Raw genomic sequence first — 56,548 nt, 5'->3', positions numbered from 1 at the left:
CCGGCTTCTACAACGCCGTTGCCCGTGACGTCAGTCTAAAGATCGTCGCGGATAAGGGCACCATGAACGAAGAACACACGTACATGCCGATGATGGTGCGCACGGACTTGGTTGAGGACGGCAAGGTTTCAAGCCTGGAAGATCTGAAGGGCTTGGCGATTGCTGAACCGGCGCAGGCAACCGCGACCGCTTCTTCGCTCTCCTCCATGCTCGAGTCCGCAGGTCTGGGCTATGACGACGTTGAGCACTCCTACCTCGGCTTCGGCGAGCATCTGGCTGCCTTCGCCAACGGCGGCATCGACGCCAGTCTGACCACAGAGCCCAATGCCACCCTCATGGAAGAGGAAGGAGTCGCCGTGCGCTTCGCATCCCCGTCCGAGTCCTACGGCTCCCAGCAGCTGGCGGTCATCCTCTACAGTGCCGCTTTCGCTGAAAACACCGAGGTAGGCAACTGCTTTATGAAGGGCTACCTCAAGGGTGTGCGCGACTATGTCGGCGCCTTCGAAGATGGCCGCTTGGATAGCGGAAAGGCCGATGCTGTTGTCGATATCGTTACCGAAGCCACCGGCATCAAGCCGGACCTCTACCGTCAAATTGTTCCCAACTACATCGATCCCGACGGCAAGCTTGACCAGGCGAGTCTTCAGAAGGACTACGACTTCTTCATTGGCCAAGGAGTCATCGAAGGCGAGCCAATCGAGCTGAGTTCCATCATCGACACTTCCTTCGCCGAGACCGCCGCGGCCGAACTCGGCGAATTCGCCGGTTAGCCCGGCCGCTACGAGAAAGACATTATCGTGACACAAACATCAGCTCCGCTGGCCGCCCAGGTGGTTAACCCTGCCCGACGGAGTCCCAAGAAAAACAAATTCGGGGTTTCAGACCGGGTCCTGGCAATCGGCACGCCGGTCGTCCTGCTCCTCATTTGGGAAGCTTTTGTTCATCTCGGCGCCATCGATGCCCGGTTCTTCCCTGCACCGTCCAGCATCTTCATGCGGATGGGGGAACTGATTGCCTCCGGTGAACTGTGGATGCACATGTGGGCCAGCATTCAGCGCCTCTTCTACGGATTCTGGCTGGGGCTTGTCCCCGCCATCGTGCTCGGCGTACTGATGGGGCTCAGCCGCCCCATCAGGTCCGCGTTGTCGCCGCTGGTGTCCGGTACGTACCCGATCCCCAAAAGCGCGTTGTTGCCCTTGATCCTGCTGATCTTCGGTCTGGGCGAAATGTCCAAGGTCGTAATGGTTGCCATCGGCGTGTTCTATCCGGTCGTCATGAACACCATGTCCGGTGTCGTCCAGGTTGCCCCCATCTACTACGACGTTTCCAAGAATTACGGAGCCAGCAAGTGGAAGGTCTTCAAAACCGTCGCCATTCCGGGTGCCATGCCAAGCATCATGACTGGTATCGAGCTCGGCGCCGGCCTGGGCCTGATCCTCATTGCCATTGCCGAAATGATGGGCGCACAAGAAGGCCTCGGCTTTATGATCTGGAACGCTTGGCAACTGTTCTCGGTCGAAACCATGTATGTCGGGATCTTCGTCATCGCAGTCATGGGGTACATCATCGCGCTCTTCCTGGCCGAAGTCGCAAAGTGGGTCATGCCGTGGAAACGATGAAACTCATTCCACATTCGAGCACGGGGACATACGCTGTCTCCGCTGACAGACAGGGCAGACCATGACAACTGTTAAAGCCGACCGCGCGCATCTGAACAGCCGCGGGGCTCAAAACGAAAGCAGCACGATGACCAGTGAAGTCAAAATCTCCGTTGACCATCTGACCAAACAGTTTGATTCCAAAGGCAAGACATTCACGGCCCTTGACGATATAAACATCACCATCGACAAAGGGCAGTTTTTCGTGATCGTCGGCCCCAGCGGATGCGGTAAAACAACGCTGCTCCGCATTCTGGCCGGCCTGGAAAAACCGACTTCCGGGTCCTTCTCCATCAAAGAAGCTGCAAGTAACCGTCCGGAGAATTCCATGGTGTTCCAGGGAGATTCCATTTTCCCGTGGATGACCGTGTGGGAGAACGCTGCCTACGGCCTGAATATGCGGAATGTGCCCAAGTCTGAAATCAAGGACACCGTGGGCCATTACCTGAGTAAGACCGGTCTGACTGCATTTGCGGATGCCTATCCGCACCAGCTCTCAGGCGGCATGCGCCAGCGTGTCTCCATTGCCCGTGCCTTTTCCAACGACCCGGATATCCTGCTCATGGATGAACCGTTCTCGGCCCTTGACGAGCAGAACAAGACACTTCTGCATGAGGAGCTCCTGCGCATCTGGGATGAAACCCGCAAAACAGTTCTCTTCATCACCCACAGCGTTGATGAAGCAGTGACCCTGGGCGACAGGATCATGATCATGACCTCGCAGCCTGGCCGGGTCAAGGCGTTTGTGGACGTTCCATTCGAACGCCCCCGGGACGTACTCGAACTCCGGCACCGCCCGGAATACGGCGAGGTGGTCTACGACATCTGGCAACAGCTCAAGCAGGAGGTCAATGACAGCGCGGAAAAGGCCAAGGAAAGGGCTGTTTCCAAGGCAGCCAGATCACACTGACCACCGTGGCTAAGGACCAGTAACCGATCAATGCATGAGGAAGGGCGCGCCGGCATACACGAGCCGGCGCGCCCTTCTGCTCGCACGAGTACCAGCACAAGATGTATCCGAGCATTTGGCCGCGATTCCTGCTGTGCAGAGGAGCAAATACTAGTTCAGCTAATATTCGCGGGGTCATTCGGCAGCAGCCCCTCCCCTCCAAAGCAGACAGCTCCAATCCTCAACCCGAATCCTCTCCGATGTTTCTCCCCTGGCCTCTTCGTGCCGATCAGTCCAGTGGATCCTCCCAGATCATTTGGGGGGCACCACTCGGCCCAAGGTAATGACGTCCACCCATCCAGCATGGCCACGAAAAATTGAACACCCATTGTATAGGTGCCAAGACCGCGGGTGACAGTTGGAAGCACACACTGTCACCCGATATGTCGAAAGTAATGCAAGTTGCGCAGGAAACCCCGGGCAGGCCTTGCCCTGCAATTGCACCTCCCCTCGTGCCGTGGAACGCCGGCCATCGAGCCTGTGCCAAGAGGTGTCGGCATTGTCGGTTCCTATTGCGCCCGTCTCGGCCGTTTCGAAGCCACTTTCCTGTGCCCGATTCGGTGGAGCGGGTGGCACTTCTCCAGCATGGGCAGGACCGTTCGTTGAGCGGCCGGGGATGACCCATGAATTCTGCTACGACGTCGGCTGCCATTTCAGGAGCCGGAATGGCAATCGATACGACCGAGTGAGTCCCTAAACTGACAGCGCCCAGCTATTTGGCGGTCCCCACGCGTTCAGCCGCGGCACGGACCGCTATCGGCGACACACACCGATGGCGCAGAACAGTCAGTGCGGCAGTCTCCCCTCCCCCACCACCGCCTCATAAGGGATGAAAAGATGCTGATGGGTAAGTGCGCGGAGCCGGGTCCCTGTGCTGGAATCACCATGCTGCGGCACAGGCAAGCCGGCCGAGACGCAGAGGTAAGGTCCTGGAGGGTCAGACAATGCGGCGTGCGGCTGTTCCGTGCGAGGCCGGTATTCTCAGCCAGTTGAGTCGCGCAGAGCGCGACCGATCCTTCGTACCGCAGAACGGACAAGGCGCATTCGAGGAAACCAGACCTGGCCCGGCCCCCGTTTGAGCAAGCGGAGGAGATATTCCTTCCCCAGGCCGCTCGTTCCGCTCCCGGGTCCTCCGGGCGGCCTTGAGTCCGGGCCGATTGGTCCGGGTAGGTAGGGAGTAGCCGGTCTTTGGTGTTTTAAGCCTTTCCTTCCGCCTTCACAGCGATTTCAACATCATCTGGGCGCTCGTTGACGAAGTACATGATGATCATGCCAAGGAAGGGGCCGGCTGCAAGTGTGATCAGGGCGGCCATGAAGGAATTGTCGGTAGCGGCGAAAACGGCGCCAACTGCCAATGGAACTAGAACGCTGCCGATTTGCCACATGGCGTTGGTCATTCCGGCGGCGCTGCCGACAACGCTGCTGCTGACGAGCCGGGGCACGAGGGCAACGATGAGCGGAAGGTAACAGTAGGCTCCTAGCCCCAGTAATGGGGCAGCGATGAAAAAGGCCAGGGCGTTGTCCAGCAGGCCGAAGATGACGAGCATGACGGAGAAGCAGCCAAGGACCACCATGGCAGGAATCCTGCGTGCGCCGTTGAACTTGTCGGCGATCCAGCCGATGAGGGGCTTGCCGAGGACGCCGAGGGCTGCGTAGATTGCCACAATGCCTCCGGCGACCACCGGGTCGATGCCGTGCCCTTTGATCATGAGGGCGTTGGACCACGTGATGAATCCATAGGTTCCCCAGAAACCGCCAAATCCTGCCAGGGCCAGGAGCAGAAGGTTCTTATTGCGTGCCAGTTCGCGAAGGGCAGACCGGCCTTCAGCACTGCGGGTCTTCCTGGACACGACGGGGCCGGGCCTCAGCATGGTGTAGCAAACAAAACCCGCCACAATGGAAATGCCTCCGAAAAGCAAATAGGAGGCGTGCCAGGAGTAATGCTCGATGAGGTAGGGGACGGCGGTGTTAGCCACGACGACGCCGAGTGATGTTGCTGAAGTGTAGATCCCCATGGCCTTGCCGAGTTCTTCGGGACGGAACCAGCTGGAGATTAGCTTGATGCCTGCGGCATATTCAGCTCCGGCGAAGAGTCCGATGGCCGCCTGGACGGTCATCCCGATTGCCGCCGAGGTCGTTGACCCGAAGAACATCATGGAAGCGCCGGCACCGACGAGGGACACCGTAATGAGAAGACGTCCGCCCACTTTGTCGGTGAGGAATCCGCTGCCGGCGTTCGAGACGACGTACCCGATGTAGTAGAAGGTGGCGAAAAGCCCCAAACTTGCCAACGGTACACCGAGGTCTTCGCCAATGAAGATCGACGCAGGGCCCCACGTCGAACGGTCAACGGAGGTCATGGTGAAAGCGAGCCAGCAAAGCACGAGGACAAGCCACCGATAAGGCCGCTTGGAAGGATCAGCCTCGGTGGCAGTTTTTGCAGGGGCAAGTGTAGTCATGTGTATTCCATCTGAGGGGCATGGTTGCCGGGGGACATCGCGCAACCGCTGAGAGTTAGGTGATGAATATAACAACCAGCACCACCGCAGACAAGTTTTTCGTCCGCTTAGTGTAACACTGCGCGCTAGACGGACACTCTATTTAGATGTCGAGGCCGTCTCTGAGATCCATGACGAAATCGTCGGCGGCGGTCCGCAACGCTGGCAGGAACGTGTTGGTCATGTCCTGATCCGGGGTGGATGCGTCGTGTAGAGAGGCGCTCAAAGCGGCCACCACCTCTCCTCGGCGGTTGCGAAGAGGGACCGCCACGGCGCGGATTCCCACTTCGAGCAGCTGGTCTACGTAGCTCCAGTCCTGCTCTCGGACCAGTGCCAGCGTGTCGGCCAGTTCGGCCAGGCCGCCACTGGTGTTGTCCCCGCCCGAGGAGCGCGGCAAGTCTTGCAAGGTCCCGGGCGGCTGCAGGGACAGTAGAACCTGGCCCATCGCCGTCCGGTGCGCGGGGACGCGGCTGCCCGCGCGAATGTTTACGGTCAGAGGGCTGGGCGCACTCACCCTGGCTACATACCGCAGGTCCTTGCCGTCGAGGACACCGATCGAAACGGATGCCCCGAGTTTTCGTGCCAGCGCTTCGAGGCGTGGTTTGGCCACGTCCGCAAGGGAAAGCTTGGGAAGCAGGGAGTATCCCAGTTCCAGGAGCTGGGGAGTTGGGACGAAGCTGCGCCCTTGCGGTTCAAGGTAGCCGAGCGAGGCCAAGGTCCGTACAAAGCGGCGTGCAGCCGAGCGCGGGAGTCGGCACCGTTCGGATATCTGTGCCAGATTCATAGTCGGGTGGCCCTCGTCGAAAGCGGTGAGGATGCACAATCCGCGCTCTACTGACTGGATGGCATCGGTCGGGCGAGCAATCGGACGCGCGACGTGTGCGGGAGGCATGGTTGGTCGGCCGGGAGCTAACCCGGCACTCGGCCAGAGCGTGTCCGCAGTATGTTGCGCGGCAGACTGGAGCAGCGGAACGAAGTCGGTCTCGAGCACCGCGGTGTGCACGCGCGTCGCGTGAGCGGAAATGTTCAGTGCGGCAATGATCCGCTGCTCCGGATTCCGCAGAGGGACGGCTACGGACCGGATTCCAGTCGTCATCTCCTGATCGGCCACGGCCCAGCCTTGCTCGCGGGCTTCGACGATCCTCGCCCGCACGTAGTCCGGGTCGAAGCCGGAGGCGGCTTCGATGGTTGACAGGTAGTCCTCCAGTTCGTCCGGATCAAGGCCGCCCAGCAGAACCCGCCCTGTGGCCGTGCTGTAGGCGGGGACGTTGGTTCCAAGGGTGATGTTTGCCGTGATGATCCTGTCGGCGGCTACGCGGGCCGTGTAGTAGACGCGCCTCTTGTGCAGGACGGTCAAGGAAGCCGTTTCACCCACCAGCCGGACAAGTTCTTCCAGATGGGGATGCGCGGCGTCCGGCAGCGGATTGCTGCGAAGGTATGCATCACCGATCTCGAGCACGCCGGGCGCCAGCGAGTAACCCTCCGCCGACTGGTGTGCGTAGCCCAGGTACTCCAAGGTCAGGGCAAATCTGCGGGCCGCTGTACGTGTGATGCCCACGCGAGCCGCCAAGTCGGCGACCGAGAGCGCCCCTTCCTGCATGCTGAACGCCCCGAGGACGCTCAGTCCCCGCTCCAGGGAGTCGACATGGTCGGGGTCCTTGACTGCGGCCTCTGCGGCGGAAGGCATTGATGAATTCACAATCTTGAATCTAGACCATTGCCCCGGACGACTGTCCGCCCGTCCGTCAGCGTCCTCCTTGACGGGCAAAAGAGACCCATGCAACACTAGTCAAACCGCATAACGCGCAATTGCGCGCACAACGGACATTTGATTTTGACTCGTACCGGAAGGCCCGCACAGTGCTTACTTCAGAACAGAACGTTTTGTTGACCCAGACAGGACCGGAAACGCCCATGGGGCGGTTGTTCCGGCGGTATTGGTTCCCCGCGCTCCTTGCCGAGGAGCTGCCCGAAGCCGACTGCCCCCCGGTCCGCGTCCAGCTCTTGGGCGAGAAGCTCATCGCGTTCCGTGATACCTCTGGCCGGCTGGGCCTCCTGGACGAGTTCTGTGCACACCGGACGGCCTCCCTCTACTTCGGACGAAACGAGGAAAACGGACTGCGCTGCGCCTATCACGGGTGGAAGTACGACGTGGAGGGCAACCTGACGGACATGCCTTCAGAGCCGGAGGACTCCAAGTTCAAGTGCCGGATCAAGCAGAAGTCGTACCCCCTGGTGGAACGGGGCGGCGTGCTGTGGGCATACATGGGACCTGCCGAACACATGCCAGAACTCCCGGAGCTCGAGTGGGCCCTACTCGGCGAGGGGCAGCGATTCATTTCCAAACGCCTCCAGGAGACCAATTACCTCCAGGCCATGGAGGGAGGCATTGATTCCAGCCACGTTTCATTCGCCCACCGTTTCAATCTGGACGATGACCCCATGCACTCCGGCACGGCCGGTAACGACTACATCAAGGCTGACACCCGCCCGAAATTCGAGGTCGCCGAAAGCGACGGCGGGCTGCTGATCGGCGCCCGCCGCAACGCGAACGAGGAAGAGTTCTACTGGCGCATCACGCAGTGGATTATGCCTTTCTACACGATCATTCCCCCCTTCGGCACGCACAACCCCATGGGCGGCCACGCCTGGGTCCCGATCGACGAAACCACCTGCTGGGCCTGGTCGTGGAACTACCACCCGACCCGGGACCTGCGGGAGGACGAACTCGAGCAGATGCGCAACGGCGACGGCATCCACGCCAAGTACATCCCGGGAACGTACCGGACCCTTGCCAATAAGAGCAACGACTACCTCATGGACCGGGAGGCTCAGAAGCAGAACAAGACCTTCTCCGGCATTGAGGGCATCGCCGCGCAGGACTTCTCCCTTCAGGAGAGCATGGGCGATATCGCGGACCGCACCAAGGAGCGTCTGGGCACTTCGGACGCTGCCATCATCCTGGCCCGGCGCCGCCTGCTCGCAGCATTGGACAGCATGGAAGACGAGGCCCTCCCCGGCATCGATACTGCGGACCAGCGTGTCCGCTCAACGTCAATGCTGCTGCCCAAAGACATCCCGTTCCATGAAGGTGCGAACAAGGCCATCCAAGTGGTCCCCGGAACCGACTTCGTTTCCATCTAGATCCGAGACCGACAGGAGTTCCGCATGAAGGACCAGGCTTCCCCCGTCGCCTTTCTCGAAACGGCTCTGGCACTGGGCGCACCCCTCCCCGCTGCTGTCAGGGCCGCCGTCTCGTTGCCTGATTCAACGACGGCGGTCGAGACGCTCGATCCGGCCCTGGCGACCACCGCCGCCGGCTGGCTCAAGGTAGAATCTTCGGCCCTGTGCGGGACAGATCTGGATCTCTACCAGCAGGGCCTCGGCCATCCCACGGTCATGGGCCACCACGTCGTCGGCGAAATCGTCTCTCTCAGTCCTGCCATGCAGTGGTCGTGGGACGTTGAAGTCGGCGACAGAGTAGCGCTCGAGGAATACCTGCCCTGCGGACGTGCCAGCTGTGAAGCTTGTTCACGGCCCGACGTATACCGGTTTTGCCCGGAGGCGGATTTATGGGGCGGACAGCGCCGCGTCGGAATGCTCGGCCTCCACGAGGGCTCCGGCCTTCACGGCGGCAACGCGGAATACCTGGAGCTATCGACCCGGACGGTGCTGCACAAACTGCCCCGGGACCTTGACTCGAACCTCGCTGCCTGGACCCAGCCCTTTGCAAACGCAGTCGACTGGGTCATCAACATTGGTGGTGCCAAGAGCGGATCGCGCGTGGCCGTCATCGGACCCGGCTACCACGGTGTCGCCGCGGTAGCCGCAGCCACGGCGGTCGGCGCCGAGGAGATCGTGGTGCTGGGCCGCAACTCCCGCACCAGTCGGGACCGCCTGGAGATTGCCGAGGCCATGGGCGCCTCCATCGTCACTAACGACGACGCCAAGTCAACTTCGGCGGCGCTGGGCAGGCATGGCAAGGGCAACGGATTCGACGTCATCGTTGATACCGTCGGTCTTGGAGGACCTGCTCTCGAAACCACGGAGCATCTGAGGAAGCTGGGACGTCTAGTCCTGGCCGGCTTGGGAGATACTCCCGTCGCCGAAGTGAACCTGAAAACCCTCGTGCGGGGCGCGTCCGGAGTCGTCGGCGTGCGGGGGCGTTCACCGGAAGCCGTTACCAGGAGCATCGAACTTCTTGCCGCCGGAAATACGGGTCTGGAGCACGTACCCAGCATCGACGTCGGCCTGGACGGCGTTGACGACCTGTTCCGCACCCTGCTGGACCGCTCAGGGCCCAGCAGTCCGCATGTCGTCGTCCGGCCGGCGCTCTAACCTGCGACAACCCCAATCTAAGGAAAGACCATGACTTATCTGACGTCGCGCGCCTATTACAAGGCCCGCATCCTTCTTGTCCCTTTGGGACCTTCCGGCGCCGCACTCGTCTCGTCCATGTCAGACGCCGGCCTGCGGGAAGTTCTGGTCGCGGCACCGGCCAGCCATCCCGACGCAGTCCTCCTCCGCGAAATCGATTCGCCGGCGGCCCATCCCTCCACGGAAACCGTCAGCGACCTCGCCGCGACCACGGACATGATGGTGTTCCTCGGATCCCGGCTCGAGGAGACTCCCGACGATTTCGTGGAAGTCATGGCTACCGCAGGACGGAACCAGGGAACACTCCTCGCAGGTGTCCTGGTCGGCGTCGGCGGCTGGGATTCCGAACCCGGCTCCACTTCCATGATGGTGCTCCGCCGCGAGCTCGACATGCTCGTCACGGTGAGGAAAGCCGACCTCGCACGCGACTTCATCGAGGTCCTCAAGGGCGGAACCAAGGACGCCGTTCCCGGCAAACTCTTCCAACTTCCCACTCCCGGAGTCTAATCATGTCCACCGAGTCGTTTGACCTTGTCGTCCGCGGCCTGCGCCAGGAATCCAGCAGCGTCATGTCCCTCGAACTGGCCCTTCCCGACGGCCGCGCACTTCCCGAGTGGCAGCCCGGCGCCCACCTGGACATCGTCCTGCCTTCAGGCACGGTGCGGCAGTACAGCCTGTGCTCCGACCCGGGTGATCTGCAGCGGTACCGTCTAGCCGTTCTGCGCGAAACCAACGGGCGGGGCGGGTCCGAGGAAATTCACTCACAGACCAGGCTAGGGACAACACTGATGGCGCGCGGACCACGCAACCATTTCAAAATCGAGGATGGCGCAGCGCACTACCTCCTGGTCGCGGGCGGCATCGGCATCACACCCATCCTGGCCATGGCACGTCAACTCGTGGCCGCAGGCAAGAGCACCCGGCTTGTCTACTGCGGGTCCAGCCGCCAGACAATGGCGTTCATCGATGAACTCCAGGAGATCATGGGAGATTCCCTCGCGGTCTATCCGAAGGACGAGCGCGGCAGGGCCGACTTACTCACCGAAATCAAGGATGCACCCACCGGAACGGCCGTCTATGCGTGCGGACCGGAGCGGCTCCTCGCCGACCTTCAACAAATCACGGTAGATACCTTGGGTGCGGACGCCTTCCACGCCGAACACTTCGCCTCCGCAACGCCGCCCGCCAGCACCACGGGTACAGCGGATACGGCTACAGATGCGCCCTTTGAAATTGAGTTGCGGCAGTCCGGCTGCACGCTGACAGTTCCATCCGACAAGTCTGTACTGGACGTCGTGCTCGAAGTGAACCCCTCCTTTATGTCCTCCTGCGAAGAAGGATTCTGCGGTACGTGCGAAACAAAAGTCCTCGAGGGCGAAGTCGAGCACCGCGACACCATCCTGTCCGAAAAGGAACGGGCGAAGAACGACACCATGTTCATATGCGTCAGCCGCTCCAAGTGCCCGAAGCTGGTCCTAGACGCCTAGCCACAGCCAGACGATCAGCCCAGGGAAGAACCAAGTCAGGCTAAAGGTACCCGCGGCAGCACAATCCCCGCGCCCACGCAGCTTTCCATTGGTCAATTCCCCTGGAGAGCCGGATCGGGTCCGTTAGCTGATCAGCGTCACGGTAATAATTCCTCGGCGTAGTCTCAGCAAGCGTCGTCCACGTGACATTCACTGCTAACCCGGATTTCGCACTAGTCGGCATCCAGGCTCAGATACCGATAGACGGTGGCGCGGCTGGTTCCGATGATCTTGCCAATATCGGCAGGCTTAAGGCCTTGCGCTTTCAGCTCGCGGGCGCGCTTGACGTTGCGGTCCCCAGCACTGATTTCGCGCCGTCCTGCCCTGCGTCCGTTGGCGGCGGCTGCGGCCATGCCTGCTTTGGTGCGCTCGGCCAGCTGGTCACGTTCCAGCTGGGCGAATGCGGACATCACAGTGAGCATGGCCTTGCCCATGGGCCCTGTCGTGGTGATGCCTTCCGTGACGCTGCGGAAGTGCACGCCACGTCCTTCCAAATCATCGATGAGGGCCAGCAGGTTTCGGGTGTTCCGACCCAGCCGGTCCAGCTTCCAGACCACGACCTCGTCACCGTCGCGCAGGTGATCGAGTAGCTTGTCCAGTTCGGGCCGGCTGGCTCTCGTTCCGCTAACGCCATGATCCGTGAAGATTTTCTTGCAGCCCGCAGCTCTCAGCGCCGTGTGCTGCAGATCTGCGTTCTGGTCCAGGGTGCTGACCCTGGCGTATCCGATGCTTGCCATGCCGCCCCCCGTCGCATTAAAGGTTATTTTTCCTTTTCCTGAGAGTATCAGAAGTGAGACATATTAATGAGACGAGGCAGGTTCCGAGATTTCGGGACTTCGAGTGGTGTTTGAGGGTCACCGCCCGTCATCATAACAAACGATCCTTTGGCGAGACCCGGACCTGCGGTTCGGGGGCCATCGATTTGTGAGTTGCACCGGTATTCGGGTTAGTTTTCATCGATAGTTGCGAGTGTCGGTTCAGGGAACCGAACAGCAGTATTGATGCATTCACTGAAAATTGGGCGGCGCAGGAGCGCATCTGGGTTCATGGGTTAGCGCTTGACGGATGGCGAGAACTAGAGCGCCGGAAGCGCCAGGTCAGCGGCTATCTCGGTGTGAACAGCCTCTTGGTTACAAGATGCAGCCCAGGCGATGGATTGGTGAAGCTTGAGCCAGTGTGGTTGGGATTGCGTGAGTGTTTGTTGCGGACGATTCGTGCTTTATCGAAGACCTCGCAGGCATTATTGAGGGAAATCGCCATGGCTAGCTGATTGGAAGTGAGCTGTCCGCTGAGGGTCTTGGAAATTCCGTCGTCATCGTGGGCTTCAAAAAGGGTAAGGAACTGCTTAGCCCACGGGCGTCCATGGGCTGCAGCTGAGCACATCTGCCAGGTCAAACGGGAAGCTGGCAGGGCGAAGACTTCGGCCGCAGTCGCTATTACTTCGCTGACGTGGAGCGGCTTCTTGACCACTGCGGTGGTCAAATTGTTTCGATCGAGGACCTTCTTAAGAAGAGCTGAGCGTTCCTCGTCAAAATCGGCGTCTTTATCGACCAACCTTGTGGCGCGCCTTTGATCCCACAAATTCTGGTACTCCAGATGCAGAGCCCTTCGCGTAACGAGTCGCGGATCAGCATCTCGAAGGATCCACAGAGCAGTTGAGGCTGCTTCAATAGAGCCTCGAATTAGGGTGTACGGCGCGAATGTATGTTGGGCTTCGGCATCAGCCAACAGAGCCTTCAGCGCATGCAGATGGTCCACTGCAGTATGGAGCAGGTAGCCGATAAGGTGCGAGACCTGGTGTGGCTCAGTCAGGGCGTCCGCAATATCTAGGACTGATCCAGAGCCGACGTTCCAAGCTTTCTGGCCAGATCGGTGCCACTCTTCGATTCGTTTGAAATCGAATCTCATGCCCGCCCCCGCCAATTCGGAGTCGCGCTGGGTCAACTGCTGAAAATATGTCTCTCGATCACTCATCCATGTTCTCCGCTGGTCAGCTCAAGCCAGGGCTGAGTCGCTTGACCTCGGAGTACAGTCCGCGTAGTGCCGCGTCTGACATGTCGATGATGGGCTCGTACATGAACGAGTTCACATGAATATTCTCAGGCGTCATAAGTACGACACTGTCGAGGATGTCCCGTGACTCAGCCGTGCCAAGATCGCGGCTCTTGAATGCTTGGAATAATTTCTGGGTCTGTAACCCCGTGATGGCGTCTGTGAAATCCGGGTCAGCTAGCTCCGCCACCATGTAACTTTCTGCGAGTAGTCGAGTAGCTATAGCTAGCACGATCTTGTTCTCAAAGTTCACTCCTTCAGGTGCCTGAACGGCGAGGTCGGCTTGCTCGATCAACAGATCGATGACGGAACCGTTCGGCGTCCCCCAGGCCTTACTGTCGAAACCACGGAACGTGTCAATGAAGATCCGGTCCAAGTTAGCCTGCGTGATGAGACGTGAATCGCTCTTCCAATGAAGGAGGGAGGTCAGCTTGATGTAGTCATCGTCGTCGGTGCCTTTGGTGTACTCGAGGATGTTTCGTACGAAGGGAATGGACGCCACCCTCTGCATTCCGTCAGCGAAGAAATTGTTCTTGAAGCCGTGGATAAAGGGGTTGTTGATGTGCTGGGCTTTGCTCAGTATGACCTTTGACTCCCCCTTCTGAGCCATGAAGCATCGGTCGTAACCGACGATGCCGCGACTCCTTAATGTTCGGAAAAAATCGAAGTTGTGCGTAAGCAGGACCAACTTAAAGTTCGTGTGATCCGCCATTTCCTTGAGGTACTGAATGATGGCGTACTTGTTCTTATAGTCAAACGAGTCGGCAAGATCGTCGATAACGAAAAGGGTCTCGCGGCCGGCCGCCTTGCGCGCCTCCATCTCGAAGAGCACGTTGAGGATATAGAGCGCCTTCTTCTCACCGTTGCTGAGCACCTGAAGAAGATCGTCCCGCTCGACTCCTCGAGAGTCGCCTCCATCCTCGAACTGGAAGACCAATTTGAGCATTGTCTCTTGGCCTAGCATCACCTTGTGCTTGTTCTCAGCGCTCAGCCTGAATGGGACAAAGAATCGATCGTTAAAGATCTTTATGACCTTCTCCCACTGCGTACTCTCGGCAGCAGCCTGTTGTTCAATGGCCTTCCGGCGGACCTCGGTGTCTTTGTAGCATTTCACCGCGTGCTGAAATGCTTCCTCATGCGTCTTGAGATATGACTTCCACACAGCCTGCTGGAAGGAATCGACGTTCGCGAACTCGGGCAGGAGTTCCTCATGGCTGCTGATGTACTCGAAGAACCTCTTAGTGTCGACGTTCTTTTGTAAAGCCTTCTCAACCGCGTCGAGCTTTTTTCGCAGGGCCTTGTCGTCCGTGATGCGTCCCCTCTCCTCGGCGATCAGAGCATCCAGATCGTCCCGGCTTGTGACAGGGTGGGATTCGCCATTGCCGTGCAGCAGTAGGGAGTGATTCGCGGCGAAGAATCCGTTGTCGCCGAGGCTCTTCGTAATGTTGGTGGCGTTGTAGAAGTTGAAAGAATTACGACTGAAAAACGTTGACTCGTCGAGAAGCTCGTTCAGCCGTGTCACGTACTGTGCGAGGGCCGATTGAAGAGCGGGCGAACGCAGGATCACATCGACTTTGTCGTTAAACAGCACGTCATAGGGCAGCTCAGCGAAGGGGGCGTCCTCCTGCTGTTCGACCTCATAGCTAATACGGACCAGTGCCGTAAAGAAGTTATCGTCCTGTCGTGTGAATACCCGCGAGATGGTGCGAACTACATCTTGCTTCGTTCCCGACTGAGCCCGAAGCGCACTCACGAGCTGCTCCCGCGCCTGGAAGAGGTCGACCTGAAGCGCTTCGTACTCCTTCCTCAGCTCGGGGTTGACGAGGAGAGTTGACGTGGATTCCGTCGGCCCGAATTCCTCGTCGTACGACAACACAACGACCACATCGTTCGGGTCGAGGGAATTACCCGCCTCATCGGTAACGCTGCGTTCGGTGTCCCGACTCGGAAACATGCGATCTGTTGTCTCTTCGCCTGAAGACAGATCCCCCAGTGTTCGAGCAAGAGAGGTCTTCATCGTGCCGTTCGGCGCATATATCGCGACGGCGTTACCCTTCTCGAATGTGAAGGTCGCGTTGAGTTCTCGAATCCCGTGGCAGTTTCTCAGCGCAACATTCAGTTTCTCCATGTTCACCAATCTAGTTGATGAGGTCTTCGCGACGGGTAGTCGCGTCGTGAACGACCGCTGAAGGAAGGAGCCAGCTGGAGGACCCCACTTCGCTCAGATCGATAATTGCTTAGCCAAGGTACTCCCCCCAAAGGAATTCTCCGCCAGCCTAGGAGTTTCGGTACCCCCGCTGTACCGATGAGTTCCAGCCCGAGAGCGCGGCCCGCCGCGTCGTGCGAGATCGCGCAGGTCAGCCCTGTAAAGTTTCTGATACAACCCGACGACCGGCACACGGAGCATGAGCATGACTACGACCACCAGTGGATCTTCGATCTTGAACGCCGCCAAGGCAGCGAAAAACGACGAGTTCTACACCCAGTGGGTCGACATCGAGCGGGAGATGAACGCCTACCTCGAGTACGACGCCGACGTGTTCCGAGACAAGGTCGTCCTGCTCCCCTGCGACGACCCCGAGTGGTCAAACTTCACGAAATTCTTTGCCCTGCACTTCGTCGATTACGGACTCAAGAAACTCATCTCGACGTCATACGCTCCGGACAAGAATCCTGCGGGCTCCTACTACACACCGACGCTCTTCGAGATGGGCGACCCGCGGTTCGACGCGACGAAGACCCGCCAAAACGGCAAGAAGTTCGTCCTCGAGCGCGACGACGTCAACGGCGACGGCGTCGTCAACATTGACGACCTCAAGTGGGAGTACCTCGAGCACGACGGCGACTTCCGCAACTTCGAGGTCACCGCGCTGCGCGACGAGGCCGACCTGGTGATCACGAATCCGCCCTTCTCGCTGTTTCGCGAGTTCATCGACTGGGTCGTCCAGGGCGACGTGGCGTTCTCAATTATCGGCAATCAGAACGCGATCGCTTACAAGGAAATTTTCCGACTGATCAAGGAAAATCGCATGTGGCTCGGGAAGGGGTTTCCGCGCAACATGGCTCACTTCCACACCCCATATTCCGTCCACAGTCCGTGGGTCGAGCAGAAGGGTGAGGGCATCGTCAGGGTTCCGGGTGTCCAGTGGTTCACGAACATAGAGCACGGACGCCGGCACGAGCCACTTCAGCTCATGACCATGGCGGATAACCTGCGGTACAACAAGAAGCTCATCGGCACACTTGACGGCAAAGCCGAGTACCAGCAGTACGACAACTTCGACGCGATTGAAGTCCCTTTCACGGACGCGATTCCCTCTGACTACGACGGCGTGATGGGCGTGCCCATCACCTGGCTCGCAAAGTACAACCCCGATCAGTTCGAGATACTTGGCACCGACGAGTCCGACTACCCGCCGACGAAAACCTACAAATCCAAGCGCAAGGTCGTGAACGGGGTCCCGTCCAAGTCCAACACCGGTTCGAAAGGGTGCTACATCCGCAGCGAGTCGTTCGGCCCCGGGAACTACTTCGACGTCGGTTATCCCGTCAGGCGCATCTACAAGCGAATCTTCATCCGCCACCGGAAGGCACAGTCGTGAAAACCACTCTCCAGCACTACTCGGCCGAGAAGATTACCGAGGGCTTCGTCTACAACGAACTCGAAGGCAAGGGGCTCTTTGGCCTGTCTGGCAAGCTCGTGATCCAGCCCGAGTTCCAGCGCCACTACATCTACAACGACGGCAAGAAGGACGTCGCCGTTATCGACTCCCTGCTCAAGGGTTACCCGATCGGGCTCATCTACTTCAACGTGGCGGGTGACAAGCTCGAGGTCTTGGACGGCCAGCAGCGCATCACGAGCGTCGGCCGGTTCGTCACCGGCAAGTTCGCCATCAAGGTCGACGGCAAGGAGCATACCTTCAGCTCGTTGCCTCCGGAGGATCAGCAGAAGATCCGCGAGAGCACTCTCCTGGTCTATCAGTGCGAGGGCACCGAGACCGAGATCAAAGAGTGGTTCCGCACCATCAACATCGCCGGCGTCCCGCTCAACAAACAGGAGATGCTCAACGCGATCTACTCCGGTTCATTCGTCACCAAGGCCAAAGCCGAGTTCTCCAACTCGAACAACGCCAATATGCAGAAGTGGTCCGCTTATGTGAAAGGTGACCCCAAACGTCAGGAGATCCTCGAAGAGGCTCTGCACTGGGTCTCCTCAGCCCAGGGAAAGACCATCGACGCCTACCTAGCCCACCACCGTCGCGATACCGAGATCACCGAACTGAAGAACTACTTCACCTCTGTCATCGACTGGGTGAGCAGCGTATTCGTCCGTCCACCCGACAGGGAGATGCGCGGGCTCGAATGGGGCCGACTCTACGAGGAACACCACACCACGGCCTACGACACCGCCCAGGTCGAGGTCGACGTCAACAGGCTGCGGGCTGACCACGCTGTCAAGAACGCCAAGGGCATCTACGAGTACCTGCTCGACGGCAAGACCCGGACCCAATTGCTCGACATCCGGATCTTCGACGAGAGCACCAAGCGGGCCGGCTACGAGAAGCAGACGCAGAAGGCGAAGGTCGACGGCACGTCAAACTGCCCGTTGTGCGCGCTCGGCAACGACAACAACAACTCGCGCATCTACCAGCTCAAGGAGATGGACGCCGACCACGTCACCGCATGGTCGAAGGGCGGCTCGACGGACCTGTCGAACCTCACCATGCTGTGTCAGATGCATAACCGTGCCAAGGGCAACCGGTAGGACTCATGGCAATGCGTCCTATGGACAACCGAGGCTTTGGCACTCGGATCCGTCAAGCACGCCAATCGCGCGGCTGGTCTCAGGAGGAGCTGGGCGCACGCGCCGACGTGTCGCGCCCGACCATCGCCCGCATCGAGCGAGGTGATGACGTCTCGACGGCGACACTCGTGAAGGTCGCGTCAGCCCTCGGGCTGACGGTGGAGATCAACGAGGGCGACAAGCACTGATCGCCAACGAGTGCCGGTTCCGTCCCTGATCATGAAGGCCATGGCGATGGCCACCCATCATCATGGGTATCGTCGCAGTATCACTGTTTCCCAATAAGAATGGCCGGGGAAAAGGCAGTATTTAGAGGACTTTATGGCGCGGTGCATTTGTCCGCGCTGACGGTCTCTCGGCCGGTCCTGTCTGCGTCAGAAGCTACGGCGACCGCCGGAACACGCTCCTCTCCGCTCTGTACAGGACGCCTCATTCCTTATGGAAGACTACGGCCCATGACCTCATCACGGATCACTGTCGCGCTCATTTGGAGCGCCATAGTTCTGGGCGTGGTCGCTTTCATTTTGTCACCGCTATTCGATTGGTCCCGAGAACGGGCCGAAAGGGCTTACGACGTGACCTTTAGCGACTTGGCTACTGGATTCCTTCTGGCATTGGCAGCGGCGGTCTTCACCCTGGCAGGGCAGCGGCTAATGCTCTCGTTTCAGACACAGGCCAAAGTCCGTGAGGAGTTGCGGGACTTTATCAGAGCCATGCACCCAGAGACAGTGGCGTGGGTAGCAGACCTTGACTTGTTCGTGCGGCAGATGCGCGCCCGCACCTTAGTCGGGCCAAAGCCCGACGAACTGGAGAGCACGAAAGCGGAAATCTCGGAGACGTGGGAAGGCGACCTGCTGCGCCGTACGAGACTCGTCAGATTCGGCCATCCTGATCCTGACGTGCGGCGGGCAGCCGAGGTCCTGGAGGACGAGATGTGGCCCTTCATAGTGAACGCCGGAAAGCTCGATCGTGACGAAGCGGCGATATTTGCGTCCCCGCCCAAGAAGGGAGAGCGGGCGGCGGTTCTCAGGGCTGTTGACGCCGCCTTGACGGAAGTGCGACGAACGGTTTATGCGGCTCCGCGGCGGGATGTGCCGGCCGGAGATGTCTATGACGGGACGAATCTTCCAAGCCGGTTAGCCCGTCGAATGGCTCAAGAGCAGAATGAGGAACGCCCAGTACAGGACTAGCATCACCCGATAAGGCAGGACCAGCCTTCAGATGAGAGGTCGCCCCGACGCCACGCTAGCAACCTGTGACAGGTGCCGTTGTCCGCCAGTCCGCAAAAAATTCCGCAGCAAATCCGCAAACGGCCCGGTTCCGCCCGCTACAGCCAACAGTGCAAAGCCCGGAATTACGCAGGATTCCGCGTTTCCCACCCCAAGCCAATGCTGCGCTTGAAGTTCATCAACGCCGATAACGGCGCATATGACGGGCTCTCGCCGTGGAAGTCTCCATCGATTCGGTTTGATCGGCGGAAGCAGAGACCATGGTGGGAGCTGGGTCAAGCAGATGGCTTCAGCCATTACCGGCCCTGGCCACTCCCCTCTCGTGAAGCTTTTCGTTGCGGCACGCAGGAACACGGGATGAAATTGCATCCGGCCGGGGACCTCTGACCTAGAAATTTTGAGGGAAAATGGATTCCATGACCACGACGCATGCCCGGAAGAAGGTCACGGCCACCACGGCGGAGGAAGCACAGAGGTTGCTCGATATCGTGGTGCAAGAACTTCGGCACCTTGCCGTTAGCGAGGGAACGCATGGCATCCTGGTCACCAAGACCGGCCCGGGCCAATCCACCGTGGAACTAAGCGAAAACGTGCCGTACGGCATCACAGAAGAAGCTGTTACGGACCTTACTGAATCCTGAGCAACTCCATCGCGGAGGCTGTCCGCACGACAGCAAAACCCACACAGGTGTGTTTGGGCTTCTGGCTACCCCTACAGCCGACCCGATCCGGCTCTTCCATTCCCCGTTCGAGGTTTGCCGGGGCACGGCGGGCCGCCCACCCGACTGGATGTGAAGCATATCTTCTCAGCAGCGGGCGCCCATTCGTGGCAGCTGGTAGTGGTCAGCTACCCGGTGGAATTCCGGATCGGGGCCGACGTTCTCGGAGATGAGTTGTACGAGGTCGTTACTTCCCGGTGCGATGCCGGCGTCGGCGCGGCGATCCCAGTAAGCCCAGCATCGCCCCATAAGTGTTTTTGACTGGTACGAGATTCCCAGCGGCTCAGACCCATCGAAAAGGTGCTGCTGCCGGATGACTTGGGCAAGCAAAGTCGTCAGGTCGCGGTTCTCACTCTCCACTGCTCCGGAAGTCAGAAGCTTGACCTGCTCGGTCATCCCGGCCACAGTCGGGGTAAGCCTTTCCAATGCGGCAATGGTGTCCACATGGTCGATCCTGACCCACCAGCCCTCGCCCGGCAGCTTAATCTCGTATATCGACCGGTCCATTTGCCAATCAATCGCGATGGTCCAGGGCGCATCGACCCCGTTGGTCCTGGCGTCCGCGAGCACCTGCTCGATATACCTGTTGGCGTCCCAGCCAATAGACTCTGCCGCCTTGGCGATCGCGGCCCGGTTCTTGCGAAAGCCAAGCAAGACCTCGGCATATGCGCACCTGCGGGAATCCGCCAAATAGATCGTAGATCCGATCGTGTCGAAACGGCCCCTCCGGTCCGCGGGATCGGAGCTGAAAGGAAACGGCCCAACAATGGAGTTGCGGTGAACAGTCAGCGCACCGCGCCGGTCCTTGGCCACGCGGAACGACCTCTCGGCGCCCGCAGCCACGACGCGGAAACCGGTTACTTCGCACGTGCGCTCTGCGACGATTGCACTCACGCGGCGTAGGTATCGCTAATGAACGCCTCTGCAGCGCCGATGACTTCGCGGCTGTGCTGCTGCTGGACATAGAGCACCGGCAGGTTCTCATCCAGGCGCGGGTTAGCACCCATCAGCCACGCCAAGGCCACATGCTTACCCTCGGCCATCTCAAGCGTCTTCCAAACCCGGTAGCCGAGCCGCAGGCGGGCCTCAATTTCAGCCCGGGGCTCAGGTCCGTCAGGCTTGGCCCACTTATAGGGAGAGGTCCGGTCCTTCACCCCTGCCATAGTCTGCACGACTGTAGCGCCAACGTTCTCGTTCAGCTCCCGGACCAAGTCGTGGATGTTCATCCGCGTAGCATCCAGATAAATCTCGTTGCGTGTAGTGGCCTCCATAAGCCAATGATTCCATCTTGAGCTTCGATAAGCAACATAAAATCAACACCTTAGCAACGCATATCCGTTGCCCCCTTCACAGCTATGCGAGCATTTTGGTCTCGTAAGGCATCCAGAAAAAGAGCTGTAGACGCCGATAACGGCGCCTGTGTCGTGGCCGCCGAAACACCGGTCGGGGCTCCGTTGGAGCCGCCAGGCAGCCAGCGGTTCGACGGCGGGAACACGCCGCAGCCCTGGAACAGATATGCACTCCTGAACGACGCATCCGCAAACCAGCTGCGAGTCTTCATCGTGGACCAGCTGAAGTGCCCGGACAGAGGACTGTGTCCGTTTCATACCGGCGGTTAAATAGGGAAAGCCCCTCGGGAGGGGCTTTCCTCGGGTTGGGCAGTTGACGTTTGGTATTGATCAGCGGTGATGCGCTCCTCCTCCCTGGGCGCTGTGCGCGCCCTGCCGGTTTCCGTAGTCAGAGACTCTAATAATTGCCCGGCTGTCCTTCCAGCAACATGACCAAGAATTACCGGCGCAAGGCAGCCTCCAGTTCAAGTACACCCCAACCCGGCCCCACTCGGATTTCCTATGTTGCATCTACCGACCCCCTTGAGCGGGCGCTTTCTCGAATGGGAGGCACAAAGGACGACTGCCAGAGCCGCATCGCGGAGCCATTCGGCACCGGTGTTGATGCTCCGGTTCCGGACCGACACGGGAAGCTGGCCGCGTGCAGGGCCCCCGTCCGGGTCCCTCTGTTCAGGCGCCGGCGCGGGCTCAGTCCGCAGGCGGGAAGGCGAGCGTGCCGGCCAGTGCGACGGCCAGGATGACCAGCGTGGAGGCTGCGGCCAGCAGCACGGGTTTGCCGCCCACTGTCACCAGTCCGCGGAAATGTACACCCAGTCCCAGGGCGAACATGGCCGCAGTCAACAGGGCTGCCTGCAGCCACTGCGCAGCATCTAGGACGGAGACAGGGAGGACGCCAGTGGTGCGCAGCAGCATGGCCGCGATGAAGCCGAGTATGAACAGCGGGACGATCGGCGGGCGTTTAGCCACGGCACCCCCGGGCTGCGTACGGCGACGGTGCCAACTGATGCCTGCAATGATGGGCGCGAGCATGAGCACGCGCGCCAGCTTCACGGTTACAGCCACGGTCAGGGCCGCCCCGCCGACGGCGCCGCCAGCAGCGACCACCTGGGCGACCTCGTGAGTCGAGGCCCCGATCCACATGCCCAAGGACTGGTCGGGCAAGCCCAGGAGCGCGCCGAGGAAGGGCACCAGCGGGATCATCAAAGTGCCGAACAGCACCACTAATCCGATCGCGGTAACCGTTTCCTGCTCTTCGGCGTCGGTGGCGCTTTCAACTGCGGCGACGGCGGCTGCCCCACAGATGGAAAAGCCCGAGGCGATCAGCAGCCGCTGAGTCAGACTGATGCCCAGTATCTGGCCGATCCACATGGTGGCGCCGAAGGTGAGGCCGACGGCCGCGACCACCACCAGCAGGGCGCCAGCGCCCAAACCGAGTATCTCGGCCAGCGACAGTTGCAGCCCCAACAGCACGATGCCGGTCCGCAGCAGCTTCTTGGCCGAGAGCTGCACCCCCGCAGCCCAGGACGCCGGCACGCCGACCAGGTTCCGCCAGACCACGCCGAGTAGGATGGCAAGCAACAGGGGGCTGATCCCGGGCAGCAACTGGGCGGCGGCCAGGACGGCAGCGGCCGCAGCCACGCAGGCGGCCAGCCCCGGCAGGATCCGGGTCCAGCTTGTCCCTCGTACCGGCGCTTTGGAAGCCTCCGGTTGCGTTGCCGGCGGGGCGGAAGTGGGATTCTGGGGGTTCATACCTTGTACCGTGTCATGGGGGCCCTGCAGGCAATAGCCGTCTTCGCGCCATGCCAGGCATATAATTCTGATATGTCGTTCCCTAATTCGCCGGTCCATCAGTGGCTACAGCTGCCGGCGATCCGCGTACTGGTTGCCGTGGCCGATGCCGGTAGCCTGAGTGCGGGGGCTCGCTCGATCGGCATGGCCCAGTCCAATGCCAGCCGCACACTCGCGACGCTCGAGCGACGTCTGGGCTACCCGTTGCTGAACCGCTCCGCACAAGGGTCCCGGCTAACCACCGAAGGGGCACTGACCGTCGAATGGGCGCGCGAGGTGCTCGACGCCGTCGACCGCCTCTCCGCTGGGGCCGAGGCACTGGGGGCCACCTCGGCCCCTGAACTGGTGGTCGGGGCAAGCATGACCGTCGCGGAGTACCTGGTGCCGGGCTGGATCAGCACCTTCCGCCACGAATGCCCGGACGTCCGTACGACCCTACGCATCCACAACTCCCGGCACGTGATCGACGGGGTGCGCTCCGGAGGAGTGGCACTCGGCTTCATTGAAACCCCCGACATCCCCGGCGACATCCGGAGTGTGCGTATAGTAACCGACTGCCTCGTTGTCGTCATCGCCCCGGACCATCCCTGGGCCGCTCGCACGGCACCGCTTACGCCTGCAGAGCTGGCGGGCACCCCGCTGGTGGAGCGTGAGGAAGGTTCGGGCACCCGCGCCGCGCTTGACGCGGTTATCGGCTCCAACAGGGCCCAGCCCATCGCCGAGCTGAACAGCAACTCGGCGATCTGCCAGAGCGTCATCGCCGGACTGGGACCTACGGTGCTGAGCAATCTGGCAGTGCAGGGAGCCCTCCGAGCCGGGCGGCTGCTCCAGGTCCCGGTTACCGGCGGAACGATGGAGCGCGACCTGCGGGCAATCTGGTTCGGCGGCCGCCGGCCAACCGGGGCCGCCGGACATTTCCTCGACATCGCCATGCAGGCCACGCCCACGCCATAGCCCGGTCCACAAGCTGCCCCACGGCGCTCTGAAGCAGATAGCCAACCGGGACGTGCGAGACGAAGTCCGTGCGCGCCAGCCGCCACCGTTGGGAATCCTGCCAAGTGTCTCTCGACATCCACGTGGAGCAGGTTCGAACCGGTGCCTGGTGGCCGGTCCGGCCCGAGCGGGGTCACGGAACTCTGTGACATCGATTGCGGGTTCACCTCGCGCCGGGCGCTCAGTTCCGTCAATCCCTCCCTGTGTTTGGGCCCGCTGTTCAACCACGTTGACCAGCGGGCATCCTGATCATCATTCAAATGGGGGGCCGTCACCGATCATCTGCTGCTCGGAGGCCTGACCGCTTCCATCGGCACGTCGGCGATGCTACGACAACGCGCTTGCCGAGACTCTGGTCAGCCTCTACGAGAATGCATCCGGCTCGGCCCCTTTCACGCCGGTCGCTGCAAGCCGTCCAGGACGTTGAATACGTGACCTTCGAATGGATCGAGTGGTCAACAACCGACACTTGTAGGGCACCACAGGTAATCATCTGGAAACGCCGAGATGGTCTGGGTCGTCCCGCGGTCGTCCTGATTGCAGGACGGCCTTTGTCGGCTCTTCCTACGCCAGGGCAGAAAAGCGGGCCCCCTCTGCCCAACTGGTGATGAGTCCGAGAACACCAGTGTCGAGGAGACCCGCTTTCGGGCAGCTTTCTATCTGCCCTGTTTCTACTTGCTGAACGCCTGTGCTTTTCGGCTACTGTGCGCCGATGCCGCAGCGATCAGGGCGATCGCTATCACCAAGAGAGACACGCCGTAGCTTCGTCCGCCGAACCATTCAACAAGAAGTGTGCCCAAGGCCGGTGTGAACGCGCCGCCAATCAGGGTCGCTAGCGCAATAGACAACGACATCCCCGTGTACCGGATACGAACGTCGAACATCTCGGCGAAAAGAGCCCCTTGGACGCCGCAGTAAAGGAACAAGAACCCTCCCAGGAGTACTACCCCGAGAAAGAGCATTACCGGAGTGCCAAGATCAATCAGCGCGAAGGAGGGGAAAGCGACAACTCCTACACCCAATGAGCTGAGTGCATAAACACGGTGACGTGGAATCCTGTCCGAGAGCGCGCCGCCGACGAGACAACAAACGAAGAAGACAGGTTGGGCCAGGAGGACGACGTTCAGTACGTCTGAACGGTTCATCTCCAGTTGCCCTGTGGTGTAAGACATCATGAATGTCGTCACAATGTAGTAAATGACTGTAACGCCGAGGTACATGCCGATACCACGGAGTGCCTGAACACGGTTCTTGCTGAAGTATTCTCCGATAGGTAGGGCACTCTTTTGACCGAGCTTCTGAGCCTCCTTGAATACAGGGCTCTCGTGAGTTGACAGTCGTACGAAGATCCCCACCAAAACGAGTACACCGCTGAAGAGGAACGGGATCCGCCATCCCCATGCCATGAACTGTTCTTCATCCACAATATTGCCGATGACCACGAACGCCCCGGTAGCAAGAGCGAGACCGATCGGCGAGGCGCTTTGCGGCCAGCTGCCGAAAAATCCTCGCCGGTTCGCTGGCGCGTGCTCCACGCACATCAACTGAGCTCCGGGAAGTTCGCCGCCCACTCCGAATCCTTGAATCAGACGAAGTACCACTAGGAGGATCGGGGCCCATATGCCGATGGTGTCGTAGCCTGGTAAAAGGCCGATGGCGAACGTCGCGACGCCCATGACGAGGAGAGTCATGACCAGCATGGATTTGCGGCCGATACGGTCTCCGAAGTGGCCAGCTATAGCCGCGCCGAGAGGTCGAGCGAAGAATCCGGCACCGAAGGTTGCGAAAGCTGCAAGTGTGCCCGCAAGGGGGCTGAACTGCGGAAAGAAGAGTTGCGGGAAGACAGTTGCTGCAGCGGTTCCAAAGATGAAGTAGTCGTAATATTCAATGGAGGTTCCGACCGTGCTCGCTGCGATGACCTTTCGGATCCCGTTCTTCTGCTCGGTCTTCGGCGACGACGTCCCTCCGTCGGGATCAGGCCGCACCAGATCAGTAGTTTTGTCCACTTTGTGACTCCTTCGGTTGGAATGACATAACTGTGCTGAGGACCCTGCAGTAATGATGAGCTCTTGGAAATGGCGTCGATGCTGATGCGTGCGGAAGCCCGAAAACCGTCTTTCATAACCCTCGCGCCCCAACACGACCCCGTCGATGACTACCGTGCGGGGGTTCGCCAATGGTGCGGTGCCCCGAATTGATACACGCTCATATCTGCTGTCCGCGGTCTGTTCATAGTGACTGGCGATGTGACGTGGATCAAATCGGTTTTTCCTTCCCAGGTCATAGATGCCACTTATGACGGCCTACCTGGCCACTTCGGATCATGAGGGTCTTTAAATGCAATTCCGGGACTGGAGCGCTCCAGTTTGGCGCCCTCTCACATGGGGGTAACGGGGGGGCGAAGCCAACCACGGTGCCGGGCAATGGGCCATCAGGTGGGACGGATAGCCGGATAGCAGACCTTGAATGGTTCGAATCGCCCCACAGTCTCTTGGATACGTGTTTCCCCCGAAAGAGAAGAGATCGGTGCTAGCGAGTGATTTCAAACATGATCACGCAAGGCGCGAGCCAGCGTGAAATGCCAAGGTTCAGTTGGATTCAGTGGCAGTTTTCGAAGAGCGCACGATTCACTTAATCTGTGATTTGGTGCTGATCGTCTTTCGCCATTCTAATAAATGCTTGCGCCGCGTAGGACAACCGTTGGGTGTGGTAATAGATATAGAAAGGCCGTTCTATGGGAGGGTCCGGATACTTTATGAGTGCACCGAGTTCACGTGCTACCTCCGCCCCTTGGGCTGGAACTAAAGCGCAGCCTGCGCCACCCGCGACCAGTATGGGAAGCGTGTCCATAAAGGGTGACTCGATGGAAATCTTCAATTCCTCCCCGGCCCGTGCGAACTCTTGATCGAGGATGCGACGCATTGATGTGCGAGGAGGTGCGACAACAAAATTTTGCTGAGCAAGTTCCCTGAATTGCACCGTTGGCCCGTCGTTAACCACCGTTCCGGGAGGTAACGCGATCACCATATCTTGAGAGCCTATTTTCCGACGCCTTACACTTCCCGACACCTCTTCGTCGGAAAACGAAACAAGTATTTCGACAGGGTTCTTGTCGAAATGCTTGACAATATTATCCTCCCCAAAATAAGAATCAAGATGTACCGATACCTGCGGATAGCGCTCCCGGAATCGGGCGACCCAGACAGCTACGGGCGTCGCTGCCAATGCAGGCATTGCGGATATATTCAAAGTCCCGCGGGGTACGTCTCTACTCTCGTCAACTGCAGCAACGGCTCGGATAGCGGATTCAACCAGTCGCCGAGCCGGCCATACCAGCGCCTCCCCGGAGGGTGTCAATTGCATCCCCCGTGTCGAACGTTGGAACAGTTTTACCCGCAGCACTCTTTCTAAACTCACTATGGATTGAGACAAAGCCGGTTGGGTCATATGCAATTCCGCGGCAGCGCGTCCGGTAGTTCCATGATCGACGATTGCCAGGAAGTGCCGTGCCTGGCGAACTTCCACGGTGGACTCCTTCGTCTTCGGTCGCGCTATCTAAGATCGCGAGCAAAGCGCAATAACGATCTGTTGTGGCCTGTCGCTGTGGACCTGCCGTTCACAGTATTAAACCTTGTACCCGCCGTGACCTGTACCCGTACCCTTGTGCAGATCTACCGGGAGGGAACCCTTACGATACTAGAACCCTTACAGGGACCTCACGCCCACATCCTCGCGTTGGTCGAGGTAATTCCCTTGTACTGACGCTGTCCCCCGCGTCGATGCGTAAAGTGTCGGGTCCGGTGATGAGGTCGCACGTGGCCAACTTCCCTGCACGAAACCATCGACTCTTGAAGTCCGAGTACTGCTGTTACAAGTGTGCGCTCCCTCCACGTCTCCACCAAGGACGAGGGCCACGGCGATAAGCCCACCGTATAGAGGGCAGAAGAGAAACGACTTAGCCGCGGTGTGATTCATTCCATAGCTTGGGAAGGGCAGATAGCAAGAGCAAATAGCTCTTCAAAGTCACTGCCAATGAAATTTATTCGAGGCAGATCCTCGACAACCGATCAAATCGCAGGAGGCGGCCATGACGGTCGAGTTTGGATGGTTCATTCCCACTTGGGGAGATACTGCCGCATTTGGAGTCCCCGAAGCTGAAGCGGCGCCCAGCATGGAGCTTTTCTCCGGAGTTGCTCAATCCGCAGAAAAGGCCGGTTTCGAGTACATCCTAGTCCCCGTGCAAACTAACTGCTGGGACGCATACATCACATGTGCCATGATCGCCGCAAAGACGGAGAAAATCATTCCCCTGGTCGCGGCGCGACCCGGTTTTATCGCGCCCACGGTCATGGCAAAAATGCTATCGACATTCGACCAGCTGACCGAGGGACGGGTGCGCGTCAATCTAATCGCTGGAGGAACCTCCAGCGAATGCGAAGCCGACGGATCGTTCCACAGCCATGACGAGCGCTATGAGTTGTTTGACGAGGCGCTCGATGTCATGAAACGGGCCTGGACTGAAGAAGAACCCTTCGACTTTGCCGGCAAGTACTTCAAGGCCAACCAGATTCTGGTCAAGCCCAAGCCCTATCAGAAGCCTTTCCCTCCCATCTACCTCGGAGGACTGTCGGAAGCTGCCAAGAACCTCTGCGCGAAGCATGCAGACGTGCATCTGTTCTGGGGGGATACACCTGACACAATCGCAGAGCGCGTCGCTGAGATGAACGCGCGTGCCGCGACTGTAGGGCGTACATTGCGTTACGGCATGCGGTTGCACATCATCGTCCGCGAGACCGAAGACGAGGCCTGGGCGGCGGCGCGGGCGCTCATTGCCCACGCTACTCCTAAACTCCAGCAGGAACGCGCAGCGCTAGGCGATCAGTCGGTAGCGAATGACCGCATGAAAGAGCTTGCCAAAGTCGAGAACCATATGATCGATCAGCATCTCTGGAGCGGCATTGCGACCGTGCGTGAAGGAGCTGGAGTCGCAATTGTAGGTAACCCCGAGCAGGTTGCAGGGACAATCCGTCGATTCATGGATGCTGGTTGCTCAAGCTTCTGCCTGAGTGGTTACCCCCATGCGGAGGAAGCGGAGCGTTTCGGCAGACTGGTCATGCCATTGTTCGCAGATGACCTTGCGAAACAGAATGCCAATGTCGAGCACGCTACCTCATTGATTCAGGAACTGGAGCCCGTCCAGGGTTGAGTGGTCTGGCACCGACTCTTCTATATAAGAGCCGGTGCCGGACCGCGGCGCCAAGCACAACGCGGGTTTCTTGATTTCCCGGGTGTTTCACTTCGACCACACATCACTCGTGATGTCTGCTGACGATGGTTTTGCTCTTGTTGCGACTTGCGTCTCGAGTAGATGTCCATTCCCAGCGGCATATTAAATCGCGACTTGCATTCACTGAAAACCCAACCCCACCCTCGTCGAATTTCGACCGATTGAACAGGAAATTATGTCTACGATTGTAATTACCGGTGGTGCGACTGGAATTGGTATGGCCACAGCCAGAATTGCTGCTGGCAATGGATATCATGTAGCAATCGCAAGTCTCGCTGACACGATGGATGAAGCAAATACCCTGGTAGATGAGCTGCAAGCGCAGGGGTCGAAGGCCGTGGCGCTGACTACAGACATCACCGTCGAGGAGGAAGTCGTAGAGTTTTTCCGGCGGGCAGAAGCGGACCTCGGACCAGTTTCCGGTCTCGTAAACGCTGCCGGCCTTATTTACTCCGCCGACTGCACCGAATTGGAGGCGGATAAGGTTGCGGCATTAATGGCTGTGAATGTAACCGGACTCATGCTGTGCTCAAGGGAAGCCGCCCGTTCCATGATGGGAAACGAAAACAATGGCGGAAGTATTGTCAACGTTTCTTCCATGGGGGCAACTATCGGTGGGCGCGCCCGCGGTGCATGTTATGCAGCGTCGAAAGCTGCAGTAGATTCTTTTACCACGGGAATGGCAAAAGAGGTAGCAAAATGGAATATACGAGTGAATGCGGTACGTCCTGGATTAATTGATACAGGCATGACCAGCGAGATACTCAATGATCCTCGCCGGAAAAAATCCATCGAAGAGTCGATCCCTATAGGTCGCGTGGGTCGAGCACACGAAGTGTCAGAGGCGATTATGTGGTTGATGTCGGACAAGGCTTCCTGGATCAGCGGCGCACACCTTGATATCAGCGGCGGAGGATTCCACGTGACGGGATCTTTCTGACAAATTGCACTCTTCCGGATTCCTTCAAGATGAATTCCGGAGTCGTTTCAAACAATCGTGCGCCGGAGCTTGATAAGGAAATCTTCGATTCGCCGAGTATCACCGCCAGAATGCCCGAACAGCTCAACATCCACACATCCACACATCCGCCAACATCAAACAGTTTTGATTATTTTGTAGCCGAAACTACTAAGGAGTCAGCAATGACAAATGAACACTACTCCAAGTTCTACATCAACGGATCGTGGGTCCCCGCCCGCGGTAGTGGCCAGATTGATGTGATCAGCCCCGTCACCGAGGACGTAATTGCCTCCGTTCCTGCCGGCAACGCCGATGATGTCAACGCTGCCGTTGCCGCAGCAAGTGAAGCCTTCCCACAGTGGGCAAGTACCTCCGTGGACAAGCGCGCTGCCTACTTGCGGGCGATCGCTTCCGGGATGAAGGAACGTTCAGACGAACTGGCACACACCATTACCAGTGAGATGGGGACTACCATCGACTTCGCCTCAGCAATGCAGGTCCCCATGGCAATCCAAAGCTTCGCTCTGGCCGCAGATATCGCAGAGGCCTATCAATTCGAACGCAACGAGGGCTCCTCAACCATTATCCGCGAGCCGGTCGGAGTCGTTGGAGCCATCACTCCCTGGAACTTCCCACTCCACCAGATCGCAGGGAAGGTCGCCTACGCTCTCGCCGGTGGCAGCACCATCGTCGTCAAGTCCAGCGAAATTGCGCCGTTGTCTGCCTGTCTTTTAGCCGAGATTATCGACTCTACCGGGCTGCCCGAGGGAGTCTTCAACCTGCTAACGGGTACTGGAGCCGAGGCCGGCGAGCCCCTGGTTTCCCACCCTGACGTGGATATGGTCTCCTTCACCGGTTCCACCCGTGCCGGCAAGCGTGTGACCGCGCTTGCGGGAGAGACGATCAAGCGGGTTTCGCTCGAGCTCGGTGGAAAGAGCGCTAACGTCGTGCTCGACGACGCTGACATCGATGAACTGATGCCGCACGCGATGCAGTGGGCATATCTCAACGGCGGCCAGGCCTGCGCCGCTTTGACCCGGCTCGTTGTTCCAAGGCAGATGCTGGGCCGCGCTGAGAAGGCGGCGAAGGACGCAGCGGAGTCCCTCCAGGTTGGCGACCCGACAACCCCAGGTGTCCAGCTCGGCCCGCTTGTCTCAAAGGTTCAGCAGGACCGGGTGCGCAGCTATATCGAGCAGGGCGTCAAGGAAGGTGCCAAGCTAATTACTGGCGGCAGCGAACCGGTACCTGGCCTCGAGAGCGGCTACTACGTGAAGCCGACGGTGTTCTCAGAAGTAACGCCTGAGATGACCATCCATCGCGAGGAAATCTTCGGGCCGGTACTGTCGATCGTTCCCTATGACACGGACGAGGACGCCGTTCGTATCGCCAATGACACGCCCTACGGCCTCGCAGGCGCTGTCTGGTCGAAGGACACCGACAGGGCGCGTACGATCGCTGGGCAAGTGCGAACCGGCCAGATCGCCATCAATGGCGGAGACTTCAGCATGAATGCACCGTTCGGGGGGTACAAGCAATCAGGAAACGGCCGTGAGTTCGGGGTCCACGGTCTCGAGGAATTCCTGGAGATCAAGTCACTGCAGTACTGAGTCTGCCCATACAGGCGTGATGGCCCCGTTCGAGCGCGCGCTCAAGCGGGGCCATCATTCGTCCTGCGAAACACCGCTGTAAGCGGCGTCGGCGGGTCTGGCTGCCGGACCCCTATCTGAACCAGGACCTCGGGCGTGCTGGATCGCCGCCGATGTTGTCCAGCGAAGGGCGGAAACGCAGGCCCGGATCGAGCAGCCACGCACACTCGGGGGCGGTTTCAAGCACGAGCAGCGCCAACCTGCGCACTGGCAGAAATCAAATCCGAAATTGTCCTCATCACGAAAGAGCGATACGCATGAATGGAAAACTGGATGGGTTGCGGGTCCTGGTCACAGGCGCGGCAGGGGGGATCGGAACAGCGGTGGTGGATGCCGCGATCGCCGAGGGTGCGGCGGCGGTGATTGTTGCCGATGTTACCTCCGAACGTGTGGCTACGGCCGTCGGGCGGTTGCGCCAGCCCGAGCTGGACGTGTTTGGGATTGCGTTGGACGTAAGTGACGAAGCATCATGGCACGGCGCGATGAAAGAGGTGTCATCCACACTCGGCGGCCTTGACGTCCTGGTCAACAATGCGGGCGTGACCAACCGAGCCGGGGTGCTGGACACCAGAGTCGAGGATTGGTCGCGGGTGATTGCGGTTAACCAGACCGGTGTTTTCCTTGGTATGAAACACGCAACGCCGGTCATGCGAGATTCCGGCGGAGGCGCCGTGGTTAACATTTGTTCCTTCGCAGCGTTCACGGGTTATGAGGCGGCAGCCTATACAGCAAGCAAGTGGGCTGTACGTGGACTGAGCAAGGCAGCTGCGAACGAATTGGCTCCAGCAGGGATTCGAGTCAACACCGTTTGCCCCGGCTTTGTGGAGACGCCTCTGACTCAAGACGCTCCCGCGCTCGTCCAGTCGTTCTCGTCCTTGGCGCCCATTGGTCGCGCATGCCAGCCAAGAGAAATTGCCGATGGGGTGGTGTTCCTGGCTTCGGAAGCGTCCTCCTATATCACTGGCCATGATCTCCTGATCGACGGCGGATACATGGCCAGCGCTACCCGGTTCCTTCAAGCATGACGCCGGTTAGATTGAAACGCGAAATTACCGCCGCATCTGGCCGCCGGCGTCTTCCGGACCGAGGCCTCGATCGTCGTGCTCTTGCGCCCACAGGGAAAAGGAATAAACCCACTGCCACCGCTTCCGAACTGGTGCCACCCAGCGTAGTCACCAGTTCATTTCGCCACGGTCACCGGATGGATGATTCGGAGTCTCGTCATGGCTGGTCCAGCGCTCCCTGAACAATGTCATGATTGAGCTGCCGGACGTCAATAACCTGCAGCTAAAGAGGTTGGGAATCAATGAACGCCCTTCCTGAATGTTAGCTCCGAAAAATAGGACCATTTCCGCCAGCTGAAAATGGCCACGGCTGTTGTTCTATTGCGCTTGAGGCCAGGCGTTGGCTCCGCATAGGTCGACCTTGCCGCGCCCCCGACTATACCGAGCAGCTGCCAGTTCGGGCTGGTCTTCAGCGTCCTGCTGTGGCAAGCCTCGGCGTAGTCACAGGCTCTCGAGGAACGCGAAGACTTTGTCCGTTGTTTAGTAGCGACCTGATGCTGCCGATGCGGGTCTGGTGAGGGCGGGGCCTTCTCCTTGATAGCGATGTCGGCTGGACGTAGGCGTCTGTGGATCGGATGTCTGCGTGGCCGAGCCAGAATGCGATTACCAAGGTGTCGACGCCGGCTTGAAAAAGGGACATGGCGCGGCTGCGACGAAACACGTGCGTGTGGATGCTCCTCCCAGCAGTGAGGGACATTGTTGGGCAGCAGTCCTCGCGTGCGTGTTGGCCTGTAGCGCGACCCGCAGCAACGCCTCGACGGGCCGGCGAGCGGAACCTTCGCGTTGATTGCATCCTTTGCCTTCGCAGCGGGACGTTGCCCTGGAACCCAGCGTGATGTCGCGGTAGCCCAGGTTCGCGAGTCCGGAAACCCCGCAGGCCGGACTGGATGGCCAGAAGCATCAGGGCCTTGTCCCGCAGGGCTTCCCATCTGGACTGATCCGGCGCGGCGACGAGGGCGTTGATCTCGGGTGGTGTCAGAAACGTCACGGTGCGCTCGTCGAACCGCTTCGGCGGGATGGCGAGCACGCGCTGGATCAGCAGAGCATGTTCGGGGTGGCGCGGCACCCCGGAGAAGAACAGCGAGCATATTGCCGTGAGACGGACATTGCGGGTCCTGACGCTTTGTGCCGTTCGTGCTCCAGATGGATAAATAACCCGGAGATCCTGGTCGCGTCCAGGTCGTCCCAATCCGGTTGCGGCAGCGTCGCGGCATGGTCCCTACCATTCGAAGCTACCGGGCGGCAACCGGAGTTCCGAACCACTCTACTGTTGGCCTTAGGCAGCCAGACGGCCAGCTGGACGTTGAAATCGTGCGGCTCGACGTGTAGGACCTCCGGAGAAGGAAGGAGGTCTCCAATTAGCTCTTGAGGGGTTCCACAATGCCTTTGTTTGCCGAGCTGAGCTTCAGCTGCATGATTCTGGTAGCCAGGGCACCGGCGAAGGCCGCTACGCCTGATCTACCGGTTACGACGGCAGATGCCCGTCTTCACATGGCAGCACGAGCTGCCGGAGCAAGTAATCCGAGCAGCGTGGTTCCGCGACGAGGAGGACGACTGCAGCCTGTCGATAGGAGGAGCCTATGCCGGGGTTCGGAAACGCGACTTGGACACCCCTGCAAGCACGCTCGTAGCGTGAAGTGCAACAGATCACATCCTGTTTCACGGATTACTAAGGAGTGCATGATGACCATCGTTCACAGCGAGGCCCGGATCCTGGATCCCGCGCAGATGCGCACAGCAATGGCAGCGATTCCTACAAGCGTGTCCGTAGTCGCCGGTGACCGCACCAGCACTCCGGCCGCTATCGTAGTCGGCTCGTTTGTGTCCATCTCCCTCGACCCCCCGTTGATCGGGTTTTTCGTCGGTCTCGAGTCCACGAGCTGGCCACATCTTCAAGCCTGCTCCCGGCTTGGCATTTCGGTGCTCAGCAACGAGCACCATGAGCTGGTGCGGGCGATCACCAAGAAGCACGCGGGACGTTTCGATGAGGATAATTGGGCGTCAGGCCCCCGAGGGGAAATGCTCGTGCGGGGTGGAATCACCCATATGACTGGACCCATCCGCTCTGTCACCCGGGTCGGCGACCACGACTTCGTCGTCGTCGAACTCGAGTCCGCGCAAAGTGATGAGGAACGAGCACCGCTCGTGTTCCATGGGCGTTGCCTAACCACTGTGCAGTCATAGGCCCGGACACATCTGACAAGCAAAGTACCCGGGGGCCAAAGCCTCACTGACGTCGGTGATGTCACCACCCGAACCTGTCCCTCATCGAAGGACCGGCCTTCGCGCTATCTGCTGAGGATCGACGGGGTGGGCGAGACGGGGATAGGCGAAGGGTCAACAAACCGCCGGCGCCTGGGCCGCTTGTTAACCACGATAAACCTTCCACTTGTTGACTTCTTCTTTGCATCCCCTCTCCGCTTGTCGCGCCTATCCAGGAGCCGCTCAATGCCTGAATAGACGACCACTGCCCACATCCATACAGCTCATCTGGCTCGAAGGCAAGGAGAAGTTTCCCTGCAGATTATTGATCGGGGAACGAGACGCGCAGATCTTGAGATTCATGCGGAACGGAGAATTGAATTGACCAACTCGACATTGCCACGATGGGCCATTCAACGCGTAGCGGCCCTCCTCACCGCAGAGGAGCGGGTCGGAAAGAAGTACTGGAGCAACGAAGACCTCGCCCGAAGTGCTGGCTTGAGCAAGAGCCTAACCCGCCGCTGCGTTGAACATCTCAGGAGCCCTTCACAGGTCCAGACAGCCCATACGACCGCAGACCAGGCGGAGTGCACTTGGAAATTCTCTAAGGAACACAGGCCTGCCGCACCCCCTATCAACTAAGACCCCATTGATCTCTGCCTGTGCAGCTTCGGGCGCCGGCAGCCCCTCGCCAGTGGCAGCACCTGCCTTACCTCCCCCGGTCTGCCCAGGACCTCGCAGACCTTCCCGCTGTCGCGTTAGGCGGTCCTCCAGCGGACACTTTGGCGCATGCCGGGGCAGTTGGCAATCGCGCCGGTAAAAGCGCTGCTGATCAGAAGAACAGCCGGAAGATTGAATCCGAAAGTTTCCGTAACCGGCGGTTCCCGCGCAATACCAGGCCACCGGCCACCTAAACACCGGTCCGGGCTCCGTTGGAGCCGTCAAGCAGCCGGCGGTTTCAACCGCGGCAAATACGCTGCAGTCCCTGGAAACAGATATGCACTCCTGACCAACACATGCCCCCATGCAACTCCAGGCATTTATCGTGAAACGGCTGAGGTGCCGGACCGAGGACTGTGTCGGCTTATACCGGCGGATAAATAGGGAAAGCCCCTCGGGAGGGGCTTTCAGCGGGTTGGGCAGTTGACGTTTGGTATTGGTCAGCGGTGATGCGCTCCTCCTCCCTGGGCGCTGTGCGCACCCTGCCGGTTTACGTAGTCAGAGACTCTAGTAATTGCCCCGGCGCTCGTCCAGCAACATGACCAAAAATTACCGGCGCCAAGGCAGTCTCCAGTTTGAAGGACACCCCACAAGCTGACAAAGTACAGCCGGCCGGAGTGCGCTTGCCCACGTCATGGCCGTTCCAAGCATATTCACCATCGTGTAGCCGATGAGGCAACCGCCGGTGAGCAGGTAGCGGACCCCCATTGATGCCCATGAAGATCAGGACGGCCTGAATGGTTCTGCCGGGGTGCCTTTTGAACACAGCGGTCGGGTTTGCAGCTGATACTGCCGTTTTCGCCCCCGGACCCTCGTCGGCATGAAGTTGCCGCGCCCATGCACCTCTTGGGACTCCCCTCTTATTGATTGGTCAGACGGGTTATCCGCGGAACGGGCTGGGTCTGCGTGGTAACGTGGCACACGAAATGTCTAAACATTACCGGCTGAAATTTCTGGGCTTTTCCCTGACAGTGCTGTTGGGTGTGAGCTCCTGTACCCTGGCCCCGGACTCCCCGGGCGCCGAACGCGTTGAAACAGGCGGACCGCTGGCGGGGTCTTCCGCACCCGCCGGGGACACACAGTATTTTCCGGGGTTCCGCCCCGTGTCCGGTGTGTCGGTCGACAGCGCCCCTGCGGAGGCCGGAACGGTTTTCCTTGGCTCTGTTTTCCCCGGCAACGGCAGGGCGGACCTGAGCTTCTACGGGTTCAATGCCGCGAAGACCGCTTGGCGGGTGGACACGAACCCGTCCTGCGTGGGCACGGTGGTGACCGAGGTTAACGGCGAGCCGGCCGTCGTCATTTTGGATTCCGATGCCAGGACGGACGGACAGGGCCCGGTAAGCGTCGTCGTGGCGACGGCGTTCGCCGCGGATGATGCGGAGGTGCTGTGGGGGCCGACCCGGGTGCCCGGTCCGTCTGCTGGATCCGGGCTGATTTTTGCCGATACCCCCAAGGCGCTCACGGCCGACCCGCCCCCGGGTGTCCTGCTTGATGCCGATACCGGTGCCGTCGTTGAGGTCGGCACCGGAACGGCGCTCTATGAGCATCATGGCACTGCCCTGGCTGGCAGCGAAACATCATTTTCGGCCTTCGATACCGGTTCCGGCAACATCCTGTGGTCGTCCGCCGATCTGCGCCGGCCGGCAGGGGCAGATCCGGAAGCCACGGTCCGCTTTACCGGCGCGTACGGCCCCTCGACAGGCGGAATCGTCGTCCTGGAATGGGACGCAGGGGACGCGGAACCGGTGCCGGTGGCGTACAGTCTGCGCTCCGGAGAAGAACTGGGGCAGGTTCCGGGCGAGCCGGCCGCGGCGGCCGCCGTGGATGAGGCAACGGGCACGGTGCTGCTGACCTCGGAGGCCCGGAACGGGTCCCGCGTCCTCCGGGCCTTCAGGCCCGGCGCCGGCCTGCTTTGGCGGAAATCCTTTGACGAGGCCCGCGTCTCCTCCATCGGCGGCGGCGCCGTCTTTGCTCTGCTCAACGGCGTGGCAGCCCGAATCGATGTTGAGTCCGGGGCCATCCTTGACACCGGTGATGCCAGGCTTCCGGTGTCCGTCCTCCCGAACGGCACGGCCCTGTTTCCCACCCGGAAGCAGAGCACGTTTGCCCTGGCCGTACCCGACGGGCCGGCGGGCAACGGCTGACGACGCAACGTCCGCCGGTATCAGAGCAGGCGGCTTAGCGGGGTCGAGCCGGACCCCGGTGGCAGACGGCAGGAGGGCGTGCGTTACGGGCCGGCTGTCGGGAAGCGGTCTGTGGTGTTGACGGGCGGGTCCTGGACCGGCGACCCGCCCGGCTCGACAGGTACGGCAGCTTGGGCCGGTTTGGCCGGTACTGCGCAGCGGTCTTCCGACGTCGTGCGCTTATAGAGCGCCCAGCCGAGCAGTCCGATCGACAGTGCGGCGAGCAGCGGCTGGAGGGGTTCGAAGTACTGCATCGCTCCCGAGGTTCCCAACGCCAGCAGGACCAGTTTGTTGCAGACGGGGCAGCCGACGGCGAAGAAGGCCATGATGGTTCCGGCCGCGCCCAGTCGTGTTTTCCTTTCGGCGGGTGAGGGTATCCGGGAGACGTAGGTTGCCGTGACGAGGCCGGCCAGGACCGCGGTGACGGCCAGGACGGGGAAGGACCACCAGGTGGGCGGCACCTCGCGGCTGAAAAAGGGTGTATCGATCAGATCGGTCGGAACCGCTATCAGCAGGCAGGCCCCGGCTGCCGCGGCGCCGGCCGCGAGCCAGCGCCGTCGCGGCCAGGCCGCCAGGGCGGAGAGGAACCGTTGGTGTCCGGCGGCGCGGTCTGCGCTCATCAGGAATCCTTATCGCTCGGCGGCACCCGGTCCGGGACCGGAGTGCGGCTTGGGTTGGTGGTGCGTTGGTTCTTCAGGAAAAGCACGGCGGCAGCGGCGAGCACTGCCAGAGCGATCAGCGCGAAGACCGTGTTGGACATGCCGGCGGCCCCGGCGCTGACGGAACTTTCCAGCCGGAACTGGTCCCCGACGCTGAGTACGCCACCCAGGCCGGCGGTACCGTCCGTGAGCAGCAGCAGGATGCCTATCGCGACCGAGAGGATTCCGGAGATCACCATGATCCAGGAGTTGGACCAGCGGCCGATGCTCACCGGGCGCGGCCGCAGCCAGCGGCGGCGGGTGATTCCCATCCGGTCCCAGAACAGGGCGAGCACGAAGAGCGGCAGGGCCATGCCGAGCGCGTAGATGGCCAGCAGGACCGCACCGTACACGGCGCTGGAGCCGACGGCGGCTACGGTCAGGACCGATCCCAGGATCGGGCCGGTGCAGACGCCCGCGACGCCGTACACCGCGCCGAGGACGAACACCGACAGGCGGGAGGAACCGGCCTGTGTTGTGTTCCGGAGCAGGGCCGGCATCCGGATGCCCAGGATCTGCAGCACGCCGAGCAGGATGACCAGCGCCGCCGCGCCCGTGACGAGAAAATTCCGGTGCACGGTCACCAGCGATCCCAGGGCGCCGGCGAAGATACCCAGCGGCAGAAGCGTGGAGCCCAGCCCGGCATAGAACAGCGCCGTGCGGGCCACGAGGCTGGTCCTTGTGGAGAAAGCATAGGCGAAGAACGCCGGCAACAGCAGTGCCGAGCAGGGGCTGAGCAGCGTCAGCACCCCGCCCAGAAACGCCCCGGCATACCCTATTTCCATCAGCGGGACGCCTCGGCCAGGGCCTCATCGATGGCCTTTTCGAAGGCTTCCAAGGGCTGGGCCCCAACGAACGGGGTCTCGTTGACCAGGAACGTCGGTGTTCCCGAGGCACCGAGCGACGCCGCTTCGCGCACGTCCTTCCCCACGGCTTCGCGCAGGTCCGGCGAGTCCAGGTCCTGCTCGAATTTCTTCAGGTCGGGGACACCGGCTTCCTTGGCGATGTCCATCAGCCTCTCCCGGTCCAGCTCGGCGTGGCCCCGCTCCGGGGCAACCGCGAAGACCGCCTTGTTGAACTCCCAGAACCTGCCCTGCTCGCCGGCCGCGCGCCCGGCCACGGCCGCTTCCATGGACTGCTCGCCGAAGACCGGAAGATCGCGCCATTCAATGCGCAGCCGGCCGCTGTCGACATACTTCTCCACCAGCGGGGGCAGGACATCCCGGGCGAAAAGGCCGCAGAAGGGACAGCGGTAATCGGCATATTCGACCATGACCACCGGCGCGTCCACGGCCCCGAGCGCGGCCGGATCATCAGCGATCCGGCGGGACATATCCAGCACCGCCCCGCTCTGCGCCGTGTCCTGGCCTGCCTGCGCGGCCTGCTGCGATTTGCCGCCTTGAAAGGCGAAGATGCCCACAAACAGCACCAGGACCGCTACTCCCAGCACGGTGGCAGCCACGGTAAGGTTACGGCGGCGGGAAGTGCCGGCCGGATCGGATCGCTGGGATGGCATGCGTACTCCTCGCTGCGGCCCCACAGGGCCGCGAAATGTCTATACATTATGATTGAGGCTACGTGAGCGGGCAGGACCATGTAAAACCGTCTGCGGGAGAATCCGGTGCCGCCGGGACCGGGGTCCCGCTGTGGGAATCGATCAGCCGGGATCTGCGCCGCCGGCTGCAGGAGGGTGAATTCACCGCCGGATTTCCCGGCGAGCTCTCCCTGGCCAGTGAGTACAACGCCAGCCGCGGCAGCATCCGCGCCGCGTTGCGCCCGCTGCGTGAAGCCGGACTGGTCAGTGCCGAGCGCGGGCGCAAACCGGTGGCCCTGCCGCCGGTGATCGCCGGAAAGAGCCAGGCCTACGGGCCGGTCTACAGCCTTTTCGCCACCCTGCAGGAGGCCGGGCTGGAACATTCCAGCGACATCCTGGCCCAGGAGATTGAACAGAACCCGGCCGCCGCAGCCCGCCTGGGCCTGCCGGCCGGGGAGCCGCTGTTCCGCCTGGCCCGCAGGCGCTGCGCCCAGGGCGTTCCGCTGGCCGTGGACGAGGTATGGCTGCAGGCGAGCCGGTGCCGGCCCCTGCTGGCGGCGGATTTTTCCAACAGCGCCTTGTATGAGGAGCTCGAGACCAGGTGCGGGATCAGGCTCGACGGCGGAGAAGAAAAACTCACTGCCGTCGCAGCCACCCCGGAGCTCTCAGCATCGTTGAACTGCACGCCCGGAGCGGCGCTGCTGTTCATAGAACGCCTGGGCTGCTCCAACGGCGTGCCGGTGGAGTTCCGGCGCAGCTATGTACTGGCCGAGAACTACACCGTCAGCACAACGTTCGGCACCCGGACGCCGCGCTAACGGACAAGTCCGCCCGAACCGGCCGCCGCTCATGCCGCCGCCACTGCCCTGGCCGGACGCAACCGGCCTGCCGGGCTTTTCGTGTACCGGCTCCCGTGCCGCCGGTCGGACAGGGGCCGGCGCAATTCCCGCCTAGATGCGGATGTAGGCGGCACCGTTGAACTGACGCCGGGCGATATGGGCGACGGCTGCGGGAACGACGGCAACTCCGGCCGCCAGGGAGGCTTCGTCGATTCCTGCCGAGCGCAGGCTGTTGCGGCAAGCGGTTATTGTCACGCCGTCTTCGGCCGCGAGGGCGGAAGCTTCCGCGGCATTGTGCGCGTCGCCGGCAAGCTGCGCGACAACCGGACCCTGGACGACGACTTCGAGGCGCACGCCCGGCAGTTCCGCCCGGGCGTTGCCCGCGACGCGCAGGGCTGCGGCAAGGTCGGGAAAGGGCTGCGCCCCCGGGCCGGCGAGGTGCAGGATCAAATCGGATGTTTCCATGCGCGTCACCTTAACATGTGCCTGCGGCCTAACGGCCGAACAGCTTCCTGAGCCAGCCAAACCCGGCGCCCGGCTGCCGGCCGGCAGCGGCTGCACAGGTGCAGCGGCGGGACTGCGGAACGTTGCGCATCACCTGCTCGACATGGTTGCCGCAGCCTGCCCACGTTGCCTTTGTACATTTCTGGCATGTCGCCGTCCGGCACATACACATTCCTCCATCACGTCTCGGTTCATAGCCGCTTGCGTGCGGCACCCCACCATTCTACATACCCCCTCGGGTATATCAGCACCGGAACGAGACTTGCGCGCATACCCCCACAGGTATTATCGTTGTACTCGAAGGGATACCCCCCGGGGTACTAAGAGCGATCAGAAGGAGACGATATGCTGCTCGAGCGGATCTATGACGAGGACCTGGCCCAGGCCGGCTACTTCATCGGCTGCCAGCGCAAGGGCGAGGCCGTGGTGGTCGATGCCCGCCGCGACATCGGCGTTTACCTCGACCTGGCGAAGGCCAACGGGATGAAGATCGTGGCCGTGACCGAGACCCATATCCATGCCGACTACCTCTCCGGCACCCGGGAACTGGCCGCGGCCACCGGCGCCGGGATCCATGTTTCCGGCGAGGGCGGGGCGGACTGGCAGTACGGGTTCGACGCCGAGCGCCTGCACGACGGCGATACGATCTCGATCGGCAACATCAGCGTCCAGGCCCTCCACACGCCCGGACACACCCCCGAGCACCTCTCGTTCCTGGTCACCGACGGGGCGTTCAGCGACCAGCCCGGCTACCTGCTCTCCGGCGACTTCGTCTTCGCCGGCGACCTGGGCCGCCCGGACCTGCTGGACGAGGCTGCCGGCGGCATCGACACCCGCTTCGAGGGCGCGAAGCAGCTCTTCGCCAGCCTGCGGACCAAGTTCCTGACCCTGCCGGACCACGTCCAGGTCTACCCGGGCCATGGTTCCGGCAGTGCCTGCGGCAAGGCCCTGGGCGCCATCCCGTCCACCACCGTCGGCTATGAGCGGCTGTACGCCTGGTGGGGCAAATACCTGGAAGCGAACGACGAGCAGGGCTTCATCGATGAACTGCTCGACGGCCAGCCCGACGCGCACGCCTACTTCGGCCGGATGAAGCGCCAGAACCGCCTCGGCCCGGAGGTGCTGGGCGAACGCGCACCCCTGCCCGAGCTGGACAACCAGGCCGTCGCCGCGGACCTGGCCGCCGGCAAGGTAACCTTTGTCGATACCCGCCCCAACGGGCAGGTCCACGAAGGAACCGTGGCCGGCGCCCTGAATATCCCGGCCGGGAACAAGGCCGCCAGTTTCGGCGCCTGGGCCTACGACCCGGAGACGGACGACCGCCCGCTGGTCCTGCTCGCGCCGAATCAGGAACAGGCCCGCATCATGTGGGACCACCTGATCCGGGTCGGGATTGACAATGTCGCCGGCTATACCCCGGACCTGGACGGGCTGCCGATCACGGTTCCGGCCCTGATTCAGCCAGAGGAACTCGACGGCTTCGACGCCGCCCTGGTGCTGGACGTGCGGAACAAGACCGAACACACGGCCGGGCACATCCCCGGTTCCGGGCAGCTCAGCGCCGGCCGGGTGCTCTGGAACCTGGACCGGCTTCCGGCCGACGGCCCCATCGTGACGTACTGCCAGAGCGGGGTCCGCAACTCCGTCGCCGCCAGCACCCTGCGCCGCGCGGGCTACAACGTCGTCGAACTCGACGGCAGCTACGCCGGCTGGGAGAACTGGCAGAACTCCCGGGAGAGCGCCCCGGCCCGCTAACCGCTGCACGCCCAATCCGGACGGGTCCGCACGAGAGAGTGCGGGCCCGTTTCGGCGTTATGATCACTCCACGCTATTGAGGCATCCATGACCAAACATGCCAGGAACATTCCGCCTGCCCTTGGCCTGCGGGCCAACGCGGCCCAGTTCAGCCTGCTGGTGGCCGTGAACGCACTGGTCGGCGGCATGGTGGGCCAGCAACAGACCGTCCTGCCGCTGCTGGCCACCGAAGAATTCGGCCTGACCGGGTTCACTTTCATCTTCACCTACGTGGCCGCCTTCGGGGTCACGAAGGCCGCGGCCAACTACTTCGCCGGCATGCTCTCGGACCGCTACGGGCGCAAACCGGTGCTGCTGGGCGGCTGGTTCTTCGCGGTGCCGGTGCCGCTGATGCTGATCTTCGCCCCGGACTGGGGCTGGGTCATTGCCGCCAACGTGCTGCTGGGCATCAACCAGGGCCTGACCTGGTCCACCACCGTGGTGATGAAAATCGACCTCGTGGGACCGCGGCAGCGAGGCTTGGCCATGGGACTGAACGAGGCGGCCGGTTACGGCGCCGTCGCCGTGTCCTCCCTGCTGGCCGGCTACCTGGCCGGGCAGTACGGCCTGCGCCCGGCCCCGTTCCTGCTCGGACTCTCCTACACGGCGCTGGCGCTGCTGCTCTCCGGGCTCTTCGTGCGGGAAACACGCGGCCACGCACGCCTGGAATCAGGGACCCACGTTCCGCGCCGGGACGGGATCCACGACCACCTGCATCAGGACCTGACCGGCCGGCAGATCCTGGCCCAGGCCAGCCTGCGTGAACCGGCACTGTCCTCGGCCAGCCTGGCCGGGCTGGTCAACAACCTGAACTTCGGCCTGTCCTGGGGCCTGTTCCCGCTGCTTTTCGCCACCGCCGGCCTGCCGGCGGCGCAGATCGGACTGCTGTTCGCGCTCTACCCCGGCGTCTGGGGAGCGGGCCAGCTGGTCACCGGCGCACTGTCGGACCGGATCGGGCGGAAGCACCTGATCACCGCGGGCATGGCACTGCAGGCCGCCGCCCTCGCCGTCATCGCCGTCATCGCCGCCTCCGACGGCTTCGCCGGCTGGGCCGCGGGAACGGTACTGCTGGGCGCCGGCACGGCGATGGTCTACCCGACGCTGCTCGCCGTGGTCGGCGACGTCGCCCACCCGGCGTGGCGCGGCCGGGCGGTCGGGATCTACCGGGTCTGGCGCGACCTCGGCTACGCCTTCGGCGCCGTCCTGGGCGGAATCACCGCTGACCTGCTGGGGCTGCACGCCGCAGTCTGGGCAGCAGCGGTCCTCAGCGCGGCCACCGCGGTAGTGGTGGCAGCCAGGATGTACGAGACGCTTCCGCCCCGCACCGGGTAGACCCGGCACACCAACACCACGGACGCCCGCGCACGCAAAAAAGCGGCCCCGCGAGCAGTTCAGTTCACCAACGCGCGGGGCCGCCCTTGTCCGGCCTGGTGGACGCCGGCTCAGGCGAGGGAGAGGAAGAGCTTTTCGAGTTCCTTCTTGTCCATGGAGTTGTCCTGCTTGGCGAGGCACTGCTCCAGGCCGGTGGAAATAATCGCGAACCCGGCCCGGTCCAGTGCCTTGGACACGGCGGCGAGCTGGGTGACCACGTCCTTGCAGTCACGGCCTTCCTCCAGCATGCGCGTCACCGCGGCCAGCTGGCCTTGGGCGCGTTTGAGCCGGTTGATGACCGGGGTGAGTTCGGTGCTGTCGAGCTGCATGATGTTCTCCTTGGCAAAGGGGGTGGAAGTCTCCCTCCATTCTATACCCCCATGGGTGTTTTGCATACCCCACGGGGTATGTGGCAGACTTGTAGCGAAACATCCGCTTCCCTTGAAAGGAACCCCCTCTTGGCTTCCGAGACTTCCACCGTGACCGCCCTCGACGCGCAGACCCTGCGCGACTGGATGGACCGGCACGAGGACCTGATCGTCCTCGACGTCCGTTCCGCCGCCGAGTTCGAGACCATGCACATCCGCGGCTCCTACAACGTGCCGCTGCCGCTGCTTTCCGAGCACACCGACGAACTGGCCGAACGCCTCGGCGCCCGGGTGGTCCTGGTCTGCCAGTCCGGTGTCCGCGCCGAACAGGCCCGCCAGCGGCTGGGCACCGCCGGCATTGATTCGGCCCGCGTGCTGACCGGCGGCGTACCCGGCTTCGCGGCCGCCGGCGGCGACGTTGTCCGCGGCGCCCAGCGCTGGGACCTCGAACGCCAGGTCCGCATGGCAGCCGGCACCCTGGTGGTCGGCGGCCTGCTGGCCGGCAAATTCATCTCCCCGAAGCTGCGCCTGCTCGCCGGCGCCATCGGCACCGGCCTGACCTTCTCCGCGGCGACGAACACCTGCGCCATGGGCAAGGCCCTGGCCAGGATGCCGTGGAACAAGACAGCAGCCGAGCCCACCGCCGACAGCGCCATCCGGCAACTGCCCGCTTCCGCCTGACCCACCCCTCCCCCAGACCGGTTCCCGCCCGGGTCTCCCCCACCCGGGCGGGAACCACCCCATCCGACACCTTCGAAGGAGCCCGCCATGGCCGAGACCACCATCCAGGACACCAACGACCGCCGCAGCCGCGACCAGATCCTCGACGTCCGCGAAGACTTCGAAACCGCCGAGGGCATGATCCCCGAGGCCCTGCACATCCCCATGGGCGAGCTCAACGCCCGCCTGTCCGAACTCGACCGCGCCCGCCCCGTCATCGTGGTCTGCCGCAGCGGCAACCGCAGCGCCCGCGTCGCCGACGCCCTCAACGCCGCCGGCTACACGGCCGACACCATGACCGGCGGCATGACCGCCTGGCAGGCCGCGGGCCTGCCCGTCCGCTGACCGCCCTGCCGGCCACATACTTAGAGAAGGACAGATCACATGAGCCTCGCCCTCACGGCCACCCTGCTGCTCTCCGTCGTCATCGGACTCTCCCTCGGCCTGCTCGGCGGCGGAGGCTCGATCCTCACCGTCCCCATCCTCACCTACGTCGCCGGCCTCGACCCCAAGGAAGCCATCGCCGCCTCCCTGTTCGTCGTCGGTGCGACCTCGGCCGTCAGCGCCATCACCCACGCCCGCAACGGACGGGTCAAATGGCGCACCGGCCTGGTCTTCGGCGCCGCAGGCATGGCCGGAGCCTTCGCCGGCGGCCTGCTCGGCGGGCACATCCCCGGCACCATCCTCATGATCGCCTTCGCCCTCATGATGGTCGCCACCTCCCTGGCCATGATCCGCGGCCGCAAAAACAAAACCGCTACCACCCACAACAACGAACTGCCCGTCCTCAAAGTCATCCTCGAAGGCCTCGTCGTGGGTCTGGTCACCGGGCTCGTCGGCGCCGGCGGCGGCTTCCTCGTCGTCCCCGCCCTCGCCCTCCTCGGCGGCCTCGCCATGCCCGTCGCCGTCGGCACCTCCCTGGTCGTCATCGCGATGAAGTCCTTCGCCGGGCTCGGCGGCTACCTCACCACCGTCAGCCTCGACTGGGGCCTCGTCGCCGCCGTCACCGCAGCCGCGATCGCCGGCTCCGTCATCGGCGCGCGCCTTACCGGCCGCATCCCCGAAGCCGCCCTGCGCAAAGGCTTCGGCATCTTCGTCCTGGCCATGGGCGTCTTCGTCCTCGTCCAGGAACTCCCCGAACCGGCCAACCTCATCCTCGCCGCCACCGCAGCCGTTCTGGCCGCAGGGGCCCTCACCTGCCGCTACGCCATCCCCGGGTGCCCGTTGCGCAAAACCATCACCCCGGCCGAGCCGGCCCAAGCCCGCTGACCCCTGCCCATCCCGTCAACCCATCAAACGGAGAAATCCATGACCACCATCGACATCACCGAACACGACTTCGCCCCGATCATCCAGGAGAACGACATCGTCCTGGTCGACTTCTGGGCCGGCTGGTGCGGCCCCTGCCGGATGTTCGCACCCGTCTATGAGGCCGCCTCGCGAAAGCACCCCGACATCGTCTTCGCCAAGGTCGACACCGAAGCCGAGCAGGCCCTGGCTGCCGCGGCCGGCATCAGCTCGATCCCCACGCTGATGGCCTTCCGCGACGGAGTGCTCGTTTTCTCCGAGCCCGGAGCACTGCCGGCAGCCGGCCTCGACGGGGTCATCACGGCCGTCCGAAACCTGGACATGACCCAACTTTCGACCGGGACCGCCCACCGGGCCGGGCATCGGGCCTAAAGCACCGCCTGCCCCCGGCCCCTGCGGCCGGCTCGATCCGTGCGGCAGCCGCCGTCCGCCCTCGCCTCCGGAAGGCCCCGACCGTGAACAACGCTGCAACGTCAACTGCCCGGTCCGCCCAGCGCCGCATCGTGTGGACGCTGTCGAGCGCCCAGATCTTCTCCGGGCTGGGCACGGGCTCCACCCTTGCCCTGGGCTCGATCCTGGCCGTGGACCTCTCCGGCTCCGAGGCCTGGGCCGGGTCCGTGAACACTGCCCTGACCCTTGGCACCGCTGCCACGGCGATCCCGCTGTCCCAACTGGCCCTGGCCCGTGGGCGGCGCATCGCGCTGGCCGCCGGACTGGCCGCGGCCATTGCCGGCACCGCGGCAATGGTCGCTGCCGTCATCACCGGGCTGTTCCCCGTGCTGCTCGCCGGGGCGTTCCTGGTGGGGCTGGCCTCCGCGGTAAACCTGCAGGCCCGCTTCGCGGTCACGGACCTGGCCGAGCCGGCCCGCCGCGGACGGGACCTGTCCCTGGTGGTCTGGGCCATCACGATCGGCGCGGTCGCGGGACCGAACATGGTCGGCCCCGGCGCCGTGCTGGCACGGTGGCTGGGCATCCCGGCCCAGGCCGGACCGTTCCTGATCTCAGCGGCAGGGATGCTCATCGGGGCCGCCATCATCGGCCTCTTCCTGCGCCCGGACCCGCTGCTGACCCGCCGCGCCCTCGACGGACACGACCCCCGGCCTGCCGCCCGCGACCGCAGCCCCTGGCGCGCCGGCTGGCAGGTCATCCGCGAACATCCCACCGCGCGGGCCGCGGTAACGGCCGTGCTGGCCGCCCACGCGGTCATGGTCGCGGTGATGTCAATGACCCCGCTGCATATGCAGCACCACGCCGGGGAACCCGCCGCGCACCCGGACACCGTCGCACTGATCGGCTTCACCATCTCCCTGCACATCGCCGGCATGTACGCCCTCTCCCCGCTCATGGGCTGGCTCACCGACCGCACCGGCGCCGCAACAACCGTCCTGGCCGGAATGGGAACACTGATCACCGCGGTGGCGCTGACCGGGCTGCTGCCTTCGAACATGACCGCCGTCACCGCCGGGCTGATCCTGCTCGGACTGGGCTGGTCCGCGGTCACCGTCGCCGGCTCCACCCTGCTGGTCTCCTCCCTGACCCCCGTCCAGCGCGTACCCGCCCAAGGCTTCTCCGACGCCACCATGTCCCTGGCCGGCGCCGCCGGCAGCGCAGCAGCCGGACCCGCCATGGGCGCCATCGGATACCCAGGCCTCAGCGCCATGGCAGCACTGCTCATCACCGCCGCAGCCGTCGCCCTGCTGCGCCTGACCGCAGCGCAGCGCTGACCCCCGCGCACGCAGACATCGTGGATTCCGGGCAAAAACCAATCAGCGGCGCATCTGACGGCTTAGCGCGGTGATGACTGTCTTTCTACGTCAACTCGTCGGACGCCCTCGGGATCACCGGCCTGACCCGCTTCTCGCCGAAGCCGGCGCTGTCCTGCTCCTGCGGCCGGCCTCCTGCACAGCCAGGGGCCGCCCCCCGGTGAAGACACCCCTGGGGGTACCGGGCGGGAGTCCGGGGCGGTAACGTGGGAATCAGATCAACCGCCATCAAGGAGGAATCCGGCCATGGAAGTCATCACGATCGAAACCCCCCAGCTCGGCGACCGCACCTATCTGGTCCACGACGGCGTGGCCGGTGTGGTCATCGACCCGCAGCGGGACACCGACCGGGTGGAGAAAGCCGTCGCGGACGCCGGTGTGAGGATCACCCACGTCGCCGAGACCCACATCCACAATGACTACGTCACCGGCGGGCTGCAGCTGTCCAAGGACCACGACGCGGTGTACCTGGTCAACGCGGCCGACGACGTCCCCTACAGCCACCAGCCGATCTCGGACGGGGAAACGGTCCAGGTCGGGAAGCTGACCCTCAAAGCTGTCGCCACCCCCGGGCACACCCACCACCACCTGTCCTACATCGTCACGCACGGCGACCGGCAGGCGGTGTTCTCCGGCGGCAGCCTGCTCTACGGCTCGGTAGGCCGCACCGACCTGGTCAGCGAAGAGGACACCGTCCCGCTCACCCGCCACCAGTACGCCTCGGTGCGGCGGCTCGTCCACGAAACAAAAGAAGACGCGGGACTCTACCCCACGCACGGCTTCGGGTCGTTCTGCTCCTCAGGTCCGGCCAGCGGTGCGGACTCCTCCACCATCGGCGAGCAGTTGCGGGACAACCACGCCCTGACCGATGAGGATGAAGACCACTTCGTCCGCGAGCTCATCGACAACCTCACCGCGTACCCCTCCTACTACGCCCACATGGCGCCAATCAACATGGCCGGCCCCACCCCGCCGAACCTGGACGTGCCCGCCTCCCTGGACCCGGACGAACTAGGCTCCCGGCTGCAGCAGGGCGAGTGGGTCGTGGACCTGCGGAACCGGGTCGCCTTTGCCAGCAACCACCTCAGCGGCAGCGTCAGCTTCGAGTACGGCGACGGCACGAAATTCACCGCCTTCCTCGGATGGGTCCTGCCCTGGGACGAACAGCTGACCCTCGTTGGAGAACGCCAGGACGTCGAAAACGCCATCCGGGACCTCTCGCGCATCGGCATCGACAACCCCGACGCTGCCATCGGCACCGGACCGGCCGACCTGGCACCGACGGCAGCCACCTCCTCTTACGACAGCGTCGTATGGGACGAAGTACTGCACAAACCTGCCCAGGACACCATCCTCGACGTCCGCCGCACCGACGAATTCGAGGACTCCCGCATCGAAGGAGCGGTCAACATCCCGCTCCACGAACTGCTCCGGCGTATGGGGGAAGTGCCCGCCGGACGGCTGTGGGTGCACTGCGGCTCGGGCTACCGCGCGTCCGTCGCGGCGAGCCTGCTGCAGCGCGCCGGCCACGACGTCGTCCACATTGACGCCAAGTTCAACGATGCGGAGAAAGCCGGACTTAACCTGGCAGATAACCGGCACTGAGCCTCAACCGGAAGGAACAACATGGCCTACACACACTCCATCACGGTCCCGCTCGCCTGGGACGACGCCGTCGCCCGCACCCGTGAAGCCCTGGCCGGCCAAGGCTTCGGCGTCCTCACCGAAATCGACGTCCGTGCCACCTTCACCCAGAAGCTCGGTCAGGACGCCGGCGATCAGATCGGTGACTACATCATCCTGGGCGCTTGCAACCCCCAACTTGCCCAGCGCGGCATTACCGCCGAGCCCCAGCTCGGCGCGCTGCTGCCGTGCAACGTCGTCGTCCGCCGCGCCCCCGACGCCTCGGAGACCACGGTGGAAACCGTCGACCCCCAAACCATGGTCCAGCTTGCCGACAGCGAGGCCGTCCGCGAGGTGGCCGACGACGCGGACAGCCGGCTGACAGCGGCCTTGAAGACCCTCTCCCGATAGGCGTTAGCCGAACAAACCCCCGCGGAGGGACCGTAACCGCTGGTAACGGCACACCTGTTCCGGGGAAATGAAAGGGGAGAACACAATGACACCGCCCACCTCGGGCACCGACCGAGCGTCGGTATTGCGCAACAAGTCATACTGGTCAACGTTTCTCATTGGTCTCGCGGTGATGGCCGGGGTCGATGAAATCGTGTTTCATCAAGTACTCGCCTGGCATCACTTCTATGACAACGCCACGCTGCAGATAGGCCTGCTCTCCGACGGCCTGCTGCACGCCGCTGAACTCGTCGCTCTCGTTGCAGGCTTCTTCCTGCTGGCAGACGCACGGCGCCGGAACTCGTTCTCCCCCATTACGGCATGGGCCGGATTCTTCATCGGCCTGGGGGCATTCCAACTTTGGGACGGCATCATCGATCACAAGGTCCTGCGCCTGCACCAAGTGCGCTACGACGTTGAGATTCTCCCCTACGACCTCGCTTGGAACGCCTTCGGTCTAGCCCTTCTCACCGCAGGCATATTGCTGACGGCGGTAGCGCTCCGCCGCCACCGCACGGGTGGCTAGGGCATGGACGGGCACAAGGGACACGGACAAATTACTCTCGATCCGGGTATGTTGTTGCTCATCCCGCTCGGCCTTGCGGCCTTGTTGTACCTCGGGGCTGCTTTATCCGAGAACCGCCGCGGCAACAGGACCTGGCCGGCCCACCGCAGCCTTCTTTGGCTGCTCGGACTGGCAGTGATCGCGGCAACGCTCGCCGGGCACCTCGCAGAACGCGCCCACACCGATTTTGCCGCACACATGGCCGCCCACCTGCTGGCCGGAATGCTCGCCCCGCTGCTTCTCGCGCTCTCCGCCCCCATCACCCTGGCTCTTCGCACCATCCATGTCGAGTCCGCCCGCCGCCTGTCGCATCTCCTCAACAGCCGTCTGGCCCGGTTCCTGACCCATCCGATCCCGGCTGCGGCCCTTAACGTCGGCTCGCTGTGGGTGCTCTACACCACCCCGCTCAGCCAGGCAATGCTTGCCAACCCAATACTGCATTACCTGCTTTTGGCCCACTTCTTTGCAGCTGGATATCTCTTCACTGTTTCGATCGTCAGTATCGACCCCGCACCGCACCGGGCAAGTTTCCGGCTCCGAATGACTGTGCTCATTCTCGTGGTCGCCGCTCATTCGATCCTTGCCAAGTACATCTACATTCACCCTCCACCGGGAACGTCGCCCTTGGACGCAGAGAGGAGCGGACTACTGATGTACTACGGGGGCGATCTAATCGAGATCGCCCTGATCATCGCCTTCTTCACCCAGTGGTATACAGCCACAAAACCGCAACATCCAGCACCATCACGCCCCCTCCGCTAACCAGCCCCGAACAGGGAAACCAACCAACTGATTGCAGCTTCAAATCTGCGGCCGAACATAAACAGCAAGCTGCCCTTGGAGGAAGTTTCCGGCAACGTTCCACCAGATCCCGACTGCGGCAATGTTCAAACCCTCGCTGCTGGATACGGAAGAGCCAGCGTTCGGTCCGACGTTACGTCCACAAACTGCGCATCTATGTCATGGCTAGAAAACCAATAACTGCACAGATGACGCTGTTGGTCAGCTCTCACTCGAGCTCAGAACGCTCTGCAGGATCGGGTTCAGGTGGTTCCGCTTGCAATGAGTCCGTACAGGTCACGTGTGGTCGGTGCCCACAGCTTGAATCCGAGTGCCGGGGCCGGCAGGCCTCCCCAAAGTCCTGCCCGTGCCCCGCACCCGATGAGCCGAGACGAGCCGGCCGCTGACAGTCCGTGCACTCCCCAGTAGCTGGACTCCGGCTTCAACTCTCGCCATCTGCTGCTCCAAGCGTGACCGAACCAGCTCAAGACTGCCGCAGGATTATCTCAAGATTTGCTCAAGACAACGATGTAGCGCTTGCGTCTGGAGTTTTCCAAAAAACGGCATCCTCCGTCAACGCCCAGCGGCGTTCCAAAGGTCGAAGACGGCCCGGAACAGGGCAACGACAAGTCCCGCACCGCCGATCCATACACCGGCGACCTGCAGCCGGTACGAATTATTGCGGCGGTCCTGGTCCAGGGACACGGGCGGCTCCTCTCATTAGGGAGGAACAATCCTAGGCCCGCCAGCACAAAGGCCCGCCCTGCGCTTTCCCGCACTAAACCACCCCTCCACAGAGTGTCCACACCGACCGCCCTCGTATAGGTGCAAAGGCTCGCCGGACAGTGGATAAACCGTCCACAGAAAGTGCCCGGCGAGTCCTGCCCCTCCGGGAGAGTCGTTCTGATGTGCGGGCGCCATCAGTGATCAAGCAACTTACCGCGCGTTCCTGGCATACCGCCGCTATAGATCCCCTGGACGAAGCCAGGTTGCGGAAGCATCCCGGTTGGGAAGGCTGGCACCTGACGCGGGTCTGCGATGAGTGACAACCGGTGGGGTTTCTACGACGCCGCCCGAAGCGAGCAACGCGCTTTGGAGGGAGACTGGCGCGCCCAGATCGCCGTGATCACCCGGCCGATTGTGGACCCCGCGGTGCTGGCTGCGATCCTGAACCAGCCCGGGCTGCACGAACAGGTTCAGCTCGTGATCACCGAACGCCGGGATGTCACGGTAGAGCAGCTGGAGTTCCTGGCACAGCGGACCGCATCTGCCGTGGTCATCAATCGCATCATCATGACAACGACGACGCCAATCGAAGTTATTGAGGCCATCAGGGCCAACGCGCTCACTCTTGAGGACAAGATCTGGTTCGAGGTGGCCGAACACGCCGGCCGGTCCTGGCCGGCCGCGGGCAGACCCGGCGCGGATAACCAAGAGCTAAGAGGTTCAAGGCGGAAGGCCCGCCGCGTGCGGGCCTTCCTGTTTCCCCTCGCCAAAAGGGATCGTGCGCCGGCCTGGCTCTTTGTGGCCGGAAGCTTTTGAAGCTGGTTACTCCCGCAGGTTATTGGCCTGCTGCCCGATCCAGCGCTTTACTGCTTGCGCAGATAGCCGGTACGCGCTTCACCCGGAGCCTCAGCTTTTCCGACGTGGGCCCGGTCCGGTACTTCCAGTCGGAACGCAGCTCATCCTGGGCGTCACCGGGCAGCGCACGGTAGGTCCGCTACTGAGGGTCGTCGTTCCCGTCGAGTGCGGCTCGCGCCCGGGCGGCATCATGGAGGTCCGCGACGTACTTTTCCTGGTTCTCGATCTGGCGGCGATAGTAGTCCTGGGCGCCCTGTTTGGTGATCCCCAGCGCCTTCCCGATCGCTTCCCACGTCGCGCCGGCTTCCCGCGCCTCCTGCATGATGTACCAGCGCCGGCCAACGAGGAGGTTAACGGCTGCCGCGTTCGCGGCAAGTGCTTCAAGTGCGTCGACCTCGGGAAGTTCTTCGAGCGCTGCCCGCGCCACCGCCGCGTCACCGCCCAGCTCGAGCACCCGGTTCCACATGTGCCGCGCCCCGTATGCATCCCAAGTTTTGATGTATTCACGAAGATCGGGCGGGAGATTGTGCGTGTCCGCGTTTGTCATGCGTCAAGTCAACGTGACAAAGCAAACACAAGTCAAGACCTCCTGACGTTTTAGGGTAGGCCGGATTTTGATAGGCGCTGCATGGGGGGCTCCGGTCCCCCGGGACGTCTTCACCCGAACGGGTTCGACCCACCCCCGACGAGGCGCCGTCCCTGGATCGGGTTTTGGCTGGCATGGGGGCGGCGGAGTCGCCCTCCCTGGGTGGGTTGCCTGTTTCAGTCCTTTGTGTCGCCGGCCTGTGGTTGCTGTGCTTCGGGGGTGACGCGTTGGAGCAGTGCGTCGAGGGCCTGCTGGAGGGTCTCTGCCCGCGCTTCGGCCGCGGAGAGGTCGATGTTCAGGCGGATGGCTTCGGCGCGTGCGGCGTCCGCGGCTTTGAGCGCGTCTGCGGCGTTCTTTTCGGCACTTTCCAGCTGTGCCGCAGCGGCTTGGAGCTGGGCGGTGAGGTCGGCGGTGACGGCGTCTTTTTCGGCGGCGGTCCGGTCGAGGTCGGCGCCGAGCTCGGCGAGTTCGTGGTCTTTTTCCTGGCGTTCGCGTGACCATTGGGCCTCAAGGCCGGCATGGCGTTCATCGGCCAGTTTGGCGGCTTCGGCCCAGACCGTGCCCGCCAGCCGGGCGGCGTGTTCCAGGACAGCCTGCGGCGTCGCGGCGATCTGCGTACCGGCCGCGGCTTTCTCCTCCCGCCATTCCTTCAGGAACCTGGTGGCGTCGGCGCTGGAGACCCCGGCGGCCTGCCGGACGCTGGACACGGTGGGATTGCGTTCGCCGCTGATCTGCTCCGCGGCGGCGTACACGCGGTCCTTCACGGACGTCTCGGCCATTCGGAGAGCCTTCCTCGCAACATAGTAGTAGTAGTAGTAGTACTAATCCTACTACTACTTGGCGACAAGCGCAGAGGCTTGCTGTCCCTTGCCGCCGAGTGGGGGCGGCCCCCAAGTTGGACAGCGGCCTAAAGCCGGTGGCCGGCCGAGGGCTGACGGCTTCGCTACTGATCACCCTGATTGCTGGTCTTCTTGCGTGGGGCCTGGTGGTGGGTCAGTCTTCTGCCGGTTCGTCGTCGATCTCGCCCTTGGCGATGGCTTGGGCGGTCTTGCGGTAGGACTCGTCGATGAATTCCTGGAGTTTTGTTTCCTCGACCCGCCAGATGTTCCGGCCCCCGATCTGGATTCCTTCGAGGTCTCCGGAGCGGACCAGGGCGTAGGTCTGGGCTCGGGAGATGTTGAGGATGTCCATCACGTCGTCGAGTTTGAGGAATCTGCGTTGGGCGGGGGTGTCGGTCATCGTTGTTCTTCCCGTGTTCGTTGTCCTGGCCGCAGGGTTCCGGGCGGGGCAGGTTCCCATGTCCTGTTGTGATTGTATTTACGTGCCAACCGGCGGACTTCGCGCAGGGTGGCTGCTTCGATGAGTTCCGAAATGGAGGCGTAGCCTTCCCAGTGGCCCGCCGCGAGGAAGGCCGCGCGGACCTGTCCGGCGTCGTCCTCAGTGAAGTACGGGGTGAAAGATGAAGGTTTCCCCTTACTCATGTATCCTCCTTGATGGTTCCGGGGCTGTTGATGATGGTTTCCCCCAAACTGGTTTTATCCGGCCCCGGAGCTTCTTGTTGGCTCTGGCCGCACGGACACATTCCCCCCAACGATGTTCCGCGCGGCCAGAGCCTTACTTTCACCCTTCCTGGGAAGAGGTTCAGTCCACGTTCCCGACCGGTGCCGGGGTTGTCGGGCCGGCGGTTTGCACGTTTCCGGTCAGCATGCCCGGCGGCAGTGCCAGTCCTTTAAACACCGGCTCTTCTGCCGGCGCGTGCCCGCCCTCCCGCGAGGCCGGTTTGCCCCGGCCCTCGGGGTTGGCGATTTTCCCGAACCAGGCGTCTTCGTCCGCGTATGAGCGCGGGCTGATCGGCAGCAGGTCCACCGGATGCACACCTGCGGCCTCGCCTGCCGGCTCATCGGCGCTTTGGTTGGTGGCCTGTTGTGCGCAGTGGACGGTCGCTATCTCGAATCCCGTCAGTTCGTATTGAGAGCGCTGACTCCTTATTCCGCGCGGACATTGGGCGATCTGGCTGGTTTTTCCTCCGGAACGATTCTCGACATATTTTCATGATTCG

Annotated in this window: 55 protein-coding genes (1 of these 55 cut by a window edge); 32 read left to right on the top strand and 23 right to left on the bottom strand. The window is 62.2% G+C overall.

Annotated features, from left to right (window positions below; all coding sequences use genetic code 11):
- From HGO92_RS20835 to HGO92_RS20825, 3 genes are all read left to right on the top strand, one after another.
- Positions 1-770 carry the 3' portion of an ABC transporter substrate-binding protein gene (locus HGO92_RS20835; RefSeq protein ID WP_169998272.1) on the top strand. Its footprint begins 310 nt before the window's first position, so 770 of the gene's 1,080 nt are visible here — the last part of the coding sequence; the start codon falls outside the window, past its left edge; its stop codon occupies positions 768-770.
- Positions 771-797: 27 nt separating this feature from the next.
- Positions 798-1,619, top strand: coding sequence for an ABC transporter permease subunit (locus tag HGO92_RS23935; protein WP_205834856.1), 822 nt, complete (start codon positions 798-800; stop codon positions 1,617-1,619).
- Between the two features lie 61 nt (positions 1,620-1,680).
- Positions 1,681-2,568, top strand: coding sequence for an ABC transporter ATP-binding protein (locus tag HGO92_RS20825; protein WP_240974828.1), 888 nt, complete (start codon positions 1,681-1,683; stop codon positions 2,566-2,568).
- 1,235 nt (positions 2,569-3,803) lie between these two features.
- On the opposite strand, the gene HGO92_RS20820 is transcribed toward HGO92_RS20825, so the two are convergent.
- Positions 3,804-5,066 carry an MFS transporter gene (locus HGO92_RS20820; protein ID WP_169998270.1) on the bottom strand — a complete coding sequence of 421 codons (1,263 nt, stop codon included), beginning with the start codon at positions 5,064-5,066 and terminating at the stop codon, positions 3,804-3,806.
- 142 nt (positions 5,067-5,208) lie between these two features.
- Positions 5,209-6,804: an IclR family transcriptional regulator domain-containing protein gene (locus tag HGO92_RS20815; RefSeq protein ID WP_169998268.1), complete on the bottom strand. Its 1,596-nt coding sequence runs from the start codon at positions 6,802-6,804 to the stop codon at positions 5,209-5,211.
- Between the two features lie 188 nt (positions 6,805-6,992).
- Between HGO92_RS20815 and HGO92_RS20810 the strand changes: the two genes are divergently transcribed.
- The 4 genes from HGO92_RS20810 to HGO92_RS20795 are packed head-to-tail and all read left to right on the top strand — an operon-like array spanning position 6,993 to position 10,969.
- Positions 6,993-8,249, top strand: a complete 1,257-nt coding sequence (locus HGO92_RS20810) for a Rieske 2Fe-2S domain-containing protein (RefSeq protein WP_205834854.1) — start codon at positions 6,993-6,995, stop codon at positions 8,247-8,249.
- Between the two features lie 24 nt (positions 8,250-8,273).
- Complete coding sequence (locus HGO92_RS20805) at positions 8,274-9,443, top strand: zinc-dependent alcohol dehydrogenase (RefSeq protein ID WP_169998264.1); 1,170 nt, start codon at positions 8,274-8,276, stop codon at positions 9,441-9,443.
- A 30-nt stretch (positions 9,444-9,473) separates the two neighbouring features.
- Positions 9,474-9,989 carry a hypothetical protein gene (locus tag HGO92_RS20800; RefSeq protein WP_169998262.1) on the top strand — a complete coding sequence of 172 codons (516 nt, stop codon included), beginning with the start codon at positions 9,474-9,476 and terminating at the stop codon, positions 9,987-9,989.
- A 2-nt stretch (positions 9,990-9,991) separates the two neighbouring features.
- The gene (locus tag HGO92_RS20795; RefSeq protein ID WP_169998260.1) at positions 9,992-10,969 is read left to right on the top strand and encodes a PDR/VanB family oxidoreductase; all 978 of its coding nucleotides are present in this window, start codon (positions 9,992-9,994) and stop codon (positions 10,967-10,969) included.
- Between the two features lie 212 nt (positions 10,970-11,181).
- On the opposite strand, the gene HGO92_RS20790 is transcribed toward HGO92_RS20795, so the two are convergent.
- From HGO92_RS20790 to HGO92_RS20780, 3 genes are all read right to left on the bottom strand, one after another.
- On the bottom strand, positions 11,182-11,745 hold the full coding sequence (locus HGO92_RS20790) for a recombinase family protein (RefSeq protein WP_169998258.1): 564 nt from the start codon (positions 11,743-11,745) through the stop codon (positions 11,182-11,184).
- 367 nt (positions 11,746-12,112) lie between these two features.
- Positions 12,113-12,982, bottom strand: coding sequence for a hypothetical protein (locus tag HGO92_RS20785; RefSeq protein WP_169998256.1), 870 nt, complete (start codon positions 12,980-12,982; stop codon positions 12,113-12,115).
- 16 nt (positions 12,983-12,998) lie between these two features.
- The gene (locus HGO92_RS20780) at positions 12,999-15,188 is read right to left on the bottom strand and encodes an AAA family ATPase (protein WP_169998254.1); all 2,190 of its coding nucleotides are present in this window, start codon (positions 15,186-15,188) and stop codon (positions 12,999-13,001) included.
- A gap of 283 nt (positions 15,189-15,471) precedes the next feature.
- Here HGO92_RS20780 and HGO92_RS20775 point away from each other — a divergent pair, with 283 nt between their 5' ends.
- The 5 genes from HGO92_RS20775 to HGO92_RS20755 all read left to right on the top strand — a co-directional run bounded on the left by HGO92_RS20775 (position 15,472) and on the right by HGO92_RS20755 (position 19,734).
- Complete coding sequence (locus HGO92_RS20775) at positions 15,472-16,662, top strand: adenine-specific methyltransferase EcoRI family protein (RefSeq protein WP_169998252.1); 1,191 nt, start codon at positions 15,472-15,474, stop codon at positions 16,660-16,662.
- Entirely contained in the window at positions 16,659-17,825 is a 1,167-nt protein-coding gene (locus HGO92_RS20770) for a GmrSD restriction endonuclease domain-containing protein (RefSeq protein WP_169998250.1), read from the top strand. Before HGO92_RS20775 ends, HGO92_RS20770 begins: the two co-directional genes overlap by 4 nt.
- An 11-nt stretch (positions 17,826-17,836) precedes the next feature.
- On the top strand, positions 17,837-18,052 hold the full coding sequence (locus tag HGO92_RS20765) for a helix-turn-helix domain-containing protein (protein WP_240974827.1): 216 nt from the start codon (positions 17,837-17,839) through the stop codon (positions 18,050-18,052).
- A gap of 267 nt (positions 18,053-18,319) precedes the next feature.
- Complete coding sequence (locus HGO92_RS20760) at positions 18,320-19,054, top strand: hypothetical protein (protein WP_169998249.1); 735 nt, start codon at positions 18,320-18,322, stop codon at positions 19,052-19,054.
- 455 nt (positions 19,055-19,509) lie between these two features.
- Positions 19,510-19,734 (top strand): hypothetical protein, encoded by a 225-nt coding sequence (locus HGO92_RS20755; protein ID WP_169998247.1) that lies wholly within the window; start codon positions 19,510-19,512, stop codon positions 19,732-19,734.
- Between the two features lie 165 nt (positions 19,735-19,899).
- Here the strand turns inward: HGO92_RS20755 and HGO92_RS20750 are convergent, their stop codons facing one another.
- The 3 genes from HGO92_RS20750 to HGO92_RS20740 form a co-directional block, all read right to left on the bottom strand.
- Positions 19,900-20,625, bottom strand: a complete 726-nt coding sequence (locus HGO92_RS20750) for a hypothetical protein (protein ID WP_169998245.1) — start codon at positions 20,623-20,625, stop codon at positions 19,900-19,902.
- A gap of 77 nt (positions 20,626-20,702) precedes the next feature.
- Complete coding sequence (locus tag HGO92_RS20745; protein ID WP_169998243.1) at positions 20,703-21,083, bottom strand: hypothetical protein; 381 nt, start codon at positions 21,081-21,083, stop codon at positions 20,703-20,705.
- A gap of 765 nt (positions 21,084-21,848) precedes the next feature.
- Positions 21,849-22,910, bottom strand: coding sequence for a YeiH family protein (locus HGO92_RS20740; RefSeq protein ID WP_169998241.1), 1,062 nt, complete (start codon positions 22,908-22,910; stop codon positions 21,849-21,851).
- Between the two features lie 72 nt (positions 22,911-22,982).
- On the opposite strand from HGO92_RS20740, the gene HGO92_RS20735 reads away from it, so the two are divergent.
- Complete coding sequence (locus HGO92_RS20735; protein WP_169998239.1) at positions 22,983-23,903, top strand: LysR family transcriptional regulator; 921 nt, start codon at positions 22,983-22,985, stop codon at positions 23,901-23,903.
- A 710-nt stretch (positions 23,904-24,613) separates the two neighbouring features.
- Here HGO92_RS20735 and HGO92_RS20730 read toward each other — a convergent pair.
- Positions 24,614-25,948, bottom strand: coding sequence for an MFS transporter (locus HGO92_RS20730; protein WP_169998236.1), 1,335 nt, complete (start codon positions 25,946-25,948; stop codon positions 24,614-24,616).
- A gap of 625 nt (positions 25,949-26,573) precedes the next feature.
- On the bottom strand, positions 26,574-27,467 hold the full coding sequence (locus tag HGO92_RS20725) for a LysR substrate-binding domain-containing protein (protein WP_169998235.1): 894 nt from the start codon (positions 27,465-27,467) through the stop codon (positions 26,574-26,576).
- Positions 27,468-28,029: 562 nt separating this feature from the next.
- On the opposite strand from HGO92_RS20725, the gene HGO92_RS20720 reads away from it, so the two are divergent.
- The 4 genes from HGO92_RS20720 to HGO92_RS20705 all read left to right on the top strand — a co-directional run bounded on the left by HGO92_RS20720 (position 28,030) and on the right by HGO92_RS20705 (position 32,861).
- A complete protein-coding gene (locus HGO92_RS20720) occupies positions 28,030-29,148 on the top strand; it encodes an LLM class flavin-dependent oxidoreductase (protein ID WP_169998233.1) in 1,119 nt (372 codons plus the stop codon).
- Positions 29,149-29,404: 256 nt separating this feature from the next.
- Positions 29,405-30,169 carry an SDR family NAD(P)-dependent oxidoreductase gene (locus HGO92_RS20715; protein WP_169998231.1) on the top strand — a complete coding sequence of 255 codons (765 nt, stop codon included), beginning with the start codon at positions 29,405-29,407 and terminating at the stop codon, positions 30,167-30,169.
- A gap of 29 nt (positions 30,170-30,198) precedes the next feature.
- Positions 30,199-31,797 carry an aldehyde dehydrogenase family protein gene (locus HGO92_RS20710; RefSeq protein WP_240974826.1) on the top strand — a complete coding sequence of 533 codons (1,599 nt, stop codon included), beginning with the start codon at positions 30,199-30,201 and terminating at the stop codon, positions 31,795-31,797.
- Positions 31,798-32,093: 296 nt separating this feature from the next.
- The gene (locus HGO92_RS20705) at positions 32,094-32,861 is read left to right on the top strand and encodes an SDR family NAD(P)-dependent oxidoreductase (RefSeq protein ID WP_169998229.1); all 768 of its coding nucleotides are present in this window, start codon (positions 32,094-32,096) and stop codon (positions 32,859-32,861) included.
- Between the two features lie 448 nt (positions 32,862-33,309).
- Here the strand turns inward: HGO92_RS20705 and HGO92_RS24765 are convergent, their stop codons facing one another.
- A complete protein-coding gene (locus tag HGO92_RS24765; protein WP_169998227.1) occupies positions 33,310-33,597 on the bottom strand; it encodes a tyrosine-type recombinase/integrase in 288 nt (95 codons plus the stop codon).
- Between the two features lie 986 nt (positions 33,598-34,583).
- Here HGO92_RS24765 and HGO92_RS20695 point away from each other — a divergent pair.
- Together HGO92_RS20695 and HGO92_RS20690 are read left to right on the top strand one after the other, a co-directional pair.
- Positions 34,584-35,084 (top strand): flavin reductase family protein, encoded by a 501-nt coding sequence (locus HGO92_RS20695; RefSeq protein WP_205834853.1) that lies wholly within the window; start codon positions 34,584-34,586, stop codon positions 35,082-35,084.
- Between the two features lie 1,664 nt (positions 35,085-36,748).
- Complete coding sequence (locus HGO92_RS20690; protein ID WP_169998223.1) at positions 36,749-37,966, top strand: hypothetical protein; 1,218 nt, start codon at positions 36,749-36,751, stop codon at positions 37,964-37,966.
- Between the two features lie 83 nt (positions 37,967-38,049).
- On the opposite strand, the gene HGO92_RS20685 is transcribed toward HGO92_RS20690, so the two are convergent.
- Genes HGO92_RS20685 through HGO92_RS20675 form a run of 3 tightly spaced genes read right to left on the bottom strand, consistent with a single transcriptional unit; the run spans position 38,050 to position 40,219 of the window.
- Complete coding sequence (locus HGO92_RS20685) at positions 38,050-38,625, bottom strand: hypothetical protein (protein ID WP_205834852.1); 576 nt, start codon at positions 38,623-38,625, stop codon at positions 38,050-38,052.
- Positions 38,625-39,488, bottom strand: coding sequence for a cytochrome c biogenesis CcdA family protein (locus HGO92_RS20680; protein ID WP_169998221.1), 864 nt, complete (start codon positions 39,486-39,488; stop codon positions 38,625-38,627). Before HGO92_RS20680 ends, HGO92_RS20685 begins: the two co-directional genes overlap by 1 nt.
- Entirely contained in the window at positions 39,488-40,219 is a 732-nt protein-coding gene (locus HGO92_RS20675; RefSeq protein ID WP_169998219.1) for a DsbA family protein, read from the bottom strand. Before HGO92_RS20675 ends, HGO92_RS20680 begins: the two co-directional genes overlap by 1 nt.
- 62 nt (positions 40,220-40,281) lie before the next feature.
- Here HGO92_RS20675 and HGO92_RS20670 point away from each other — a divergent pair, with 62 nt between their 5' ends.
- Positions 40,282-41,055 carry a GntR family transcriptional regulator gene (locus HGO92_RS20670; RefSeq protein ID WP_346769044.1) on the top strand — a complete coding sequence of 258 codons (774 nt, stop codon included), beginning with the start codon at positions 40,282-40,284 and terminating at the stop codon, positions 41,053-41,055.
- Positions 41,056-41,187: 132 nt separating this feature from the next.
- Here HGO92_RS20670 and HGO92_RS20665 read toward each other — a convergent pair whose 3' ends face one another.
- Positions 41,188-41,541 carry a DsrE family protein gene (locus tag HGO92_RS20665; protein ID WP_169998217.1) on the bottom strand — a complete coding sequence of 118 codons (354 nt, stop codon included), beginning with the start codon at positions 41,539-41,541 and terminating at the stop codon, positions 41,188-41,190.
- A 28-nt stretch (positions 41,542-41,569) separates the two neighbouring features.
- Positions 41,570-41,746, bottom strand: a complete 177-nt coding sequence (locus tag HGO92_RS24910; protein WP_502305993.1) for a DUF8730 family Cys-rich protein — start codon at positions 41,744-41,746, stop codon at positions 41,570-41,572.
- Between the two features lie 179 nt (positions 41,747-41,925).
- On the opposite strand from HGO92_RS24910, the gene HGO92_RS20660 reads away from it, so the two are divergent.
- Together HGO92_RS20660 and HGO92_RS20655 are read left to right on the top strand one after the other, a co-directional pair.
- Positions 41,926-43,335 (top strand): MBL fold metallo-hydrolase, encoded by a 1,410-nt coding sequence (locus tag HGO92_RS20660; protein ID WP_169998215.1) that lies wholly within the window; start codon positions 41,926-41,928, stop codon positions 43,333-43,335.
- An 87-nt stretch (positions 43,336-43,422) separates the two neighbouring features.
- Positions 43,423-44,706 (top strand): MFS transporter, encoded by a 1,284-nt coding sequence (locus HGO92_RS20655; RefSeq protein WP_169998213.1) that lies wholly within the window; start codon positions 43,423-43,425, stop codon positions 44,704-44,706.
- A 110-nt stretch (positions 44,707-44,816) separates the two neighbouring features.
- Here the strand turns inward: HGO92_RS20655 and HGO92_RS20650 are convergent, their stop codons facing one another.
- Positions 44,817-45,074 (bottom strand): metal-sensitive transcriptional regulator, encoded by a 258-nt coding sequence (locus tag HGO92_RS20650; protein WP_074700760.1) that lies wholly within the window; start codon positions 45,072-45,074, stop codon positions 44,817-44,819.
- A 186-nt stretch (positions 45,075-45,260) separates the two neighbouring features.
- Between HGO92_RS20650 and HGO92_RS20645 the strand changes: the two genes are divergently transcribed.
- The 9 genes from HGO92_RS20645 to HGO92_RS20605 all read left to right on the top strand — a co-directional run bounded on the left by HGO92_RS20645 (position 45,261) and on the right by HGO92_RS20605 (position 52,304).
- On the top strand, positions 45,261-45,794 hold the full coding sequence (locus HGO92_RS20645; RefSeq protein ID WP_240974832.1) for a rhodanese-like domain-containing protein: 534 nt from the start codon (positions 45,261-45,263) through the stop codon (positions 45,792-45,794).
- A gap of 87 nt (positions 45,795-45,881) precedes the next feature.
- On the top strand, positions 45,882-46,178 hold the full coding sequence (locus HGO92_RS20640; protein WP_169998209.1) for a rhodanese-like domain-containing protein: 297 nt from the start codon (positions 45,882-45,884) through the stop codon (positions 46,176-46,178).
- A gap of 39 nt (positions 46,179-46,217) precedes the next feature.
- Positions 46,218-47,102, top strand: a complete 885-nt coding sequence (locus tag HGO92_RS20635) for a sulfite exporter TauE/SafE family protein (protein WP_169998207.1) — start codon at positions 46,218-46,220, stop codon at positions 47,100-47,102.
- Positions 47,103-47,141: 39 nt separating this feature from the next.
- Entirely contained in the window at positions 47,142-47,513 is a 372-nt protein-coding gene (gene trxA / locus HGO92_RS20630) for a thioredoxin (RefSeq protein ID WP_169998205.1), read from the top strand.
- 83 nt (positions 47,514-47,596) lie between these two features.
- Entirely contained in the window at positions 47,597-48,865 is a 1,269-nt protein-coding gene (locus tag HGO92_RS20625) for an MFS transporter (protein WP_169998203.1), read from the top strand.
- 285 nt (positions 48,866-49,150) lie between these two features.
- Positions 49,151-50,509 (top strand): MBL fold metallo-hydrolase, encoded by a 1,359-nt coding sequence (locus tag HGO92_RS20620; RefSeq protein WP_169998201.1) that lies wholly within the window; start codon positions 49,151-49,153, stop codon positions 50,507-50,509.
- Between the two features lie 21 nt (positions 50,510-50,530).
- On the top strand, positions 50,531-50,938 hold the full coding sequence (locus tag HGO92_RS20615) for a DUF302 domain-containing protein (RefSeq protein WP_169998199.1): 408 nt from the start codon (positions 50,531-50,533) through the stop codon (positions 50,936-50,938).
- A gap of 85 nt (positions 50,939-51,023) precedes the next feature.
- Complete coding sequence (locus HGO92_RS20610; RefSeq protein ID WP_169998197.1) at positions 51,024-51,503, top strand: DUF2243 domain-containing protein; 480 nt, start codon at positions 51,024-51,026, stop codon at positions 51,501-51,503.
- Positions 51,504-51,506: 3 nt separating this feature from the next.
- Positions 51,507-52,304 carry a cytochrome c oxidase assembly protein gene (locus tag HGO92_RS20605; RefSeq protein WP_205834851.1) on the top strand — a complete coding sequence of 266 codons (798 nt, stop codon included), beginning with the start codon at positions 51,507-51,509 and terminating at the stop codon, positions 52,302-52,304.
- A gap of 591 nt (positions 52,305-52,895) precedes the next feature.
- On the opposite strand, the gene HGO92_RS24360 is transcribed toward HGO92_RS20605, so the two are convergent.
- A complete protein-coding gene (locus HGO92_RS24360) occupies positions 52,896-53,027 on the bottom strand; it encodes a hypothetical protein (protein ID WP_277351939.1) in 132 nt (43 codons plus the stop codon).
- Positions 53,028-53,360: 333 nt separating this feature from the next.
- Here HGO92_RS24360 and HGO92_RS20600 point away from each other — a divergent pair, with 333 nt between their 5' ends.
- A complete protein-coding gene (locus HGO92_RS20600; RefSeq protein ID WP_169998195.1) occupies positions 53,361-53,864 on the top strand; it encodes a hypothetical protein in 504 nt (167 codons plus the stop codon).
- A gap of 178 nt (positions 53,865-54,042) precedes the next feature.
- Here HGO92_RS20600 and HGO92_RS20595 read toward each other — a convergent pair whose 3' ends face one another.
- The 5 genes from HGO92_RS20595 to HGO92_RS20575 all read right to left on the bottom strand — a co-directional run bounded on the left by HGO92_RS20595 (position 54,043) and on the right by HGO92_RS20575 (position 56,355).
- Positions 54,043-54,450 carry a hypothetical protein gene (locus HGO92_RS20595; RefSeq protein WP_169998193.1) on the bottom strand — a complete coding sequence of 136 codons (408 nt, stop codon included), beginning with the start codon at positions 54,448-54,450 and terminating at the stop codon, positions 54,043-54,045.
- Positions 54,451-54,665: 215 nt separating this feature from the next.
- Entirely contained in the window at positions 54,666-55,268 is a 603-nt protein-coding gene (locus tag HGO92_RS20590) for a DNA-binding protein (RefSeq protein WP_169998191.1), read from the bottom strand.
- A gap of 214 nt (positions 55,269-55,482) precedes the next feature.
- A complete protein-coding gene (locus HGO92_RS20585) occupies positions 55,483-55,728 on the bottom strand; it encodes a helix-turn-helix domain-containing protein (protein WP_169998189.1) in 246 nt (81 codons plus the stop codon).
- The gene (locus HGO92_RS20580; RefSeq protein ID WP_169998187.1) at positions 55,725-55,970 is read right to left on the bottom strand and encodes a ParB family protein; all 246 of its coding nucleotides are present in this window, start codon (positions 55,968-55,970) and stop codon (positions 55,725-55,727) included. Before HGO92_RS20580 ends, HGO92_RS20585 begins: the two co-directional genes overlap by 4 nt.
- 160 nt (positions 55,971-56,130) lie before the next feature.
- The gene (locus HGO92_RS20575; RefSeq protein ID WP_169998186.1) at positions 56,131-56,355 is read right to left on the bottom strand and encodes a hypothetical protein; all 225 of its coding nucleotides are present in this window, start codon (positions 56,353-56,355) and stop codon (positions 56,131-56,133) included.
- Between the last annotated feature and the right edge of the window lie 193 nt (positions 56,356-56,548).

Source organism: Crystallibacter degradans (genome assembly GCF_012952295.1).
Taxonomy (GTDB): domain Bacteria; phylum Actinomycetota; class Actinomycetes; order Actinomycetales; family Micrococcaceae; genus Crystallibacter; species Crystallibacter degradans.
The sequence above is the reverse complement of the archived record's forward strand: the minus strand, read 5'-3'. Positions and strand labels throughout refer to the sequence as shown.

Excerpts from the sequence above, each read along its gene's own strand:
- HGO92_RS20825 (WP_240974828.1), top strand. The coding sequence starts at position 1,681 with ATGACAACTGTTAAAGCCGACCGCGCGCATCTGAACAGCCGCGGGGCT.
- HGO92_RS20820 (WP_169998270.1), bottom strand. The coding sequence starts at position 5,066 with ATGACTACACTTGCCCCTGCAAAAACTGCCACCGAGGCTGATCCTTCC.
- HGO92_RS20805 (WP_169998264.1), top strand. The coding sequence starts at position 8,274 with ATGAAGGACCAGGCTTCCCCCGTCGCCTTTCTCGAAACGGCTCTGGCA.
- HGO92_RS20800 (WP_169998262.1), top strand. The coding sequence starts at position 9,474 with ATGACTTATCTGACGTCGCGCGCCTATTACAAGGCCCGCATCCTTCTT.
- HGO92_RS20795 (WP_169998260.1), top strand. The coding sequence starts at position 9,992 with ATGTCCACCGAGTCGTTTGACCTTGTCGTCCGCGGCCTGCGCCAGGAA.
- HGO92_RS20790 (WP_169998258.1), bottom strand. The coding sequence starts at position 11,745 with ATGGCAAGCATCGGATACGCCAGGGTCAGCACCCTGGACCAGAACGCA.
- HGO92_RS20785 (WP_169998256.1), bottom strand. The coding sequence starts at position 12,982 with ATGAGTGATCGAGAGACATATTTTCAGCAGTTGACCCAGCGCGACTCC.
- HGO92_RS20780 (WP_169998254.1), bottom strand. The coding sequence starts at position 15,188 with ATGGAGAAACTGAATGTTGCGCTGAGAAACTGCCACGGGATTCGAGAA.
- HGO92_RS20775 (WP_169998252.1), top strand. The coding sequence starts at position 15,472 with ATGACTACGACCACCAGTGGATCTTCGATCTTGAACGCCGCCAAGGCA.
- HGO92_RS20765 (WP_240974827.1), top strand. The coding sequence starts at position 17,837 with ATGCGTCCTATGGACAACCGAGGCTTTGGCACTCGGATCCGTCAAGCA.
- HGO92_RS20760 (WP_169998249.1), top strand. The coding sequence starts at position 18,320 with ATGACCTCATCACGGATCACTGTCGCGCTCATTTGGAGCGCCATAGTT.
- HGO92_RS20755 (WP_169998247.1), top strand. The coding sequence starts at position 19,510 with ATGACCACGACGCATGCCCGGAAGAAGGTCACGGCCACCACGGCGGAG.
- HGO92_RS20745 (WP_169998243.1), bottom strand. The coding sequence starts at position 21,083 with ATGGAGGCCACTACACGCAACGAGATTTATCTGGATGCTACGCGGATG.
- HGO92_RS20740 (WP_169998241.1), bottom strand. The coding sequence starts at position 22,910 with ATGAACCCCCAGAATCCCACTTCCGCCCCGCCGGCAACGCAACCGGAG.
- HGO92_RS20735 (WP_169998239.1), top strand. The coding sequence starts at position 22,983 with ATGTCGTTCCCTAATTCGCCGGTCCATCAGTGGCTACAGCTGCCGGCG.
- HGO92_RS20720 (WP_169998233.1), top strand. The coding sequence starts at position 28,030 with ATGACGGTCGAGTTTGGATGGTTCATTCCCACTTGGGGAGATACTGCC.
- HGO92_RS20715 (WP_169998231.1), top strand. The coding sequence starts at position 29,405 with ATGTCTACGATTGTAATTACCGGTGGTGCGACTGGAATTGGTATGGCC.
- HGO92_RS20710 (WP_240974826.1), top strand. The coding sequence starts at position 30,199 with ATGAATTCCGGAGTCGTTTCAAACAATCGTGCGCCGGAGCTTGATAAG.
- HGO92_RS20705 (WP_169998229.1), top strand. The coding sequence starts at position 32,094 with ATGAATGGAAAACTGGATGGGTTGCGGGTCCTGGTCACAGGCGCGGCA.
- HGO92_RS24765 (WP_169998227.1), bottom strand. The coding sequence starts at position 33,597 with ATGTCCCTCACTGCTGGGAGGAGCATCCACACGCACGTGTTTCGTCGC.
- HGO92_RS20695 (WP_205834853.1), top strand. The coding sequence starts at position 34,584 with ATGACCATCGTTCACAGCGAGGCCCGGATCCTGGATCCCGCGCAGATG.
- HGO92_RS20690 (WP_169998223.1), top strand. The coding sequence starts at position 36,749 with ATGTCTAAACATTACCGGCTGAAATTTCTGGGCTTTTCCCTGACAGTG.
- HGO92_RS20685 (WP_205834852.1), bottom strand. The coding sequence starts at position 38,625 with ATGAGCGCAGACCGCGCCGCCGGACACCAACGGTTCCTCTCCGCCCTG.
- HGO92_RS20680 (WP_169998221.1), bottom strand. The coding sequence starts at position 39,488 with ATGGAAATAGGGTATGCCGGGGCGTTTCTGGGCGGGGTGCTGACGCTG.
- HGO92_RS20675 (WP_169998219.1), bottom strand. The coding sequence starts at position 40,219 with ATGCCATCCCAGCGATCCGATCCGGCCGGCACTTCCCGCCGCCGTAAC.
- HGO92_RS20665 (WP_169998217.1), bottom strand. The coding sequence starts at position 41,541 with ATGGAAACATCCGATTTGATCCTGCACCTCGCCGGCCCGGGGGCGCAG.
- HGO92_RS24910 (WP_502305993.1), bottom strand. The coding sequence starts at position 41,746 with ATGTGCCGGACGGCGACATGCCAGAAATGTACAAAGGCAACGTGGGCA.
- HGO92_RS20660 (WP_169998215.1), top strand. The coding sequence starts at position 41,926 with ATGCTGCTCGAGCGGATCTATGACGAGGACCTGGCCCAGGCCGGCTAC.
- HGO92_RS20655 (WP_169998213.1), top strand. The coding sequence starts at position 43,423 with ATGACCAAACATGCCAGGAACATTCCGCCTGCCCTTGGCCTGCGGGCC.
- HGO92_RS20650 (WP_074700760.1), bottom strand. The coding sequence starts at position 45,074 with ATGCAGCTCGACAGCACCGAACTCACCCCGGTCATCAACCGGCTCAAA.
- HGO92_RS20645 (WP_240974832.1), top strand. The coding sequence starts at position 45,261 with ATGGACCGGCACGAGGACCTGATCGTCCTCGACGTCCGTTCCGCCGCC.
- HGO92_RS20640 (WP_169998209.1), top strand. The coding sequence starts at position 45,882 with ATGGCCGAGACCACCATCCAGGACACCAACGACCGCCGCAGCCGCGAC.
- HGO92_RS20635 (WP_169998207.1), top strand. The coding sequence starts at position 46,218 with ATGAGCCTCGCCCTCACGGCCACCCTGCTGCTCTCCGTCGTCATCGGA.
- trxA (WP_169998205.1), top strand. The coding sequence starts at position 47,142 with ATGACCACCATCGACATCACCGAACACGACTTCGCCCCGATCATCCAG.
- HGO92_RS20620 (WP_169998201.1), top strand. The coding sequence starts at position 49,151 with ATGGAAGTCATCACGATCGAAACCCCCCAGCTCGGCGACCGCACCTAT.
- HGO92_RS20615 (WP_169998199.1), top strand. The coding sequence starts at position 50,531 with ATGGCCTACACACACTCCATCACGGTCCCGCTCGCCTGGGACGACGCC.
- HGO92_RS20610 (WP_169998197.1), top strand. The coding sequence starts at position 51,024 with ATGACACCGCCCACCTCGGGCACCGACCGAGCGTCGGTATTGCGCAAC.
- HGO92_RS20605 (WP_205834851.1), top strand. The coding sequence starts at position 51,507 with ATGGACGGGCACAAGGGACACGGACAAATTACTCTCGATCCGGGTATG.
- HGO92_RS20600 (WP_169998195.1), top strand. The coding sequence starts at position 53,361 with ATGAGTGACAACCGGTGGGGTTTCTACGACGCCGCCCGAAGCGAGCAA.
- HGO92_RS20595 (WP_169998193.1), bottom strand. The coding sequence starts at position 54,450 with ATGACAAACGCGGACACGCACAATCTCCCGCCCGATCTTCGTGAATAC.
- HGO92_RS20590 (WP_169998191.1), bottom strand. The coding sequence starts at position 55,268 with ATGGCCGAGACGTCCGTGAAGGACCGCGTGTACGCCGCCGCGGAGCAG.
- HGO92_RS20585 (WP_169998189.1), bottom strand. The coding sequence starts at position 55,728 with ATGACCGACACCCCCGCCCAACGCAGATTCCTCAAACTCGACGACGTG.
- HGO92_RS20580 (WP_169998187.1), bottom strand. The coding sequence starts at position 55,970 with ATGAGTAAGGGGAAACCTTCATCTTTCACCCCGTACTTCACTGAGGAC.